We start from the raw sequence: 53,717 nt of genomic DNA, 5'->3' as shown, positions 1-53,717 counted from the left end.
GCGGTGCGACCGGCGCGCATCACCCCCCAGGCGCTCGCCGACCAGCGTGGCGTAGCGCGTCGGGTGATCCCGTCAGGGTCGCGTGGAGTCGGCGGCGCCGCGACGAAAGGGGGGGCGCCGGGGGAGGGGGAAACCCCGGCTTGGAGGGAGCGCCCCGGTGGCGTTGGCACGGCGGATGGCGGGGTGGAGGAAGCGCGCCGGACGATGCCATCGTGGGGATGGGGCAGGGGCGGTTCCGGGATGGCGCGCTTACCCGACCGTGTACCGTGTTCGTGCGGGCGCGGACGCGGCGACGCAGTTGGGGCGGTGGTCGCCTGTGCCGCCGCGATCAGCGAGCGGATCGGGTCGACGCTCGGACCGGCCGTGGGAATGGCGACTTCGGGCCAAAGCAATGCCGCGCGCAGCGAAATCCAGCCCGTCGCAATGGCCGCGAGGAACCGCAGTGGGCGTCCGCGACCCGCCCGCTGGACGGCAATCACGGATGCAGGCCGGGAACATCCGGAAAGACATGCGCGGTCTTGTCCCATCGCAGCGCAATCCCGCGCAGCGACCCGACATAGGCCCACACCGCACGGCGCGCGGCGAGCAGCGCGATCACATTGCCGACGATCATGCGCGGTAGCGACCAGCATGCCTCGCGCCAGCCATAGGCGTTCCCGGTAAACACCGCGCGCGTGACGATCCGCCACAGCAGCAGCAGCGCGTTGACCGACAGCAATGCTTCGGACGCCGCAGGCATGGCGGGCGGCGCGGTGCGGGCGATCCAGTGAACGGCGTGCATCCCGACCCAGGCGAGCAACGCAAGGTAGGCCACCGCCATCACCACCACCGCGAGCGGCGCCCGCCGATCGCGCATCCGCATCCAGTGGTCGCGCCAGTCGAGCGGCGCGCCCCAACCGAGGCGATCCCAGCCCGCGAGCGCGATCCCGGTCATCCAGCGCGCTTTCTGGCGCACCGCGCCGGAGATCGTCGCCGGAAAATACGCTCGCACCGCGACGGGCGGGCCACGATCGGACGCGCGAACCCAGGCGAAGGTCCCGCGCCCGCCCAACATGGCGATCTGCAGCCCGAGTTCGTAATCCTCGGTCAGCGACGCCGCGTCGAACGGACTGCCACCGCGCGCGTCGGCGATCCGCCCGAGCATCGCGCGCTCGATCGCACAGCCCACGCCGGCGAGCGGCATGCCCGCACCGAGCCTCTGGCGAACGACCATCAGCTTGCCGTGCGCTTCGGCAAATTCGTCCGCGTAATGGCCAGAAATCAACCGCGCGCCGCGCTGCACCAGCGGCAATACCGGAAGCTGGACCGCGCTGAACCGCCCGATCAGCGCATCGAACACGCGCAATTCCCCCGCGTGAACCATGTCCTCGGCATCATGCAGCACGACCGCCGCGACGGAAACACCGTCCCGCGCTTCATCGCGACACAGCGCGCGCCACAACGCGTTGAGGCAATCCGCCTTGGTCGTCGGCCCTGCACGATCCCCGATCACCAGCCGGACGCGTGCGTCGGTCCGCGCAACCGCCGCGACGGCGTCGATCGTCGCACGATCGTTCGGGTAGGTGCCGACATAGAGGCGGTAGTCGCCATGATCGAAGCTGGCGAGCGCGGTGCGCAGCATCGCGCCGATGACTAGCGATTCGTCCCACGCCGCGATGAAGATCGCGAGTCGACGTTCGGGGCTCGGCCGATACGCTGCGAGTTCTGGTGGAACGGGCGGGGCGCGGCGCGAGAGGCGCAACACGATCCATGTCAGATCGATCGCGAGATCGTCCAGGCCGCCAATGAGGAAACCGATCCCGGCGAACAGCATCGTCTCGCGCGCGATCGCATCGATCGCAATCGATGCCCACTCCATCCCCATGCCAAGCCCCCCGACTCAGTTTGGGCGCATCTAACCACGGAACAGCATGCGACAGGCGACATATCGTTACGATTACGAAACGGACTGTCCGATTATATACCCGGTTTGACGGAGGCGGCCGGCCGATACCGCTAAGAGGCCCGCCGCAAACGGCAGACCGGCCGCCCCCCGCGATAGCGGAAGACGGCCGGTGCCACGCGACGAAACGGGGTTTAGCGGTAGAAGCCGCGGTTGACGTCGACCACATAGCCGCGGCGGGTGTCGACGAGGATCACGTCGTTATAATGCCGGACCCACTGCTGACCCGGGCGGGCGCGCGGAAGGTGGTAGCGCCACGGATCGGCGATGACGTAGCGGCTGCTGTAATAGGGCTGGCCGATCCGCAGGCCCGGGCGGAACGCGGTGTAACGGAACGGCGCGTTCCAATTGCCGCGGGCATAGGCATTGGGGTTGCGGTCCCGCCAGCCGCGCCAGTCGTTGCGCGCCCAGGCCCGGTCGCGATCGCGCAGATCCTCGCGGAATTCTTGGCGGGCTTCGCGGACGTCGTGGCGCTGGTCGCGGATCGCGCGCGGGTCACCGCTGCGATAAGCCTGCCGCAGATCCCGCTGCTCCTCGCGGATTTCCTGACGGTCGCGGCGCAGTTCCTGGTTCGATTGCGCCTGCGCGGCGACCGGCGTCAGCGTCGCAGCAAGCAACATAGTGGCGATGAGAGTACGCATGATGATCTCCTCCGATACGATCCGGTGCCTGCTGGAAGCACCGGACGATGAAGGGGGTATGCCATGCGCGAACTGAACCGTCCGCGAACGCTGCCGTCAGCCGACCGACAGGGTTGTATCAGAATGTAACCGGGGATTACGGGGCGCCACTGCCGTTCGGCCCGCTCGAACCGCGTGGGCCACCGCCGCCGCCGCCGCCGCCGATCGCGCCGACCGTGCCGATATTGCCGAACAGTTCGTCGAAGAAGCTGCGCTTCTTGCCGAGCGTAGGCGTGATCCGTGTCGACGGGCTGATGCTGGCAACCTGCTCGACGCCTGAGCGACGCACTGCCGAAACGACGCCCTTCTGGTCGAAGCTGATGCGGATGGTGACCTGATCGCGCACCTTCGGGTTGTTGAACGCGTAATTGCGCGCTTCGCGGCTGATATAATACCAGTCGCCTTCGTTGAACTGGCTGGTGAAGCTGGGCTTGCCGAGCACCGCGAGCACAGACTGGCGATTGTCGGTGCCGGCCTGGACCGAATTGACCAGATCGGGATCGATCACATAGCCCTGGTGCGATTTCAGCGGAACGCAGGCGCTCCCCCCCACGACAATGGTGGCGGCGAGGACGGCGGCCGTCAGCTGGCGGACGGACTTAAGGCTCATCGACTTCTCCACACGGGCGCGGACACCCCAAGGCAGGGCACGCCATTCCATTGCATCCCGGACGCGATGCCTCAATATGCCGGGAAACGCGGCCAAACAAGGGCAGGCCTTGGGCAACCGCGAGAGGATATGCGTTTGAGCTTGTTATCGAGACTGTTCGGGCGCCGCGAGGACGATGTCGCGCTGGCCTTGTATGATTCCGTCGTGGCGAAAGCGCGGCTGCCGCATTGGTATGAAGCGGGGGGTGTGCCCGACACGATCGACGGGCGCTTCGACATGATCGCGGCGGTGCTGTCGCTCGTGCTGTTGCGGCTGGAGCGCGATCCGGTCGCTGCCGCCGCAAGCGCGCGACTGACCGAACGATTCGTCAGCGACATGGACGGTCAGCTCCGCGAATCGGGAGTCGGCGACATCGGCGTGGGCAAGCATATCGGCAAGATGATGGGGATGCTCGGCGGACGCTTGGGCGCGTATCGCGACGGGTTGGCCGCGCGCGACCTAGGACCGGCGCTGGAACGCAATCTGTACCGGGCAGGCCCGCCGACTCCGGTCGCGCTGGCGCATACGCAGGATGCGCTGTTCGCGTTCGATGCCCGGCTTGCTGCCGTGCCGACCTCTCAGATCCTTGCCGGAGACATTGGATGACGACTCCAAGCACGAAGGGCCCAGGCATGACGGCCCCAGAATTTTCCCGGCTCGAACGCGTCGACACGATCGGCGAGGGCGAACGGACGATCTCCATCACTGCGACCGAGACCGAACGCGCCGCGCTGGCAGTGCGGTTTGATCTCGTGTCGGTCGATCGGCTCGAAGCGCGGCTGACGGTACGGCGCGACGCCGCGGGGGTCGTCGCGCGCGGGACGGTGGATGCCGCCGTGGTGCAAGCGTGTTCGGTCACCGATGATCCGCTGCCCGTGACCGTCTCCGAACCGATCGCGCTGCGCTTCGTCGATCACGAACCCGATGCCGAGGAAATCGAGCTGGATCCCGAGGCGCTCGACACGATGGTGTTCGACGGCGCGGCGGTCGATCTCGGCGAGGCGGCGGCGGAGACGATGGCGCTGTCGCTCGATCCCTTCCCGCGCGGACCGAACGCAGCGGCGGCGCTCAAGGCAGCAGGGGTGATCAGCGAGGAAGAGGCCAAGCCCGCGGGCGCGCTGGCCGGATTGAAGGCGGCGCTGGAGAAGCGGCTCGACCGGTCGTAACGGATGGGGGTGCCGCGGGGGAAGAGCAACCGCCACGGGAATGGATCGCCGTCTTTAATCCTCGTCCGGCCCCAAGCTCGCATCGAGATCGCGGGGCCGCACGAACTTCGTCAATTGCGCCGCCCCCGGCTTGAGATCGGCCCAATCCCCCGCGAAGGTCATCTCGGCCAGCGTTGCGGTCGGATATTTCGATTCGAGCGCCATCCGCAGCGGATCTTCCGAGATCGGCACGAGCCACAGCGCCAAATCCTCGAGCCCCGGATTGTGCCCGACCAGCAGCAGCCGCTCGGTCGCGGCAGGCACCTCATGCACCAGATCGAGCAGCGTCACCGCCGAGGCGAGATAGATCCGCCGGTCCCACACCGGCGCCAACGTCCGGCCATAACCGCTTTCCACCCCTGCGAGCGTCTCGACCACGCGCACGGCGGGCGAGGCGACGACATGGTCGAACGCCAAACCAGAGTTGCGCAAGTGCGTCCCCATCATCGCGGCGGCGCGCTTTCCCTTGGCGTTGAGCGCCCGATCGAAATCGCGCAGCGCCGGGTCATCCCAGCCCGACTTGGCATGGCGCAGCAGCGTCAGCGTCTTCACGGGACTTCTCCGTTGGCGGTTGCGCGAGCCCCTTGCCCCGTTTGCACGGGCGAGGGAAGCGCTGCCGCGCGCGCAACCGCTTCATCGAGCGTAACGCGCGTGATCGTGACGCCGGGTGGGAAGGCGGTGAGCAATCGCGACGGCATCGCAGAGGACAGCAACACGAACATCCCGTGGTCGTCCGCGCGCCGGATCAGCCGCCCGAACGCCTGCGCCATCCGCGCGCGGACGATGCGATCGTCATAGCCTTTGCCGCCGCCCTCGCCCGTCGCCGCCATCCGGCGTGCTGCGTGGAGCACCGTCGGCTTGGGCCACGGCACGCCTTCCAGCACGACCATCCGAAGCGACCGCCCGGGCACGTCGACCCCGTCTCGCAAAGCGTCGGTGCCGAGCAGCGACGCCGCCGGATCGTCGCGGAAGATGTCGACCAGCGTGCCGGTATCGATCGGGTCGACATGTTGCGCGTAGAGTGGCAGCCCCTCGCGCGCCAAACGGTCGGCGATCCGCGCATGGACTCCGCGCAACCGCCGGATCGCGGTGAACAGCCCAAGCATTCCGCCGCCGCTTGCAAGGCCCAGCCGCGCATAGGCGTTGGCAAGCGCCGCCATGTCGCCGCGCTTGACGTCGGTGACGATCAGCACTTCGGCCTGGGACGCATAATCGAATGGCGACAGCGCTGCGAAACGGCTCGCGCCGCGCAGCAGATGATTCGCGCCGGTGCGCGCCTCGGCGACGTCCCAGCCTTCGTCCGAGCCCGCGTCGCCGCCGCGCAGCGTGGCGGACGTGACCAGCACCCCGTGCGCCTGCTTGAGCACCGTCTCGGCAAAGGGCCGGGTCGGGTCGAGCCAGTGGCGATGCAGCCCGACGTCGTAATCGCGCCCCTCGACTCGATCGACCGCCATCCAGTCGACGAAATCGGGCGACGCCGGCCCGCCGATCCGCGTGAGCAGCGACAGCCACGCCGCGACCGTATCCGCACGCCACGCGACCGACGCGACCGCGCCCTCGATCCGCGCGCGCGCGGGCCCGTCCATCCAGTCGGGGCCTTCCTCCAGCACCGCCTCCAGCCGCCGCCCGAGCGCGACTAGCGGGCGCACCAACGCATCGAGCGCTTCGGCGGCGGGGGCGGCCGCTTCGATCAGCGTCGAATCGGGCTCCGCCAGTTCGGTTTCGAGGCCATAGCCCGCATCGCCCTCGGTTTCGGCGCGCGCATAGGTCAGCCCGCGCACTGCGGCGAGCAGCGCCTCGACCGGCCCGAACGGCGCGCCCTCCCCCAGCCTTTGCAGCCAGCCGTCGCTCGCGAGCGCGTGCGCCGCGACGACCGCATCGGTGATCGCGCGCCCGCCCGCCTCGTCGTAGCTCGCGACGTCCGACAGCCGCGCGGCAAGCCCGCGTCGCCGCCCGCGCCCGCCCGATTCGGGGCCGATCACCCAGCGGCGCAGCTCGATCGTCTCGGCACCGGTCAGCGCGGTCGAGAACATCGCGTCGGCGGCGTCGAAGATGTGGTGGCCCTCGTCGAACACGTAGCGCGTCGGTCGAGTCGTCTGCTCACGCCCGCGCGCGGCGTTGACCATCACCAGCGCGTGGTTGGCGATGACGAGATCAGCGTCGGCACTCGCGCGCGCGGCGCGTTCGATGAAGCATTTCCGGTAATGCGGACAGCCCGCATAGACGCACTCGCCGCGCCGGTCGGTCAAGGCGGTCGAGCCGTTGCGGCGGAACAGCGTGGTCAGCCAGCCGGGCAAATCCCCGCCGACCATGTCCCCGTCCGCCGTAAACGCCGCCCAGCGCGCAACCAGTTGCGCGAGGATCGCCGCGCGCCCGGCGAACCCGCCCTGCAGCGCGTCTTCCAGATTGAGCAGGCAGAGGTAATTCTCGCGTCCCTTGCGGGTGACGACCTTGGCTTTGCGCACGCTGGCGTCGGGGAACAGCCGCGCGCTTTCCTGGCCCAATTGCCGTTGCAGCGCCTTGGTGAAGGTCGACACCCACACCGCCCCGCCAGCTTGCTCCGCCCACAGCGATGCAGGCGCGAGATAGCCGAGCGTCTTGCCGATCCCAGTGCCTGCTTCCGCGAGGACCATATTGGGCGCGCCTTGCGTCATCCGCGGGCCGAACGCCTCACGCGCGGCCTGCGCATAGGCGCGTTGCCCGGGACGCTGCTCCGCAGTGCTGCCGGTCAGCGCGGCGAGCCGTTCCTGCGTTCGGTCGGCGTCGAGCGAAACCGTCCGCGGCGCCGGTCGCGGGGCGCCCTCGGACCATTCGGGCAGCTTGGTATAGAGCCAGCGTTCGGCAACCTTGGGCTTGGGGAGGCGATCGACCAGCAGCGGTGCCCAGGTCCAGCGCAGCCGGAACAGCGATTGTGCGGCGGTCCACGCGCCTTCGCGCTCGGGCCAGTCGTCGGAATCGATCATGCCGAGCAACGCGACGGTCGCGTCCCGCAGGAACGGCGCGATCGCGCTGTCCTCCTCGGGCGCTGTGATCCCCGCGACCCGCGCCAGCCCGCGTGGCGTCGGCACCATGAAGCGGGCGGGGCACAGGAATGCAAACAGCTCGAGCAGATCGAGCCCGGACAGATCGGCATAGCCTAGCCGCTGGCCGATTAGCGCGGCGTTGAGCAGGATGACGGGTGTGTCAGCGGCAATGCGAATCGCCTCGCCCCGACCGATCGGTCGTGTGCCATTGGCATCCGCGATCCAGATGCCGCTATGGCTCGTGTGCAGCGCGGGATAGGGAAGAACGGTCACCCGCCCGATATCGCGGGAACGGAACGGAATGGCAACGCCAGAAGGGGACCGCTACGCGTGTTTGGGCGCTTCACCCCTGATGCGGGCGAACCGTCTTGGCCTGTGCCAGTCGCGCACCATTCGCGCGGCAGGAGGCGCTGACCACCGGGTAATCGATATCCGCATTCCGCGCGAGCGCGGCGGGCATCGCGGCCTGGCATTGCGCGATCGAGCGATACTGGACCTGCTCGACGCGTGCCTGTTGGCAGGCCATGCTGCCATCACCGCAGCCCATGATCGCCATGACGTAGAAAAGCGGGTCCATCATCGTCTCCGTTCGGCAATAAAACCGACGAGCCGCGCTGCTTGTTCCACCAGCCGCTTTCGATCCGGCTTGACTAGGCCTACATGCGCTGTCGATGCCACCTGATCTCGCAACCACTTCGACCGCGCCCGAGCGCCCGATGCTTCCGACGCTGCGGCGCTTCCTGCCGTATCTCTGGCCCGCCGACGCGCCCGCGTTGCGACTGCGAATCGTCGGCGCGATGCTGCTCGTCGTCGCGTCCAAGCTGGTGCAGGTGTACGGCGCGCCGTTCGCCTTGCAGGGCGCGATCGATGGAATGGCAAGCGGGCCGCAAAGCCGCTCGGCGGTCACGCTGATCTTCCTGCTCGTGATCGGCTATGCCGCCGCGCGGTTCGGGTCGGTGGTGTTCGACAATCTGCGCAACGCGGTGTTCGAACGCGTCGGGCAGGATGCGACACGGCGGCTGGCGGCGGGCGTTTTCCGGCACCTTCACCAACTCTCGCTGCGCTTCCACCTCGAACGCCGCACGGGTGCGGTCACCAAGGTGGTCGAGCGCGGGACCAAGAGCATCGATACGATGCTCTATTTCCTGCTGTTCAACATCGCGCCGACGGTGCTCGAGCTGGCGCTGGTGCTCGGCATTTTCTGGACCAAGTTCGGGTTCGGTCTGGTCGCGGGCACGCTGGTGATGGTCGCGGTGTACATCGTCTTCACGCGCTGGGTGACCGACTGGCGCGCCGCGCTGCGGACGCGGATGAACGACCTCGACACCGGCGCAGTCAGCCATGCCGTGGATTCGCTGCTCAATTTCGAGACGGTGAAATATTTCGGTGCGGAAGAGCGCGAGGGCAAACGCTACGATGCGGCGATGTCGGCTTATGCCAGCGCCGCAGTCGTGTCCGAGAATTCACTCGCGTGGCTCAACATCGGACAAGCGCTGATCACCAACCTGATGATGGCGGGCGGGATGGCGCTGGTCGTCTATGGCTGGAGCGAAGGGCGCTTCACCGCGGGCAATGTCGTGCTCGTCTCGACGCTGCTCGCGCAGCTGTTCCGCCCGCTCGACCTGCTCGGCATGGTGTATCGCACCATTCGTCAGGGAGTCATCGACATGGGCGCTATGTTCGACCTGATCGACACGCCGTCCGAAGTGGTCGACGTGCCCGGTGCCAAGCCGCTGAGCATCGCGCGCGGGCATGTCCGGTTCGAGGACGTGCGCTTTGGCTATGACGACGGGATGCCGATCCTCAAGGGGATCGACCTCGACATTCCGGCGGGCAAGACGCTTGCGGTGGTAGGTCCATCGGGCGCGGGTAAGTCGACGCTCGCGCGGTTGCTGTACCGCTTCTACGATCTGACCGGCGGGCGGATCACGGTCGATGGGCAGGACATCGCGCAGGTGACGCAAGCAAGCCTGCGCTCGTCGATCGGGATCGTCCCGCAGGATACGGTGCTGTTCAACGACACGATCGGCTACAACATCGCTTACGGCCGCGAGGGTGCGGGGGAGTCCGAGATCGAGACCGCGGCGCGCGGGGCGGCGATCGCCGGGTTCATCGAGCGCCAACCCGAGGGCTATGCCACGCGCGTCGGGGAGCGTGGGCTGAAACTGTCGGGCGGCGAGAAGCAGCGCGTCGCGATCGCGCGGACGTTGCTCAAGAACCCGCCGATCCTGATCCTCGACGAAGCGACTAGCGCACTCGACAGCCGCACCGAGGGCGAGATCCTCGATACGTTGCAAGCGATCGAGCGCGGGCGGACGACGATCGTAATTGCGCATCGCTTGTCGACGGTGGTCCATGCGGACGAGATCGTTGTGCTCGAGGCGGGGCAAGTGGTCGAGCGCGGGAGCCACGCGGCGTTGCTGCGCAAGGACGGCCTGTATGCCGAGATGTGGAACCGCCAGGCGCAGGAGCGCGCGGAGGAGACACTCGCGGCGGAATAGGGTTTTGGGGGCCGGTGCTCACCTTCCCCCAAGCCACTATAGCAGCGCGCGATATTCCGGATGCTTTTCAATATACGCCGTCACGAACGGGCATTGCGAAATGACCTTCAACCCGCGGTCGCGCGCTGAATCGAGTGCGGCGCGGATCAGCTTCGATGCCACCCCGCGGCCCTCGATCGCGCGCGGCACGATCGTATGCGTAAAGACGATCGTGTCGCCCTCCAGCTGATACGCCGCGACCGCGCGTTGTCCGCTGACGATCAGTTCGAATTCGGCCTCGGCCTTGTTGTCGGTAACGCGTTCCATATCCCCGCATGTGCTGTGCGGCCCCGGCTTGTTCAAGAACGTTTCGTGAAAACCTTGTGAGCCCACCCCACCAGCGTTACATGTAACGACACCTTTCGAGGACCACCGCAATGGGCATGGAACGACCGATGACCAGCGCCGAACGCGTCGCCAAACGCCGCGCTGCGTTGCGCGCGCAGGGGCTGCGGGCGCGGACGCTGTGGCTGCCAGATCGGGGCAGCGCGGCGTTTCAGGAAAGCGTTGCTAGGGACACGGCCGTCATCAACGCGATGCAACGCGAGGCCGATACGGTCGCTCTCATCGAAGCGATCCAGCATTGGCCTGAGGCGGACTATGACTGGGGTCCAGGCGGCACACCGTGATTCGCGGCGACATCGTCACCGTCGCCGGCGGATCGGGTTTCGCTGGCAAACCGCGTCCGGCACTGATCGTCCAGGACACCGCTTATCTGGGGATCTCGACGGTCGTCCTTGCGCTGATTACAAGCGACGCGCGCGCTAGCCAGCTGTCGATCAGTGTCCCCGTCGCCCCTACCTTGGACAACGGTCTGCGGGTGCAATCCTATGTCACCGTTCACGAACTGGTGACGGTTCGGCGCGAAAAGCTGGACAAGCACGTCGGCAAGCTTGAAGAGCCGCTGATGCGCCGTGTCGATCACGCCATCATCCTTTTTCTTGGCCTAGACCGTGGTTGACCCTCTCCCTATCCTGCAATCCACCTTCGGTTTTCCGGCGTTCCGCGGCGTCCAGGGATCGGTGGTCGAGCGCGTGCTTGCGGGCGAGAACACGCTTGCGGTGATGCCAACCGGCGCGGGCAAGTCGCTGTGCTATCAGCTTCCCGCGGTGGCGCTTAACGGCACCTGCGTCGTCGTTTCCCCGCTGATCGCGCTGATGCACGACCAGCTCCGCGCAGCGACCGCGATCGGGATCAGCGCGGCGACGCTGACCTCTGTCGACACCGACCAGATGGAGACGATCGCACGCTTCCGCCGCGGCGACCTCGACCTGCTGTACGTCGCGCCCGAACGCGCCTCGAGCCAGAGTTTCCGCGATCTGCTCGGACAAGCGCCGCTCGCGCTGTTCGCGATCGACGAAGCGCATTGCGTGTCCGAATGGGGGCACGACTTCCGCCCCGATTACCGCCTGCTGCGGCCGCTGCTCGACGCCTTCCCCGACGTACCCCGGCTCGCGCTGACCGCGACCGCCGACGCGCATACCCGCGCCGACATCCTCGACCAGCTCGGCATTCCGCACGACGGGATGATCGTCGCGGGCTTCGACCGCCCCAACATCCAGTATCGCATCAGCCCCAAGGACAATGCGACCCGCCAGATCGCCGACCTGATCGCGGAAACCCCCGGCGCGGGGATCGTCTACGTCCAGAGCCGCGCGGGCACCGAGAAGATGGCCGAGGCGCTCGCCAAGACCGGTCGCCCGACGCGCGCCTATCACGCCGGGCTCGATCCGTCGGTCCGCGCGCGCAATCAGGCCGATTTCGTCGCGTCCGAGGACATGGTGATGTGCGCGACGGTCGCGTTCGGAATGGGAATCGACAAGCCCGACGTCCGCTTCGTCGCGCACGCCGGTCTGCCCAAGTCGATCGAGGCGTATTACCAGGAAACCGGCCGTGCGGGTCGTGATGGCGACCCGGCGGTCGCGCATCTCTTCTGGGGTGCCGAGGATTTCGCCCGCGCGCGGCAGCGGATCGGCGAGGTCGAACCAGCGCGCCAGCCGGGCGAGCGACAGCGGCTGGCGGCGCTTGGTGCGCTAGCGGAGACCGCGGGCTGCCGCCGCCGCATCCTGCTCAAGCATTTCGGCGACGACAGCCCCGAAAACTGCGGGAATTGCGACAATTGCATCACCCCGCCCGCCAGCGTCGATGCGACGGAGGTGGCGAGGAAGTTCCTCTCCGCGGTCTTTCGCACGGGGCAGAGCTTTGGCGCGGGCTATATCGAACAGGTCCTGATGGGCCAGTCGAGCGAGCGCAGCCTGATGAACGGGCATGAAGCGCTCGGCGTGTTCGGGATCGCGTCGTCGCCGGAGGAAGCTGCACTGATCAAGCCGGTCGGGCGCGCGCTGCTGCTCCGCGATGCGTTGCGGGCGAACGATTTCGGCGGGCTCGAGTTCGGCCCCGGCGCGCGCGGAATCCTCAAGGAAAACGACCGCGTCGACCTGATCGTCCCGCCCAAGCGCACGCGCCGGACGCGTGGGGGGGCGGGGGCGGCGGCGAACCCGAGCGGTGATCCGCTGTTCGAGGCGCTCCGGACCCGGCGCCGCGAACTCGCGCTCGAAGCGAGCGTGCCGCCCTATGTGATCTTCCACGATTCGGTGCTGCGCGAAATGGCAACCCTGCGCCCGGCGTCGCTGGCGGCGATGGGGCGGATCACCGGCGTGGGCGCGCGCAAGCTCGAGGCCTATGGCGAGGCGTTTCTGGCGGTGGTGCGGCGGTTCTAGGGGGGGACTTCGTGCCGCCCCTGGGCGCATCCGCCCGCCGCGAACCCAAGAAAGCGCCGGTAGCGTCAAGCGCGACCCCCGCGATCGTCCCCGCCATCCAACGCCTCAACCGCCTTTGCCGCCCGCGCCGCTCGATAGCGCTGCGCCGCAAGCAGCCCGCCGAGCACGAAGCCTCCCGGCACCAGCAATACCGCCGCCGCCACGCCGATCCTCGTCCAGTCCTTGCGTTCCATCCGGAGCGCCTAGGCGGTCAGCGCAGATCGGTCGCCACGAAATCGGCACACCGTTCCCCGATCATGATCGATGGCGCGTTGGTGTTGCCCGAGACGAGCTTGGGCATGACCGACGCATCCGCGACATACAGCCCCTCCACGCCACGCACCCGCAGCTGAGGGTCGCACACCGCGGCGTCGTCCGACCCCATTCGCGCGGTCCCGACCGGGTGATAGACCGTATCCGCGCGCGACCGGATCAGATCTTCCAGCGCCGCTTCGTCGGACAGATCGACCGGGTGCCGATCGCGGCCCTGATGATCGCTGAGCGGTGGCTGTTCCAGAATTCGGTACATCGCGCGGACGCCCGCCTTCATCACCGCCATGTCGCGCGGGTCGGTGAGGAAGGCCGGGTCGATCAGCGGCGCCTCTCGCGCGTCGGTCGAGCCGAGCCGTACCGTCCCGTGGCTTTCTGGGCGGAGCACGCAGACATGGCAGGAATAACCGTGCCCCGGCACCTTGGTCCGGCCATGATCCTCCAGCGCGGCGACGACGAAATGGAGCTGGACGTCGGGGGCAGGGGCATCCGGCATCACTTTCAGGAAGGCGCCGGCCTCGGCGAACGGCGTCGTCATCAACCCCTGCCGCTTGCGCAGCCACTGGATCATGCCGCCCGCCAGCGCCATCGTGCCCTTCATCGAACTGCCGACGAATTGCGTTCCCGAAGTCTCGAACGACGCCACATAGTCGATGTGGTCCTGCAGATTGGACCCGACCGCAGGCCGATCGACCCGCACCGCGATCCCGTGGTCGCGCAGATGCGCCGCCGGGCCGATCCCCGACAATTGCAGCAATTGTGCGGTCCCGAACACGCCACCCGCCAGGATCACCGCGCGCCGCGCGCGGATCTGGCGTGCCTGACCGTCCTGCAGATAGGCGACCCCGCTCGCGCGCCCGCCGTCGAACAGGACGCGCTCGACGGTGACGCCGATCAGCACCGACAGATTATGCCGCGTTGGCCGGTCACCGAGATAGGCGCGCGCCGAGGTCCAGCGTTCGCCGTTGCGCTGTGTCACCTGATACAGCCCGATCCCTTCCTGCCGCGCGCCGTTGAAATCGTCGTTGTGCGGGATCTGCAGGCTTTCGCCCGCCGCGACGAAATCACGGCTGCCGGGATTGGCGTGATGCTGCTCGCTCACCCACAGCGGCCCGTCGCCGCCGTGAAAGGCATCATCGCCGCGTTCGTTATGCTCGCTGCGGCGGAACCACGGGAGCACGTCGTCATACGACCAGCCGGTGCAGCCCAGCGCGGCCCAATTGTCGTAATCCCATTTGTTGCCGCGAATATAGATCATCGCGTTGATCGCGCTCGACCCGCCCAGCCCCTTGCCGCGCGGCTGGTGCCCGCGCCGGCCGTTGAGCCCGGCTTGCGGGACGGTTTCATAATTCCAGTTGGTCTTGGGGGTCTGGAACGCGAGCATTGCGGGGATCCGCGTGCGCAACCCGGTGTTGCGCCCCCCGGCCTCGAGCACCGCGACCGAGAATTTGCCGCCTTCGCTCAGCCGGCCCGCCGCAGCGGCACCGCCAGATCCTCCCCCGATGACGACGATGTCGACTTCTTCCACGGCCTATCCTCTCGCGCTCCTCGGCCGTGGCTATGCTGCCAGCGTGCCTTGAGTGCGGAACTTGGCACGAACCCCGGTCGCCCGCCAGTGGCCCGGTGGCGCGGTCTCAGTGAAAGGTCAGCGTGGCTTCGAGCGCGCGGACTTCGTCCGCGGTCACGCCGAACAGCAGCACGCCACCGAACATCCGCTCGCCGGTCTCGACCCGCACGCCCTCGACGTCCTGGCTAAGCGCGACCGGCGGGAGCAACCGCCGGGCGGCGACTTTCGTACCCTGCCGCTTGAGCATCGCGACCGCACCGCTGCCCGCGACCAGCGCGGCATTGCCGTCGGTGCCGACCACCGCGCCATGCGCGACGAACCCTGCGAGCAAATTCTCTGCCATCTCGCGCGCTTGCGCTGCGTTGCCAATCCGGCTTTCCGCCAGCCGCAGCCAGCGCGCCACCAGCGCAAGACCGATCAGACCGGCGAGGCCATAACCGATCACGTCCCAACTCAGCGGCATTGGCGCGCGCCGGTCTGCGTCACTGCGGGGTCGACACCGCGTCGAGCAACGGGCGCAGACCGGTGAGGTCGTAGCCAGCCGCCGCCGCCTTCGCCATGGCAGTGTCGGGGTGCGCCCCCGCCTTGACTGCGGCGAGTGCCCACAGGTTGCAGGAGCGCGTGCCAGAGCGGCAATAAGCGAGCACCGGCCCCTTCGCCTTGTCCAGCACCGCCGCCATCGCATCGATCTGCGGGTGTGAGAAACCGGCCTGCGTCACCGGGATCGCGGTATAGGTCATGCCCGCGGCAGCGGCGGCGGCGGCGATTTCGTCGCCGCTCGGCTGGCCGAAATCCTCGCCGTCGGGACGATTGTTGACGATATCGGTAAAGCCCGCCGCAGCGAGTTCGGCGATGGAATCGGGGGCGATCTGCGGGGCGACGGCAATGCTGCCGTCGATGGTGCGAAGCGTGGTCATGGGCGCCCTTATACCGTGCGACTGCGGAGGTGAAAGCCTTGGTACTCTCTCCCACGGCAATCACCGAAAATATTGATTTAAATCAATATCGGTTGCGGAGCGGGTCAATCGCAGCCATGGCCACCCGCCACGGACACACTGGGGAATATCATGAAGAAACTACTGCAAGTTCTGGTCGTCATTGCAGTTGCGATCGTCGTGATGTTCGGCAGTCGCTGGTACATGTACGTCGCTTATGCGGGCTCGCCGTATGACGAAGTCGGCATTGCGCTGAATGGTTACGCCCCGGCACCGCTGCGTCACTGGGGCTGCGCCAAGCTGCACGCGCGTTTCCCGGGCCAGCTGCCGCCGCTCGGCTGCGGCGGCGCGGACGGCCGAAGCTGGATCTGAGCCACGACGTCGGAACGCGCGCTCGCGTTGATCCGTTAGAGCGGCGTTGCGGCAGCGCAGCATTGCCTCGATCAGCGGAGATTTTGTGATCGGCGACCTAGGATTGTCGCATTTGTGGGAGCAGCGGCTCATCGCTGCGCTGACCTTCGCGGTCGCGGTTGCGATCGCGCTGCTGTCCTACCGCGTCGCGATGCTTGCGCTCCGCCGGTTTACCGAGCGGACGCCGACCCGTGCCGACAACGTCGTGGTCGCGCGCATCGCCGCGCCGTTGCGCTGGATCTTCGTGGCGATCGCGCTCAGCATGGCGGGGCGTGCGATCGATCTGCCCGCGCATCAGGCGGCGCTGGGACAGCAGATCGCCGGGTTCGTCATTCCCGCGCTAGTCGGCTGGATGGTGATCGCGACGATCCGGGCGGTCAACGACATCGTCGATCTGCGCTACGACGTCAGCGTCGCGGACAATCTCAAGGCGCGGCGCAAGCGCACGCGCTACGCGATCCTGACGCGGATCGCGATCATCTGCGTCGTCTTCATCACGCTGTGCATGATGTTGCTGAGCATCCCGGCGATCCGCGCGGTCGGCGTGACGCTGATGGCGTCGGCGGGGCTTGCCGGTCTGGCGGTCGGTGCGGCGGCGCAGCCTGCGCTCAAGAACCTGATCGCGGGGTTCCAGCTTGCGTTCACCGAACCGATCCGGCTCGACGACGTCGTCATCATCGAGGGCGAATGGGGGCGGATCGAGGAAATCCGGCTGACCTATGTCGTGGTGCGGATCTGGGATGAGCGGCGGCTGGTCGTGCCGGTGAGCAAATTCCTCGAGGACAGTTTCCAGAACTGGACGCGGTCGAACGCGCAATTGCTGGGATCGGTGTTCCTCTATGTCGATCCCTCCGCCGACATCGCGCGGCTGCGCGAACGCGCCGGGCTGATCGTCCAGGACAATCCGCGCTGGGACAAGCGCTTCTGGAACCTCCAGGTGACCGACACGACGGTCGACGCGCTGCAACTGCGCGTGCTGGCGACCGCGCAGGACGCGTCGATCGCGTTCGACCTGCGCTGCGACATTCGCGAAGGACTGATGCGCTACATCGCAACCGAAATGCCCGAGGCGATCGTCCGGCGGCGCGTCCAGGCGGACGGGTTCGGGCACACCGCCGTGACCGACAGCCAGCCGTAGCTTTCGCGCGACGTAATTTTCGCGTACAGACGGGATCGAGCGGTGATCGGAATTTGATCCGCTCGCCCCCCTTCACCACGCTTGCCCATGCCCCCCGGCATCGGCCATTGGACCTGCATGACATTTCAAGTCGACATGGGGCTCGACACGGGCGGGCGGCCGGTGCCGATCGATCTCGAGGAATTGCTGGCGACGCGACTGCTGGTCCAGGGCAATTCCGGCTCGGGAAAGTCGCATCTGCTGCGCCGGCTGCTCGAACGCAGCGCGGGGCAAGTCCAGCAGATCATCATCGATCCCGAGGGCGATTTCGTCACGCTCGCCGACGTCTACGGGCATATCGCGATTTCGGCGGCGGACTATTCGGTCGGCGAGATCGCGCGCTTCGGCACGCGCATCCGCGAACATCGCTCGTCGGTGGTGCTCGATCTCGAGGGGCTCGAGATGGAAGGGCAGATGCGCTGCGCCGCCGCCTTCCTCTCCGCGCTGTTCGATGCGCCGCGCGAGCACTGGTTCCCCGCGCTCGTCGTGGTCGACGAGGCGCAGGTGTTCGCGCCGTCGATGGGCGCGGAAGTCAGCGAGGAAGTCCGCCGCGCGTCGCTCGGCGCGATGACCAACCTGATGTGCCGCGGGCGCAAGCGCGGTCTCGCCGGGATCATCGCGACTCAGCGGCTGGCGAAGCTCGCCAAGAACGTCGCGGCGGAAGCCTCCAACTTCCTGATGGGGCGCACCTTCCTCGACATCGACATGGCGCGCGCGGCCGATCTGCTGGGGATGGAGCGGCGCCAGACCGAACAGATCCGCGATTTGCCCCGCGGTACCTTCCTCGCGCTCGGGCCAGCGGTCAGCCGCCGTCCGGTGTCGATCAAGGTCGGCTCGGTCGAGACCGGGTCGCGCGGTGGCGGGCCCGTTCTGACGCCGCTCCCCGATGCACCGACCGGCGAGATGAAACAGCAATTGTTGCTCGGACTCGAGGAACCGATGCCGATGCCAGCGCCCCCGCCGCGCCCCGCGCCCGCCGCGAAGGTGATCGACCGGATCGAAGCGGACTCGACGCCCGATCCCGTCCCCGAGGTGCCGCGCCACACCGAGGAGGAACTCGCCGGAGTCGTCCGCGACGTGCTCTCCGCGATCGTCGAGGACCCGGATTCGACCGCGCGGCCCGCGGCGATCCTGTACCAGGATTTCCAGGTCCGCTGCCGGATGGTCGGGGTCTCGCCCGCGCCGCTCGACCCGTCGGGCTTCGCGCGGCGGCTCGCTGCGGCCCGCGCCGGCATTCTCGACGGGCTCGACGGCGACTGGGCGGAAGCGATCGCGACCGCGCACGAACTGCCCGACGAGATGCTCGGCGCCTTCCTGCTCGTGGCCAAGGCCGCGCGCGAAGGGTTGCCGTGCCCGAGCGATGCCGAGATCGCGCAGACCTATGGCACCAGCTCGCTGGGGCGTGCGCGGCGCGTGCTCACCTATATCGAGGGGCGCAATCTGTTCGTCACGCGGATCGATCTCGCGGGCAAGCGATCGGTGACGATTCCGACGCTCGGCTGGACGACCCAGCCTGCCGATGCGGGATGAAATCGTCGTCATGCAGCATGTCGGGCCTTTGAATCGCCCCGATTATCGTGCAGCGCGCGGGGACGCGCTCTGGGCACCGACTTGATGGCATCCTCGACTTATCGTTCTTCCAATGATCGCGGACGCGCGCGCGGGATCATCCTCGCGCTGGTCGTCGAGGGACTGGTTGCGTTGCTGTTGCTGCAGCTCGGGACGGGCGTGTTCACGCCGCCCAAGCCGCAGCGCGAGCTCAAGACGTTCGAGGTCCCGCCGGATGCGCCATCGCTGACCCCCAAGCCGACCCAGCCGACGCGCAAGCCGACCAAGGAACGCACCGCCACCACCACGACCTCGCCAGCGCCACCCCCGCCGGTCGCGCCGCCGCCTGTGGTGACGCCGGTGCGGCCCAAGTTCATCGAACTCAGCCGCGACGAATTCGCCGCCTCCGACATCGGCAAGATCCCGTCGCATCAGGGCGAAGGCGATTCGGAAGGCAAGGGCAAGGACAGCGTCGCGGCCTATGGTCCGGGTGAGGGGCCGGGCGGTGCGACGCTCTACAATGCGGAATGGTATCGCGAACCGACCCATGCCGAACTCGCAACCTATCTGCCCGCCGGGGTGCAGACCGGCTGGGGGCTGATCGCGTGCAAGACGATCGAGGATTACCATGTCGAGAATTGCCGCTCGCTGGGGGAATCCCCGCCGGGATCGGGCCTGTCGCGCGCGTTGCGCCTGGCGTCGTGGCAGTTCCGCGTGCGCCCGCCGCGGATCGGGGGGAAGCCGATGATCGGTGCGTGGGTCAAAATCCGCTTCGATCTGACGGTCGGGGTGAAGGACAACTGAGGACCTGCGGTGCTGCACCGGAGAGGGGTGAGGGGCGCGTTATCTCGGTCGCTCGGGCACGGCGTTAGTTTTTCGGCTTCTTTCGCTTGACCGGCGCCCGCGCCCCCGCGGCGACGCCAAGCATCGTCCATTCGCGCAACGCATCCGCATCCTCATACACGTCATCCGGCGCGCGGCGGTAATTCATCGAGCCCGTCCGCCCTTCGCCCATTTCGTAGGTGAAGCGTACGCAACCGGCGGCATCCCAGGCCGCATCGCTTTCCGCATCCGCCTTGAACCACAACAGGTCATCCCCGACGATCGCGAAGATCGTACCGTCGAGATAGAGCGTCGCGCCGCCCATCATCGCGCGCTTGGTCATGTTCCCCACCGGCGCGAGCGTTTCCTCGACCCATGCGAGCAATCCCGGATCGACCGCCATCAGGCCCCACCGACCATCAGCTCTTGTCCGCCAGCTTGGCCAATGCATCGCCGGTGACGCGGTACACGGTCCATTCCTCCATCGGCAGCGCGCCGACCGAGCGGTAGAAGGCGATCGCCTTCTCGTTCCAGTCGAGCACCGACCATTCGAACCGCGTGCAGCCACGCTCGACCGCCAGCGCCGCGAGATGCTGGAGCAGCGCCTTGCCGACTCCGCTGCCGCGCGCTTCCGGCGTGACGTAGAGATCCTCGAGATACAGCCCGCGCCACCCGGTCCAGGTCGAGAAATTGTGGAAGAACAGCGCCATTCCCACCGGCTTCCCGTCGAGCGACGCGATCGCCGCCTCCGCCGCCGGATGCGCCCCGAACAGTGCGTCGTGAAGCAACGGCTCGGTCGCGACGACCTTGTCCGATGCGCGCTCGAACTCAGCGAGTTCGCGGACGAAATGCAGGATCAGCGCGACATCGTCGGCGGTGGCGGGGCGGATTTTGATCATGCGGCGGCCTCGGTCTGGGGGGCAGGTGCGGCGGTGCCGCGAATGGCGAAGATGCAGCCCGCGATGATGAGGGCCGCGCCTGCTAGCGTGTAGAGCGAGACGCGTTCGTCGAACACCCACCAGCCGAACAGCCCCGCCCAGACGAACGCGGTATATTCGACCGGGGCGAGCACTTGCGCCTCAGCATGGCTGTACGCCCACGCCAGCGCGATCGCCGAGATCGACCCGAGCACTGCCGCGCCGCCGATCGCGGGGAGTTGCGCCACGCTCGGCACCGCGGCGAACCACCACGCGCCGACGAGCAACAGTCCGGTGAGCACGATGCTGGTGAACAAGGCGACCTCGAGCGGATCGGCGACCTGCGCCTGTTGCCGCAGCAGGATCAGCGAATAGGCGTAGAAGATCGACGCCGCGAAGATCGCGAGCGAGCCGAGCACATGCGCCGTCGAGGCATGCGCCTGCACTTCTCCCGCCGCGATCGCGAGCACGCCGAGGCTCGCGATGACCGAGCCGAGGATCGCCGCGCGCCGAATCGTCTCGCCGAGCAGCACGGCGGCGAAGAACAACGCGATCAGCGGCGCGAGGAAGGTCAGCGCAACCCCCTGCGCCATCGGCACGCGCACCAGCCCCCAGAAGAACAGCAGCACCGAAATCCCCCCGGTCGCCCCACGCAGCGCATGAAGTTTCAACGCCGCCCGCCCGGGGAAGCGCCGCCGCTTGAGCAGGAACACCGTGCCGAGCAGCATGACCCCGACGAACGAGCGCCACAGCACCGCGCTATACGCGCCGCTGGTGATGCTGAGCCCCTTCATCAGGACGTCCATCGCCGAATAAGTGGCGATCCCCATCGCGGCGACGGAGAAGGCAAGTCTTGCACTGGGAACGGTCACCGGATCAGCCGTATGTCTAGGTCCAGACCGAGGTTCAGCCATTTGCCGTCGCAGGTGAAGATTGGTCGGCGCGTCGCAATGCCAAGCGCCAGACAGGCACGATCCGCAAAGGACGTTCCCGTACGATCCACCCGTGGATGCAACGCGGCAGCGATACGGGCGTCCGCCGACGCGAATGGCACGGTCACGATACCCAGTTTCGCCAATTGCTGTTCCACATCGGAACCCGCGATGTCGCGCCGCGCGCTCTTGTGCAGGACTTCGTCGAGATTGACGGCAGATAGCAGTGCGCCATCGCTGTGCGCGATCACGAGATCAGCGCCAGGTTCCTCGAAGACAACAGCCAGGATCGACGACGCATCCAGAACAGGGGTCACCGCTGACCCGCCAGCCATTCGTCCATTTTCTGCTGTTCCAGCCTCGCCTGTTCCTGTCGCTCGGCAAGCAGTTCATCGACGATGCTGCCCGCCCCCTCCGCCGCCGGGCCGCGCAAGGACCGGAACCTCGATTGCACTTCCTGCACGACCTGGGCGCGGGTCTTGAGGACGATGTGCCCCGCTTCGTCCCGATCCACGGCCAGCGAATCGCCGGGTTCAATTCCCAATTCACGCCGAAGTTCGGCGGGAATGACGAGCTTGCCGCCCGCAATGACTTTGGCATGGTAGGTCATGGTGGATCCTCCAGGACCCACCAGATACCACAGGACCTATTCCGCCGCCACGGGCACCGGCACCGCCGCCGCCAGCGCCGCGTCATGCGCCTCGATCGCCGCAGCCTTGTCCTCGACCAGCTTGACGATGTGCTCGAGCATGTCCTCGCTGTTGACCGTGTGATCGGTCACGCCCGACAGATACACCATGTGCTTGCCGTTCCCACCACCGGTCAGCCCGATATCGGTCTCGCGCGCTTCGCCCGGACCGTTGACGACGCAGCCGAGCACCGACAGCGACATCGGCGTGCGAATATGCTGAAGCCGCTCTTCCAAAGCCTGCACGGTGCGGATCACGTCGAACCCCTGCCGCGCGCACGACGGACACGACACCACGCGCACGCCGCGGTTGCGGATGCCGAGCGCCTTAAGGATCTCGAACCCGACGCGGACTTCGTCCTCGGGCTCGGCCGAGAGCGAGACGCGGATCGTGTCGCCGATCCCGGCCCACAGCAGCGAGCCGATCCCGATCGACGACTTGACCGTCCCGCCGACGAACCCGCCCGCCTCGGTGATGCCGAGATGGAGCGGGCAATCGACCTGCTCGGCCAACTGGTGATAGGCGGCGACCGCGAGGAAGAAGTCGGACGCCTTCACCGCGACCTTGAATTCGTGGAAATCATGGTCCTGCAGGATCTTGATGTGATCCATCGCGGATTCGACCAAAGCATCCGGGCACGGCTCGCCGTATTTTTCGAGCAAATGCTTCTCGAGGCTGCCGCCGTTGACGCCGATGCGGATCGCGCAGCCGTTCGACTTGGCGGCATCGATCACTTCGCGGACGCGCGACGCCGAGCCGATGTTGCCCGGGTTGATCCGCAAACAGGCGGCCCCCGCATCCGCGGCTTCCAACGCGCGCTTATAATGGAAGTGGATGTCGGCGATGATCGGCACGCGGCTCGCGCGGACGATCTGCTTGAGTGCGGCGGTGCTCTCGACGTCGGGGCAGGAGACGCGGATCAGATCGACGCCGGCATCCTCGCAGCGGCGGATCTGGTCGATCGTCGCGCGCGGGTCGCTGGTCGGGGTGTTGGTCATCGTCTGCACGGTGACCGGCGCGTCGCCGCCGACGGGGACATTGCCGACCATGATCTGGCGGGACTGACGACGCATGATATCGCGCCACGGACGTAGGGACATGGGGGAAAGTTTCCTTCGCTGTGCGGCCGATATAGCGGCTCAATCGCGCGACGGGAACCTTTTGCCGCGCGAAAGCGGCGGCGCCGTCCCGGTCGCGCTGGCCAAAGCGCGATCATCGGCTAAGGGAAGCCCGATGGAACGGCATTATGGACTGGACTGGCTGCGAATCGGCGCGTTCGGTCTGCTCATCTTCTACCATATCGGCATGGTGTTCGTCCCCTGGGGCTATCACGCCAAGACCGCGCACCCGATTCCCTGGGTCGCGGTGCCGATGCTCGCGCTCAACAGCTGGCGGTTGCTGCTGTTGTTCGTCGTGTCGGGCTATGCCAGCCGCGCATTGCTCGCGCGCGGGCACGGCGCGGCGCGGTTCGCGCGCAATCGGACGTGGCGGCTGCTGGTGCCGTTGCTGTTCGGCGTGCTCGTCATCGTTCCCGTCCAGCCGTGGATCGAGCTGACCACGCAGCGCGGCTACACCCACGATTTCGGCCATTTCCTGCTCCACGATTATTTCCGGTTCGCAAAGGTCCACGGCCTGCCGTTGCCCAATTGGCAGCATCTGTGGTTCGTCGGCTATCTCTGGCTCTACACGATGCTGCTCGTGCTCGGCGTGATGCTGGTCGGGCGGCGCAGCCTCCAGCGCGCGTTCGACCGGGTGTTCGGCACCGTGCTGGTGTGGCTCCTGCCGATGGCGTGGCTGGTGATCGTCAGCGTATGGCTGTTCCCCGGCAAGGGCCCGACCAACGACCTGATCCGCGATGGCGTGTCGCACGTGCAATATCTGCCCGGCTTCCTGTTCGGCTTCGCGCTCGCCGGATCGCCGCGCGCGCTTGCGGCGATCCATCGTTACTGGCCCGTGGCGCTGGTCGTTGCGCTCGTCAGCTATGCGGTTTCGGCGGGGATCGAATGGCGCTGGCCGGGACTCGCACATCCCACGGCCCCCTTCGGCACGGTGTTCGCGGTGGCGCGCCCAGTGCATGGCTGGAGCTCGATCATCGCGCTGATCGGGATCGCCGACCGCTTCCTCAATTTCGACCTGCGCTGGCGGCGGACGCTGACCGAGGCGGTGTTCCCCTTCTACATGATCCACCAGACGATCATCGTGGGAGTCGAGGGCGCGTTGCTCCCGTTCCGGCTGCCCCCGATCGCCGAATTCGCGCTGCTCGTCGTCGCGACGATCGGCGGGTGCTGGCTCTTTTATCTGATCGGGCGACGGATCGGCTGGCTTCGCCCGCTGATCGGGCTGCGCCCGCTCCCCCGCAAGGAACACATGACATGAGCTGGACCCTGATGCTCCACGGCGGTGCCGGGCAAATGACCCGCGACACGCTCACCCCGGCTCAGGTCGAGGGCGCGGAGGCCGCACTGGGCCGCGCGCTCGATGCGGGCGCGGCGGTGCTTTCGGCGGAGGGCAGCGCACTCGACGCGGTCGAGGCGGCGGTGCGCGTGCTGGAGGACGATCCGCACTTCAATTCGGGGCGCGGTGCCGCGCTGACGCACGACGGGATTGCCGAACTCGATGCCGCGATCATGGACGGGCGCGACCGCAACGCCGGGTCGGTCGCGGGCGTCACCGCGACGCGCAATCCCGTGTCGCTTGCCCGCGCGGTGATGGCGCACAGCCCGCACGTGCTGCTCAGCGGCGCAGGCGCGGATACGTTCGCGCGCGAACAGGGCTGCGAGGCGGCGACGCAGGACTGGCTCGTCCTCCCCGAACGCCGCGCGCAATTGGCGGAGATGTTGGCGGGCGGCGGCAAGTTCGACGTCGACATGAAATACGGCACGGTCGGCGCGGTCGCGTGCGATTCGCACGGCCATGTCGCCGCCGCCACCTCGACCGGGGGCGTGACCGGCAAGCGCTGGGGCCGGATCGGCGATTCACCGCTGATCGGCGCGGGCACCTATGCCGACGATCGCGCGGGCGCAATATCGTGCACCGGCTCGGGCGAGTTCTTTATCCGCGTCGGCGTCGCGCACGAAATCTGCGCCCGCGCGCGGATCGGCGGGGAGCCGGTGGCCGACGCGGCAAAGGTGGTGCTCGACGAGGTGCACGCGATGGGGGGCACCGGCGGGGTGATCGTCGCCGCACCCGACGGCACCGCGGCGTGGCATTTCACCACCCCCGGCATGTACCGCGCGCGGCTTTCGTCGGAGGGTGGTCGCGAGATCGGGGTGTTCGGCCAAGCCTGACGTGCTCCTGCGCAGGCAGGAGACCAGGGTTACAAGGGCTGTGGTCGTAACCCTGTATCCCCGCCTGCGCGGGGAAACGGGAAGAAGCTTAGCAGCAACCTCTCAGCATTCCCGCTTTCGCCAACCCCATCAGACGCCTAAAGCGCGGCTCATGACCCGTCTCCGTCGCGTTCGCCCAGCGCTTATCGCTGCCGCCACCCTGTTTGCCGCGGCCAGCGCCACGCCTGCCGCAGCCTATTGGGAATATGGCCATCAGACCGTCGCGCGGATCGCCGAGGCCAATATCCGCCCCAAGACCCGCGCCGCGATCCACCGGCTACTCGCGCAGCAGGCGCTGCTCGACACGCCGACGTGCAAGGCGGGGACGATGGCGGACGCAAGCGTCTGGGCGGATTGCGTCAAGCCGATCAAGGGCGCGGACGGCAAGCCGCGCTTCGGTTACGCCTACACCTGGCACTTTCAGGACGTGAACATCTGCCGCCCGTTCTCGCTGACCGAGGCGTGCAAGGACGGCAATTGCGTCTCGGCGCAGATCACGCGTGACGTCGCGACGCTCAAGAATCGTCGTGCATCGCAGAAGGACAAGCTTGAGGCGCTGGTCTTCCTGATCCACTTCGTCGGCGATCTCCACCAGCCGCTCCATGCGGGCGAGAAGGACGACAAGGGCGGCAACGACGTCAAGGCGTCGTACGACAGCTACGCTCCGCCGCGGCTCAACCTGCATTCGATCTGGGACGGCTTGCTCGCCGAGCGGGCGATCACCTCGGGGCCGTCGCTGGTGCGTCGCTACGCGCCCGCCGTCCGCGCAAAGGTTGCGGCGGGCGACGTGACCGACTGGAGCCGCGAAAGCTGGCAGGTCGCGCATGACGTCACCTATGCGAGCGTCATGGCCGATCCGTGCGCACCGACGCCCGACCACGTGACGCTCGACGAAGCGACGATCGCCAAGCTGGTGCCGGTCGCGCGGCTCGAAGTCGAGCGCGGCGGGTTGCGACTGGCGAAGCTGCTGGATGCGGCGCTGGGGTAAGGGCGCGCGAGGCGCACCTTACCCGCGCCCGCCCCAACGCCATCTCCAGCCGCCGCGCGTCTTGCGGATCGCGATCAGCGTGAACAGCAGTATCAGCGCGACCAGCACCCCGGTCTGTGCAACCCGGTTCGGCAGCTTCGTCACCGCGAGCATCGAGAGTGCCACGAAACCGATCGTCAGCGCCCAGCCCTGCCACGTCACCGGCGTCGCACCGATCCCGAACGCATGCGGCACGAACCAATAGCCGTCCTGCGACTCAGGCATCACCCGGCTCCTTCGGTGGCCGCCCCCGCCGCGGCGGGTTGGGCGCGTCGAGCTTGACCCCGCGCCGCGCCAGCGCCTCGCGCAGCAGGCATTCGACCTGCGCGTTGACGCTCCGCAGCTCGCCCGCAGCGAGCCGTTCGACCGCCGCGTGAAGGGCGGGGTCGATCCGCAGCGCAAACGCCTTCTTCGCGGGGGGATCCGCCATCCGTTCGCGCCTATTGGTAGAGCGAGCCGGCGTTGACGACCGGCTGCGTATCGCGCTCGCCGCACAGCACGACCATCAGGTTCGAGACCATCGCCGCGCGGCGTTCGTCGTCAAGCTCGACCACGCCCTTCGCCGACAACAGGTCGAGCGCCATTTCGACCATCCCGACCGCGCCCTCGACCAAGGTCGCGCGCGCCGCGACCACCGCCTGCGCCTGTTGCCGCCGCAGCATCGCGCCCGCGATTTCCGGCGCATAGGCAAGGTGCGTGAAGCCGCATTCGTCGACCGTGATCCCCGCCGTCACCAGTCGCGCGATCAGCTCGGCGCGGAGTTCCTGGCCAACCTGCTCGTGGTTGCCGCGCAGCGTCACTTCCTGATGCTCGTAATCGTCATAGGGGTAGCGCGCGCCGATCGTCCGCACCGCCGCCTCGATCTGGACGATCACGAACGCCTTGTAATCGTCGATGTCGAACAGCGCCTGCGCGGTATCGGTGACGCGCCACACGACTTGCGCGGCGATCTCGATCGGGTTGCCGCGCAAGTCGTTGACCTTCAGCCGCTCCGAAATCATGTTGTTCGCGCGCAGCGACACCTGCTTGCGCCACAGCCAGGGCAGCACCCAGCGTAAGCCCGTGACGCGATCAGTGCCCTTGTACGCCCCGAACAGCGTGATTGCGGTCGCCTGATTGGGTTGCTGCATATAGAAACCGCCCGCGACGAAGGCGGTGACGAGCGCGCCGACCGCGACGAGCACGCCGCCGAAATCGGAGGTCTCGATCTGCGTGATGCCGAACACCGCGAGCAGCAGCGCCGCGACGATCACCAGCAGCATCACATAGCCGTTTGACGTCTGCGCCGCGCGTTCGTGCGACAGGGTGAGTGCGGTGTTGCGTTCGAGCGACTCGACCATCGGTACCTCCCGTTTATTATGATATCATATTTATATCATTGCGGGGCGGGACGCAATTGGGTGGTGGGCCGCCGATTGAATCAAACACGGCGGCTGGGGAGCGCGACGGACCAAAAAAGGGGCGGCGTCCCCACGGACACCGCCCCCGTCAAACCGAACCGCAAGAAGGATCAGTTCAGAACGATCGTCACCGCACGACGGTTCTGCGCGAGGCTCTGCTCGTCCGACCCCAGCGCGATCGGACGCTCCTTGCCGTAGCTGATCGTCGAGATCCGCCCCGCCGCGACACCACGCGCCGCGAGATAGTTCTTCGCGGAATTGGCCCGACGGTCGCCGAGCGCGAGGTTGTACTCGCGCGTGCCGCGCTCGTCGCAATGGCCTTCGAGGCTGACCGTCACGTTGGGATATTTCGCCAGCCAGGCCGCCTGGCTATCGAGGATCGCGCGCGCGGAACCATCGATGTCATAGCTGTCGAGTGCGAAGTTGACGGTGTTGCTCGTGACCGAACGTTCGAAATCGGCGCGCGAACCGGGAACGATCGCGCCGGTGTTGCCGGCATTCGGGTCGACCGGCGCGGTACCGCTCGGCGCGGGCGGAATGACCGCGGGGCGCTTCTTGCTGCAGGCGGCGGTTGCGAGCAGCGCGGTCGCAATCAGGATCGAAGTCGTTACTTTAGCCATCGGGTTTCTCCTTGGGGATTCGGAAACGAACATCCGGTTACACGACATCACTACACGATCGACCGGTGCATTCATGGAAATCGATACTAAGGGCGTAACGGTCCCCAGGCCGGATCGGATCCATCGAGGACGGTCGGAACCCGTCGCACGTTGACTCCGGTCAGATCGACCGACCACAGATCGGCCTTGCCGCTACCACCACCGGTCGAGCGGAAGAACATCAGCACGCGGCCGTTGGGCGACCAGCTCGGACCCTCGTCCTGCGATCCGTCGGTCAGCAGCTTTTCGTTGCCGCCAGCGGGGCTCATCACCCCGATCCGGAACGATCCGCCGATCTTGGTATAAGCGATCAGGTCGCCGCGCGGGCTCCACACCGGGGTCGCATAGCGCCCGCTGCCGAAGCTGATCCGCTGCTGCTGTGATCCGTCCGCATTCATCACGTACAATTGTTGCGTGCCCGAGCGGTCGCTTTCGAACGCGATGCGACTGCCGTCGGGGGAGTAGGTGCCGCCGGTGTCGATCGCGGTCGACTGAGTCAGCCGCTGCGGCGTGCCACCAGCAAGCGGCACGCGATAGATGTCGGTATTCCCCGCCCGCGCCATCGAGAACAGCACCCAGCGGCTGTCGGGCGAAACACGCGGCGCGAACGTCAGGTCGTTGTTGGCGACCAGCAGCTTCTGCCGCCCCGACGCCAGATCATAGACATAGATCGCAGGCCGATCGTTGAGATAGCTCATGTACACGATCGAGCGCTGGTCGGGCGACAGCCGCGGGGTCAGCGCGATCGCCTGGCCGTTGGTCAGGAAGCGGTGGTTCTCGCCGTCCTGATCCATGATCGCCAACCGCTTGATACGGCGACCCTTGGGGCCGGTTTCGGAGACGTAGACGACACGGCTGTCGAAATAGGGGCCTTCGCCGGTCAGCTTGGAATAGACCATGTCGGCGCACTTGTGCCCCGCGCGGCGCCAGTCGCTCGGCGGGACGACGAAGCCCTGCCGCGCGATCTCGTTGCGGGAGGTGACGTCGTAGAGATAGCAGCCGACCGTCAGCGTCCCGTCCCCGGTCGCGCGGACATAGCCCTGCACCAATGCGGAGGCGCCGGCGCCGGTCCAATACTCGAACGTCGGCGCGGTGACTTCGGGCACGGTCACGGGCTTCAGTCCGGCTTCCAGCGGCTTGAACAGACCCGAATTGCGCAAATCGGTCGTGATGATCTTCGACAGTTGCGCGCCGAGCACGTCGGTGCGGCCCGCGGGCGTGTCGACCGCTTCGCTGGTGGGCATGGTCGGCACCGCGATCCCAAGCGGCGCGGCGATCCCGCCGACGACGTCGACGACCAGTTCGCCGCCCTGTTGGCCATTGGGTGCGCCGCCGGGGGCAGGGGCCTGCAACCCGCCTTGCGGCGCGGGCTGCGGCACCGACGGGGGCGGGGCGGCAGTTTGCGCGGTCGCGGCGCCGGCCAACAGCGCGGCCCCGGACACGGTCAACAGGGTCTTGAGCATCGTCTTGGGAAGCATCGGCAGTTCCTCAGCCCGGAAGTTTGTAGCGCAGGATAAACGTCTTCCACCCGCGCGGCACGTCATAAAGCTCTGGCGGCAGACCGCGCAGCGGCGCGCACCCGGTGAAGGTCGCGATCGCGTTGCGGTCGACCACGTCGACATAGCGGCGATTCTCGTCGTCGACCCCGCCGTGATCCGGCGCAACCGTCGGTCGCCCGGCGAGCGACCCGTCGCGGTTGAGCTGGAGCCGGATCGTCACGATGATCCGCGAGGCGCCAGGCCCTGGGTTGGGCTGGCGATCCGCGCATGGCTGGACCTGCCGCCGGATCGCGGAGCCGATGTCGGCGGCGGCCTGCGCGTTCATGGTCGCGCCGGGGGCGGCGTCGGACGCCTTGGCCTTGCTCGCGCTTTGCGTCAGGCCCTTGCGGAAATCGTCGTCGAGCAGCGATCCGGTCGCGCGTGCCTTGCTCGACTTGGCGTTCGCGCCATTGCCCTTGGCCGCCGCGCTCTTTGCCGCTGCTGCCTTCGCCGCCGATGCTGCAGCTGCGGCTTTCGCCGCGTTGGCGTCCGCGATGGCCTTGGCCGCGGCAGCCGCCTTCGCCTGCGCAGCCTTGGCTTGCGCGGCCTTCTCCTGCGCCGCTTTGGCGAGGTCGGCCTTGCTCGGCTTGGCTTCGGCCTTCGGTTCGGGCCTGGGTTTGGGTTGCGGCTTTGGCACCGGAACGGGTTTCGGGACCGGCTTGGGCTCGGGCTTGGGCTGGGGGACCGGCTTCGGCTGCGGTTTGGGTTGGGGCTTCGGTTCCGCCTTGGGCTCCGCCTTGGGTTGCGGCTTTGGCACTGGGACCGGCACCGGCTCGGGTTCAGGCGCGGCCGCTGCTTCCTCGGCTGGCGGCGCAGCGTCCTCGGGCGGGCCGGCGTCGGGCGCGGCGGATTGCGCCGGCGGTTCGGCGGCGGACGGCGCGGTCTGCTCGAGCGCGACATTGTCGACCAGCGACACATCGATCGGCTTGTTCACAGGCGGCGGCAGCTTGGTCGCGCTCCAGCTCAGCGACAGGATCGCGAACAGCACGACATGGCCGAACGCGGCCACGCCCAGCGCGATCCCCTCGCTGCGGCTCATCCGCCCGTCCATCTCAGTTGCCGTCCTGGCTGACCGTCACCAGCGCCACGCGGTTGAGCCCGGCGCGGTTGAGTTCGCCCATCACGCGCATCACCTTGCCGTAATCGAGCTTGGTGTCCGCGCGCAGAAACACCTGCGGCGGCTTGGCGGGGTCGGCCTTGGCGGCAAGCTGCGACAGGATGTCGGGAAGCATCGCATCACCGACCAGGTCCTTGGCGACGAACACCTGGCCTTGGTTGTCGATCGAGATCTCGATCGGCTTCTGGTCCTGGTCGAGCGCCTTGGCGCGGCTGTCCGGCAAGTTCACCGGGACGCCCGCGGTCAGCAGCGGGGCGGTGACCATGAAGATGATCAGCAGCACCAGCATCACGTCGACCATCGGCGTGACGTTGATGTCCGCCATCGGCGCGCGTCGGCCGCGCCCGCGCTGGCTTGGGAGGTTCATCGCCATGGTTCAGCGCCGCCCGTCGCTCTCGAGCTGCCGGCTGAGCGTCGCGTGGAAGCCGTCGGCAAAACGGTTGAGCCGTGCCTCGACCCGGTTGATGCCGTGGCTGAAGCGATTGTACGCGATCACCGCAGGGATCGCGGCGAACAGGCCGATCGCGGTCGCGAACAGCGCCTCGGCGATCCCCGGCGCGACGACCGCGAGCGAGGTGTTCTGCGCCTGTGCGATCCCGGTGAAGCTGCGCATGATCCCCCACACCGTCCCGAACAACCCGACGAACGGCGCGACCGAACCGATCGTCGCGAGGACGTTGAGCCGGTCGGACAGGATGTCGATCTCGTTCGCGACCGAAGCCCCCATCGCGGTCGCGAGCCGTTCGCGCGTCGCGGCACGATCGATCTGCCCGCCGACGGTCGAGCGCCGCCATTCCGCCACGCCGGCGACGAACACCCGCGCGATCGGCAGCTTGTTGTCGACATGCTGCTTGTAGAAAGCGTCGATGTCCTCGGCCTTCCAGAACTCTTTCTCGAACGCGTCGATCTTGCGGCGGGTACCGCCGAGCTTGACCACGAACCCGATGATGATCGCCCAGGTCCACACGCTCGCAAGCAACAGGCCGATCATGATCGCCTTCACGACAACGTCGGCCTGGAGGAACAGCGCGATCGGCGACATGCTCGCGGCGTCGGTATTCAGCATCATCTCGTTCACGACGTCATTTCCCCTGATCGCTTCGCATTTCGCCCATCACTTGCCGAAACGCGGTCACCCATGCGGCCGGCTGGCGGAGCGGGCGTCCGCCGGGCGATACCAGTGCCGCGGTGACATCGGCTTCGGTGAGTATCTGGGCACCCAACATGACCCGTTGATGAATATCAACCGAGGCCGCGCGAATTTGTTGTAATTGTGTGATAATAATAAGCGCGTCGTCGAGCCGGGCCGGCGCGCGATAGCGGATCGCGAGCGCCGTGACCGCATAGGCACCTCCGCCCGCCTCCTGATGCGCGCGCTGGTCGATCCCGGCGCGGACCAGCATGTCGGAGCGCGCGCGCTCCATGTAGCGCAGATAATTGGCGTGATAGACGATCCCCGAAAGGTCGGTATCCTCGAAATAGACCCGCACCGGGAAGCGGTGTTCCCCGTCGACGATCCGCCCGCGCGCGGGCTGGTCGAGCGCATCGACGGACCCGCGCGAAGCGGAAGGGGCGGGATCGGGCTGCGGCATGCGCGCTCGCTGTAGCGGCAAGCCGTCGCGACGAAAACCCCGCACCGCCCCGGCAATGCCGCTGGACGAGCGCGCGGCACCGCGTAAACAGGCGAGATGACGACATCCGCGCTGCGCATCCGGGGGCTCGCCAAGAGCTTCGACACGCCCGTCATCGCGGGGCTCGACCTCGATATCGCTGCCGGGGAACTCTACGCGCTGCTCGGCCCCAATGGCGCGGGGAAGACGACGACGCTGCGGATGGTTGCCGGGCTCGCGCAGCAAGACGCCGGGTCGATCGAGATCTTCGGGATCGACACGCAGCGCGATCCGCTCGGCGCCAAGGCGATCACCGCGTGGTTGCCCGACGAGGCGATGCTGTACGACAAGCTTACCCCATTGGAATATCTCGCGTTCGTCGCGGGGCTGTGGCGGATGGACCCGCATGCCGCCGCCGACGAAGCCGACCGACTGCTCCACTGGCTCGAGCTGTGGGACCAGCGCGACACGCGGTGCGAGGGGTTCTCGCGCGGAATGAAGCAGAAGGTCGCACTGGCGGGCGCGCTGATCCACGATCCCCGGCTGCTGATCCTCGATGAACCGCTGACCGGGCTCGACGCGGCGATGGCGCGGCTGGTGAAAGATGCACTTCGCGCGCAAGTCGATGCGGGGAAGACCGTGATCGTCACCACCCATATCCTGGAGGTCGCCGAGCGGATGGCGGACCGGATCGGGATCATCGCGGGTGGGCGATTGCTCGCGGAAGGTACGTTGCAGGATTTGCGCGACCGCACGGGGACGGCGGGGATGACGCTGGAGGACACGTTCATCCGCCTGACCAGCGCGCCGGTCACGGCATGACCCTGACCCCGGCGGGCAGCTTCGCCTGGCTCGCGCGTCACGAACTGCGGCTTGCGTTCCGCGCACGACCGACGCGTGGCGCGACCCGCTGGATCGGCTATCTGCTCGTCGTCGGATGGCTGGCGATCGGCTGCGGCGCGGGCTGGATGCTCCGCGATACGCCGATCCCGATCCCGCCGGACGCGCGGATCGGGGTGCTCGCGGTGTGCGCGCTGATGCTGACCTTCATGACCGCGCAGGCAATGATCGGGAGCCAACGCACGCTGTACGAAAGCGGCGACCTCGCGCTGTTACTGTCCGCGCCGGTCCAGGGGCGGAGCGTGTTGCGCGCCAAGCTGCTCGGCATCGCCGCGACGATCGCGCTGACCTATGCCGTGCTGCTGTTGCCGATCGTCCTCCCGGTCGCGATCCTTGGGCATCCACGGCTGTTCGGGCTGGTTGCGCTGCTGATCGCGCTCGCGCTGGTCGCCGCGTCGCTCGGGCTCGCGCTGACGCTGCTGATCGCGACGCTTGTCGGCCCGCGCGCGGCGCGCACCGTTGGGCAAGTCGTCGCGGCGGTGATGGGGGGCGGGCTGTTCCTCGTCACGCAATTGCTCCCGCGCGACGAAGGCCGCACCGGCACGTTCGGCGCGCTGTTCGCCCGGCTGCGCGACGCCGGGATCGGTACTTCGGGCGCAAGCGGCGTGCCCGGCCAGGCCGCGTTCGGCGATCCTGTCGCTGTCATGATCGTGCTGGGCTTCGGGATCGCTGCGTTCGCGGCGGCGGGTGCGACGCTCGAACGCGCGTTCCTGTCTGGCTATCTCGACGGCACCGCACGCCATTCGCGCCGCCGCCCGACCGGGCGCGCGAGCGCACGGCTGTTCCGTTCGGGCCTGACGCGCACGGTGTTCGCCAAGGAGTGGACGTTGCTGGTGCGCGACCCGGCGCTCGCCTTCCAGATCGTGCTCCGAATGATCTATCTGGCGCCGCTGTGCCTCGGGCTGTTCGGCGGGCGGCATGCGCTGCCGATTCCCGCCGGGCTCGCCTTCGCAAGTGTGCTCATCACCAGCCAGCTCGTCGGCAGCTTCGCGTGGCTGACCGTTTCGGCGGAGGATGCGCCCGACTTGCTCAGCGTCGCGCCGGTCGCCCGCGCGCAGGTCGACCGCGCCAAGCTGCTCGCCGCCTTCGCGATCGCCGCGCCGTTCGCCTTGCTGTTGCCGATCGTCATCGCGCGCGAGACGTTGCTGGGGGCGGTCATCACGCTGGGGATGACGCTGCTCGGCGGCGGGGCTGCGGGCTATGTCGAGCTCAAACTCGGCAAGCCGGCCAAACGCGGCGCGTTCAACAAGCGCCGCGCCGGGTCGGTGGTTGCAGGACTCCTGTCGATCCTGGTCGCGCTCGTGTTCGGCGGCGGTGCGGCGGGGCTGGTGTTCTGGGTCAGCGGGGGGATGGCCGGGGCGGGGTGAACGCGAGCATGGCCGCATTGCCGCTTCCGGATCATCCCCACGCGCCATGCCCACGCGCGACCTCGGGGTGGGGGAGGGCCTTGTCGCTCCGCATGGACCGGCCTAGACAGGGGACGCTCTTGGGAGATTTCGAAATGATCCAGCGTCCCCGCTAAAGCGGAACGGCATTCGCCCGCGGACCCGTCCGCGCGCCCTGGACTCCTATTTCGAGCATGTCATGCACCGACTGAACAACAAGACCTGCGTCGTCACCGGCGCCGCGCGCGGCATCGGCCGGGCAATCGCACATCGCTTTCATGAGGAAGGCGCCATCGTCATCGTCACCGACAAGGACGCGGTAACGGGGGCCGCCGCCGCCGCCGAGATCGGCTGCCGGTTCGAACGGCTCGACGTTTGCGAGGAAGCGGACTGGCTGCACCTCGCCGACATCGTCCCGGTCGCCGACGTGGTCGTCAACAACGCGGGCGTGACCGGGTTCGAGGCGGGCATGGTGCCGCACGATCCCGAACATGCCAGCCTGGCGGACTGGCGAGCGGTCCACCGAGTCAATCTCGACGGGACCTTCCTCGGCTGTCGCTATGCGATCGGGGCGATGAAACGGGCAGGGACCGGCTCGATCATCAACATCTCGTCCCGCTCGGGGATGGTCGGCATCCCCGGTGCGGCAGCCTATGCCGCATCCAAGGCCGCCATCCGCAACCACAGCAAGACGGTCGCGCTCTATTGTGCGCAGCAGGGGTGGCGGATCCGGTGCAACTCGGTGCATCCGGCTGCGATCCTGACCCCGATGTGGGAGCCGATGCTCGGAACCGGTCCCGATCGGGAGGCCCGGATGCAAGCGCTGGTGGCAGAAACGCCATTGCAGCGGTTCGGCACGCCGGACGAGGTCGCCGCGGTCGTCCTGATGCTGGCATCGGACGAAGCGACCTATGTCACCGGGACCGAACTCCACATCGATGGCGGCCTGCTCGCTGGCGCCGCCGCGTCGCCTGGGTGACGCGGCGGCGGCGGCGCGCGCTTATGCCGCGCGCTGCGCCAGTGCCGCTGCCGCTTCGTCCATCAGGCTCGCAAGGATCTCGGCGACGGGTTCTTCCTTCGTCACCATCCCGACCGACTGGCCCGCCATCACGCTGCCATGCTCGACGTCGCCGTCGATCACCGCGCGGCGCAAGGCGCCCGCCCAGTAATGCTCGATCTGCAACTGCGCCTCGAGCATCGCGACCTTGCCCTCGTCGAGCGACAAGGCGACTTCGCGCTGCTTGGCGGTGAACAGCTCGGCACCCGCATTCTTGAGCGCGCGCACCGGGATCACGGGGAGGCGCGAGTCGAGCTGGACGCTCGCCACCGCGTCGCGCGCTGAAGCGCGCAGGAACGCCTTCTTGAAATTGGCGTGCGCGATGCTCTCGGTCGCGCAGACGAAGCGCGTGCCGAGCTGGACGCCCGCCGCGCCCATGTCGAGATAGGCAGCGATCGCCTCGCCGCGCCCGATCCCGCCCGCGACGAACACCGGCACCTTGTCCGCGACTTCGGGGAGGATTTCCTGCGCGAGCACGCTGGTCGACACCGGGCCGATATGCCCGCCCGCTTCCATCCCCTCGACGACGAGCGCGTCGACGCCGCTGCGGATCAGCTTCTTGGCAAGGCTCAGCGCAGGCGCGAAGCAGATGAGTTTCGCGCCCGCCCCGGACGCCGGCCCCTTGATCTTGTCGATCGACCCCGTCGGCGGCAATCCACCCGCCAGCACGACATGCCCGACCTGGTGGCGCGAACAGATCTCGATCAGGTCGGTCAGCGCGGGGTGCATGGTGATCAGGTTCACCCCGAACGGCTTGTCGGTCAGCAATTTGGTCGCGGCAATCTCGCGGTCGAGCAGTTCCGGGGTCATCGCGCCGCATGCGATCAGCCCGAATCCGCCCGCGTTCGAGATCGCGGCGACGAGGTTGCGCTCGGACACCCACGACATCGCGCCGCACACGATCGCGACCTCGCTGCCGAGGAACGCCGCGCCACGCGCCATGCGGCGCTGAAGGCGCTCTGCGCCGATCGAGGATGTCTGGTTCATGGGGACTGGCCTAGCCTTGAGCGGGGGTTTCGGGCAAGTGCCCCGGCATGCGACAGGAAATTGGTGAACTCACCTTCGATACGCCCGCCCAGGGCCTGCACGACTGTACCCGCGCGGTAAACCGCTGGGTCGCGGCGACCGGAATCACGACCGGGCTGCTGACCGTGTTCGTGCGGCATACGTCCGCCTCGCTGCTGATCCAGGAGAACGCCGCCCCCGCCGCGCGGCGCGACGTGGAACGCTATTTCGCGCGGATCGCGCCGGAGGATGCTGGGTACGAGCATGACGACGAAGGATCGGACGACATGCCCGCGCACCTCCGCGCCGCGCTGACCGCGACCACGCTGTCGATCCCGGTCGCAAACGGCGAGCCCGTGCTCGGCACCTGGCAGGGCATTTATCTGTTCGAACATCGCCGCACACCCCATCGCCGATTGCTCGCGGTTCATCTGATCGGGGACTGACCCCCGCCCCGTCGCGGGGAACTCTCCGCCTTGCCGAGGCGCTTGGCCCCCGATTCTCTCCCCTTCCTCTCGCCCGCTTGGAGCAACACCATGGATATCGGTTTCGTCGGACTCGGACTGATGGGTGGCCCGATGGCGGCCAATCTCGCCAAGGCGGGGCACCGCGTCGTCGCGTGGAACCGCTCGCCGGTGAAGCCGGAGGATGCCCCGGGCGTCACGATCGGCACTCTGAATGACGTGCTGCGCTGCGAAGCGGTGTTCACGATGCTGTCGGACGATGCCGCGATCAAGGCGGTGCTGCTCGATTCGGGCGCGCTCGACAGCGTGCAGCACGATCTCGTCCACGTCGTCACCGCGACGATCTCGGTCGCCTTTGCCAAGGAACTCGCCGCGGACCACGCACGGCGCGGGATCGGCTACGTCGCCGCCCCCGTGTTTGGCCGGCCCGATGCCGCCGCCGCCGCGCAGCTCAACGTCGTCGTCGCGGGCGACCCCGAAGCGGTCGCGCGCGTCCAGCCGCTGCTCGAGACGCTGTCGAGCAAGGTCTGGCCGCTCGGCCCAGACGCGAGCAGCGCGAACGCCGCCAAGATCGCGGGCAACATGATGATCACCATGGCGATCGAGGCGATGGGCGAGGCGTTCGCGCTGGTCGGCGACAATAATGTCGACAAGGCCGCGTTCCTCGATCTCATGACGGGGACGCTGTTCGGATCGAAGGCGTACCAGAATTACGGCCCGAAGATCGTGTCCGAGGATTTTACGCCGGGCTTCCGGATGAAGCTTGGGCTCAAGGATCTGCGCCTTGCGACCGAACTGGCGGACGCGGCGAACGTCACGCTCCCCGTGCTCGATGCGATCCGTACCCGGATGCACGACGCAGTCGAAGACGGAATGGCGGACCAGGACTGGTCTGGCATCGCCGCGCGTCCGTTTGCCGCCAAGCGGTAGCGCATTACCCGCCACGACCGTGGTTCCGGCCTCGGCACGAGCACATTCCGCCGTCTTTTCGCCGTCTTGCACCGACACGATGGCTGCAGGGAGACGATGGAATGGCGCTGCTGATGCTGATGATGCTTGCGCAGGCCACGATGGCGACCGACTTCGATCTCGCGCGCTCCGCCGCCCCCACGACGCGCGCCCGCTGCGGGGCCGCGGCGCAAACCGACGATATCGTGGTGTGCGGCGGACGGCGCGACCGCTTCCGCCTGCCGCTGCCGGTCGATCGCTCGGGCGAACCCAGTCGCAGCGACCAGGGAACCGGCATGGGCGCCCTCACACCCCCCACACCGTGCGGACTCTTCGCCGGGCAGCGCAAATGCGCCAAGCACGAAGCGCGGCTATACGGTTACGGCGGCGGGCGCGATCCGGTCACGTTGCTGTCGCGCCTCGCAACCAAGGCGCTCGACCCCGACTCCGACTGACTCAGGCGGCGTCCACCGCATCCAGCCCGTAAGCCGTATGCAGCACACGCACCGCGAGCTCGGTATAATCCTCCTCGATCAGCACCGAGACCTTGATCTCGCTGGTCGAGATCGCCTGGATGTTGATCCCGCGCTCGCCGAGCGTCGAGAACATCGTCGAGGCGACGCCCGCATGGCTGCGCATCCCCACGCCGACGACCGAGATCTTCGCGACGCGCGTGTCGTGCACCAGCTCGGCAAAGCCGATCTCGCCGCGCGCCTGGTTGAGCACCTCGATTGAGCGCGCGAGGTCTGCCGCGGGGACCGTAAAGGTCACGTCGGTCGAACGTGCGGCATGCGCGATATTCTGGATAATCATGTCGACGTTGATGTTGGCCGCCGCGAGCGGCGCGAAGATCGCCGCCACCGCGCCGGGCTTGTCGGGCACCGCGATCAGCGTGATCTTGGCTTCGTTCTTGTCGTGCGCGATGCCGGTGATGAGCTGGCTTTCCATATCGTCGATCTCCTCTTCGCCCACGATCATCGTGCCGGGTAATGTATCCGCCATCGGCGCGTCCTCGCCCGTGAAGGACGACAGCACCTGGACGCGCACGCCTTCCTTCATCGCCAGACCGACCGAGCGAGTCTGCAACACCTTTGCGCCGACGCTGGCGAGTTCCAGCATCTCCTCGTAGGTGACCTTCTTGAGTTTCCGCGCGCGCGGCACGATCCGCGGGTCGGTGGTGTAGACGCCGTCGACATCGGTATAGATGTCGCAACGGTCCGCCTTCATCGCCGCCGCCATCGCGACCGCCGACGTGTCGGAGCCACCGCGCCCGAGCGTGGTGACACGACCCTCGGCGTCGACGCCCTGGAACCCCGGGATCACCGCGACCTCGCCCGCGGCGAGGCTCGCCTCGAGCGCGGCCATGTCGATATTCTCGATCCGTGCCGAGGCATGCGCATCCGACGTCGCGATCGCGAGCTGCCAGCCGAGCCAGCTCCGCGCGGGCACACCCGCCGCCTGCAAAGCGATTGCAAGCAGGCCGGAGGTGATCTGCTCGCCCGCCGAGACGACGACGTCATATTCCTTGGGGTCGTACAAGGCCGATGCCTCGCGGCAGAAGCCGACCAGCCGGTCGGTCTCGCCTGCCATCGCCGAAACGACGACCGCAACCTGGTTGCCCGCCGCGACTTCGCGTTTGACTCGCGCGGCGACCGAGCGGATCCGATCGATCCCGGCCATCGAGGTGCCGCCGAATTTCATCACGATACGTGCCATGGTGCGGGTCACGAAGTCCTTGGGGTGGGGCTTGGGGTATTGGGGCCGTCCTGATAGGAAGCGGATATGGATAGCGCAACCGTAACGTCTGTAACCACTATCGACCCGGCCGAGGCCAAACACTTCGGCGCGATGGCGGCCGAGTGGTGGGATCCCAAGGGGTCTTCCGCGATGCTCCACCGATTGAATCCGGTGCGGCTGGGGTATCTGCGCACGCAGATCGACGCGCATTGGCATGGCGATGAAGCGAGCTTCACCCCGCTCGCGGGCAAGCGCGCGCTCGATGTCGGGTGCGGCGCGGGGCTGCTGTGCGAACCGCTTGCGCGGCTTGGCGCGGACGTGACCGGGCTGGATGCGGCGGCGGAGAATATTGCGGCGGCGCAAGTTCATGCTGGCGTGTCCGGGCTATCGATCGACTATCGCACGGGGAGCGTCGAGGATCTGGCGGACGCGACCTACGATCTGGTGACGAGCCTCGAAGTGATCGAGCACGTTACCGATACCGCGGGCTTCGTCGCCGGGTTGGCGCGCGCGCTTGCGCCGGGCGGGGTGCTGGTGCTGTCGACTCCCAACCGCACCGCCTTGTCGCGGCTGGCGTTGATCACCTTTGCCGAGGGCAGCGGAACGATCCCGCGCGGGACGCACGACTGGAACAAGTTCCTGACGCCGGACGAGCTGACGCCGCTGGTGGAGGCGGCGGGGCTGCGCGTGGTCGACGTGCGCGGTCTGGCGTTCTCGGTGGCGAAGGGCTTCGTGCTGAGCGACGACACCAGCCTCGATTATTTCGTGACCGCGGTGCGCGGCTGAGGGAAGCTTAGGCTTCTGCTGCGAACATCGTGGCGCGCGACTGACGTCCTTCCTTGCGGGGCGGGGAGCAGCCCGTTTTTCCTCCCCTCCCTGGAAGGGAGGGAGCGGGGGTGGGTAGGCCCGAGGCGGCGCCCTCCGCATGTCACGAGACGCTCCACGTCCGCGCTCCGGGTGAGCGACCCACCCCCAACCCCTTCCTTCCAGGGAGGGGAGGCGCGTTGCTGCGTGGTGCGGGGCCCCGGGACCGCGACTAACCTTCCTCCCCTCCCTGAAAGGGAGGGGCCGGGGGTGGGTTGGCCCGCCGTGGCATCCTCCACCCGACCCGCGCCACCCCCTCATCCACCGATCAGCGAATCACCCCGATCTTCCGCCCGAGCCACCGCGCCGCCGCCTCCGGCGTTTCCTTCGCGTCATCCCGGTCCACGCGGTAATTCGCGGCGCGCATCGCCTCCACCGACACCCGCCCGATCAGCGGCTGCACCGCCGCGAGGAATTTCGCATCGCGCGCATGCGCCTTCCCGACCAGCACGATCGCGTCATAGCCGGGGATTGCCCCGCGCGGATCGCCGAGAACCGTCAATTGCTGCGCCGCGATCCGCCCATCGGAGGAAAAGGCCGAGATCACGTCCGCCTGCCCACTGTCGAGCGCGCGGTACATGAAGGTCGGATTGTACGCGCGCGCACTCGCGAAGCGGATCGGATAGGCGCGCTGGATCGCGGCCCATTCGGGACGCTCGAGGAACTCCAGGTCCGACCCGAACTTCAGCTGCGGCCCAGCGCGCACCAGATCGTCGAGCGACGCAACGCCCAGCTTGCGCGCTGCATCGCCCTTCATCGCAAAGGCATAAGCGTTCTCGAACCCGAGCGAGCCGAGCAATTTCACCCCGGAGGTCTTCGCGCTCCACGCCCCGATTGCCGCGACCATTGCCGCGCGCGGCGGCACGTCGCGGCGTTTCATCTCGTTCGCCCAGATCGTCCCGGCATAATCGACATAGATATCGATCGCGCCCGAGCTCACCGCGCCATAGATCACTGCGGAGCCGAGCCCGTCGCGATAGCGCACTCGATACCCCGCCTGCTCGAGCCGGTCGCCGATCAACCGTGCGAGAATATATTGCTCCGAAAAGTTCTTTGCGCCGATCGTCACGACCGTGCCGTGCGTCGGCCACAACGGTGCAAGTGCAAGCAGCACGCTCGCGATCAGCACCCCGCCCGCGCCGAGCGCAAGCCCGCGCCGCCGCCGCGCGATCGCGTGTTCGATCATGCCGAGCAGCGCATCGACCGCCAACGCCAGCGCCGCCGCGCTGAAACACCCCGCCAGCACCAGCGCCCAATTCTGCGTCTGGAGCCCCGCGAAGATCATGTCGCCAAGGCTCGGCTGGCCGACCGTGGTGGACAGCGTCGCCGCACCGATCGTCCACACCGCGGCGGTGCGGATCCCCGCCATCAGCACCGGCGCGACGAGCGGCGCCTCGACCAGCCGGAGTTTCTGCCACGGCGTCATCCCAACGCCGTCCGCCGCCTCGATCACTGCCGGGTCGATCCCGGCAAGCCCGGTCACGCCGTTGCGCAGGATCGGCAGCACCGCATACAACGACAGCGCGAGCAGCGACGGGAGGAAGCCGAGCGCGGGAATCCCCCCGCCGACCAGCCCCGACACGAACAGCAGCAGCGGATAGAACAGCGCGAGCAGCGCGAGACTCGGGATCGTCTGGACGAGACTCGCCACCCCCAGCGTGACGCGCGCGACGCGCGGCGAGCGCCCCGACCAGATCGCGAGCGGCAGGCTGATCGCGAGTCCGAGCACCAAAGCGGCTGCAGACAGCAGCAAATGTGCCGCGAGCAGGTCGGGCACGCGCGTCATCGCGTCGAAAAACGGCCCGGTCATGCGCTTTTTCCGGTCGATTCTGCAGCAAGCGCGCGCATCCGCGCCGCCTGATCGCGCGGGATTGCGACCAATGCCTGCGCAACCGGCCCGCCTTTTCCGCCCAGAAGGGCGCGCGGGGTTTCATCTGCGACGATCCGCCCGGCGTCCATCACCAGCACACGGTCGGCGAGGATCAGCGCCTCCGCCATGTCGTGCGTCACCATGATCGTGGTGAGCCCGAGCCGGTCGTGCAGCGCGCGGATCGCATGCCCCAACTGGTCGCGCGTGACGGGATCGAGCGCCCCGAACGGTTCGTCCATCAGCATCAGCCCCGGCGCAGTGGCGAGCGCCCGCGCCACCCCGACCCGCTGGCGCTGCCCGCCCGACAGCGCCTCGGGCAATCGCGTCGCGAAATCCCGCGGCAGATCGACCAGGTCGAGCAATTCGTCGACGCGCGCCGCATCGTGCGGGATTCCCGCCAGCCGCAGCCCGATCGCGATGTTCTCAGACACCGTCATATGGGGGAATAGCCCAATGTTCTGAAATACATAGCCGATCTTGCGGCGCAGCATCGGGGCGTGCTCGGCGGCAACGTCCGCGCCCGCGATGCGTGTGCAACCTTCGCTTGGTTCGATCAGCCGGTTGATCATCTTGAGCAGCGTCGATTTGCCCGATCCCGAACTCCCAACCAGCGCAACGAAGCTCCCGCCCGCGATCTCGATCGAAACGCCGTCCACCGCAACGGTGCCGCCGGGGTAGCGTTTGGTCACGGCATCGAACGCGACGGCCGGGCCGGAAGGGGAGGATTGCGCCATTGGCCTGCTTGTGCGGGACGGGTCGGCGGGCGTCAAACCCGACGTGACCACCCCGGGCTTGTCCGAAGGGCCACGGTGCCGCAAACCGCTTGCAACAGTCCGCGCTTGCCGGTGGAAGCCGGGAAAAGCCCGGCAAATGGGAGGGATACGATGCAACAGGCGATCTTTATCACCGGCGGTGGATCGGGGATCGGCCAGGCAACCGCAAAACTGTTCGCCGCGCGTGGCTGGCGAGTCGGGTTGGCGGACGTCAACCGACAGGGGCTCGCGGAGACGGCCGCGCTGCTGCCCGCCGGCACCGCCGAGACCTACGTCATGGACGTCCGCGACCGCGATGCCTGGCGCATCAGCCTCGACGCCTTCACCGCGACCACCGGGGGCCGGCTCGATGTGCTGTTCAACAACGCCGGGATCGGCACCGGGGGACCGATCGTCGACATGAGCTTCGAGGATCTCGACCGCGTCGTCGCGATCAACCTCGTTGGCGTGCTCAACGGGGCGAAGATCGGTTTCGCCTATCTGGCGCGGACCCCGGGCGCGTGCCTGCTCAACACCGCGTCCGCATCGGCCATCTACGGGTCATCGGGGCTGCCGGTCTATTCCGCGACCAAGTTCGGGGTCCGAGCGCTGACCGAGGCGCTCGACGGGGAATGGTATGGGGCGGGCGTCAAGGTGCGCGACATCGTCCCGAGCTTCATCGACACGCCGCTTCTCCATGCGCCCGCTGGCGGCAGCAACCGGTCGATCCGCGAGGTCGTGACGGGCGCGGGGCTCGAACTGACCGGGGTGGATGTGGTCGCGCAAGCGGCATGGGATGCGGTCCATGGCGACCGCGTCCATACCTTCGTCGGCAAGACCGCGGATCGCATGGCGTTCGCCGCGCGCTGGCTTCCGGGTCGGCTGCGCAAATCGATGCGCCGGACCCTCAAGGCCTAGAACCCGGCGGCTTATCGCGGGGCCAGGAGACGTCCAGCCCGTCACCCCGCTTGCGGGATGACGGGCCGCTGGCCTCAGGCGTCGACGTCCATGCCTGGAGCCGGATCGCCTGCCTTCTTTGCGGCTTCGTAGCGTTCGATCGCCTCGATCACGACCTTGCGCGCTTCGTCGCGGTCGCCCCACTTGCCGACGCGGACCCACTTCTTCTTTTCCAGGTCCTTATAGTGGGTGAAGAAGTGCTCGATCTGCTCGAACACGATCTCGGGCATGTCGCCGCGCTCGTTGACGTTCGAATAATATGGGAACGTCGAATCGACCGGCACGCAGACGAGCTTCTCGTCGCCGCCGGCTTCGTCTTCCAGGTTGAGCACCGCGATCGGGCGCGCGCGAACGACGCAGCCCGGAATGAACGGCGAGCGCGCGACGACCAGCGCGTCGAGCGGATCGCCGTCGGGCGACAGCGTGTGCGGCACGAAGCCGTAGTTCGCCGGGTAGCGCATCGGCGTGTGGAGAATGCGGTCCACGAACAGCGCGCCCGACGCCTTGTCGAACTCATACTTCACCGGCTCGCCACCGGTCGGAACCTCGATGATGACGTTGAGGTCGTCGGGTGGGCTCTTCCCGACCGGGATCATATCGATGCGCATGGGAGGTCCTGTCTTGTTGATATGGGTTAATGTCTTGGTAAGCGTACTGTCTGCCCCTTAGCGGGGCATCAGCAGACGATCCAGACCACCCTCTCCGGTCCCGCTCTTCTCGAGCCGCGGATAGCGCAGTCCATCGTGATAATCGATGTTGACAGACTTGATCGAGTCGTTCGCCTTGATCAACAGCGTGATGGGCGTCTTCGTCGTTTTTGCCGCGGTAATTGCGGCCTTTAGGGCTGTGTCCGAATAGGCTGTCCCGTTGACCGCGACGATGCTGTCACCCACCGTGATCCCGGCCTTGAACGCGGGGCTGTCCCAACCGACGCCCGTCACGCCACCCTCTTTATTGAGTGTGGTCCCGATCGAATAGGTCAGGTCGGTGGTCTTGCGTGTCGCCTCGGCGTTCTTGAACGAAAGCGTCGGTTCGGCGGTGTAGACGAGCTTGTAGCCGTTCGCTTCGAAGCCGGTGATCGGCGCCCGCGCGCCGGTTTCGGTCAGTCTCTTCGTCAGCAGGCCTGCCCAGTCATACGGCTGGATCGCCTGGAGCGTCTTGACGACATCGTCGAACGTATAGGTCACTTGGCCGTAGTCGCCGTCCTTCAGCCCGAAGAAGGCGCGGCCGAAGTCGTCGATCGACTTCTTTCCGCCGGATTGCTTGCGGAGGATCGAATCGACCTCCATCCACACCAGAAGGCCTTCATTGTAATAATCCTCCGACCGCTGATAGCTCAGCCAGCCCTTGGGACGACGCTGCGAGATCACCGGATCGTTGGTCGTGTCCACCATGTCGCGCCATTCACGCGCCGGACGGTTGTCGAGGCTGGCGAGGATCATCGCGTACATGTCCAGCGTGTCCTGTTTCGAGACGATGCCGGACCGCGCCTGCAACACATAGCCCCAGAACTGGGTCTGCCCTTCGTACACCCACAACAGGCTACCGCGCATCGGCGTGCGGAAATCGGGGGTCCACAGGTCCGCGCCGCGACGGAATTTGCCGTCCCAGCTGTGATTATACTCGTGCGGGAGCAGGTTGCGCGGCCCGGGCCCGTCGTTCCATTTGGTGAAGTAGCCGAGCTTCACGCCGTCTTCGGACGAGCGGTGATGCTCGAGCCCGATTCCGCCCATCAGGTCCGAAATCGACAACAGGAATTCGTAGGTGTCGTAATGCTGTGATCCGTACAGCTTTACCGCTTGCTCGACGAGCCGCTTGTGCGCTGCGATCTGCTCGGGCGTTGTTGCGAGTTCGGCGGCGGAGTCGGCGTAAACGTCGAGGTTGACGCGCGGGCTCAGCGCCCACTGCTTGTAATAGCGCCCTGCGAGAACCGGAGAATCGACCAGCACTTCGTAATTGGTCGGTTCGTAGGTGTAGGTAGCGCCGGTTGCCTTGGACGGCAAGCCCGACGAGGCGGTAAAGCCCGCGGGATAGGTGACCGTCGCCTTGACTGGGATTTGCCGGGTGAAATAGCCCGCCGGGTAAAGGCTCATCGAATTCCACTGGAGCCGCAGCATGTCGGGCGTCATCACGACCGACCCCTGGTCTGCTTGCGTCGCGGACAAGAACTGCAGGTCGATATCGAGCTGGGTCACGCCCGCGGGAACGTCGATATGGAAGGCATAGACGTCGACCGGATCGCGCGTCCACGCGAGCTCCTTGCCCCCGCCGCGGATGTGCAGCCCCGCGAGCTTGTCGAGCTGTCCGGTCGGCGAGTGATTGCCGGGCAACCATTTCGGGAACAGCAGCGTCATCGCGCCCGCGCGGACTCCGGTCAGCGTCTCGCGCGTCTTGAAGATGCCGCGCGTCGTATCGGTCGCGTCGATCGCGAGCGTCATCGTGCCGGGGAAGGGGGTGTCCTGCGCGGCGGGGATGGTGTCGACGAACGGCACGGGCTGCGGCTTCGAGTTTTCGGCAAGCACCGGGGATGTGGTGGACAGCAACACGGCGGTAATCGCGATGCGACGGATCATAGAGCGACTTTCAATGGGGGGCAGGGAATGCTGTTACAGTGACTTAATCGGGCAAAGCGGCTTGCGTCCAGCCCGTCAACCACCACCGCTACTGCTGCCCAGCACGTTGATGGTGAAGGCGAGTACGCCGATATTGAAGAGAAAGGCCGCGAGCGAATGGCCCAATACGGTCCGGCGCACGCGCCGAGAGGAAATTTCGACGTCGGAGGTCTGGAAGGTCATGCCCAGCGTGAAGCTGAAATAGAGGAAGTCCCAATAATCGGGTTCGTCGCACTTGGGGAAATCGATCCCGCCGCGGTCTTTCCCGTCCTCGTCGCAATCTGAATAGAACAGATGCGCGTAATGCATCGCGTAGACGGTGTTCGAGAACAGCCAGGCGATCACCAGCGTGCCGATGATCAGCAGCGTGCCGACCAGATTGGTTTTGCCCTGCGTTTCCTTGAACACCGCCGTCAAAATCACGAGCATCGTGAGTCCGGTCAGCACCAGCAGCCCGGCCCGATTGGCATCGTTCGCGGAGGCCTGGCGCCGCATCTGCCCGGCCTCACCCCGCCGTAGCAATGTCGCGATCGTGATCAGGAACACGGTGCCGGCGACATCGAACGCTACCATCGTGCCGCGGCCCCAGCCGAGCGGCGGAATCGCGACGAACACACCGGCCACGAACAGCAGCGTGAACAGAATGAAGCGGGGGGGAGCAACCGTGTTGCCGATGTCGAGGGCCATGCGCGGGGGTGTCGCAGAGCTTGCGCGAGGCCGCAATCCCGTCCCTGCCAACCGGCACCTTCATGGCGCACTTGTCATGAAGTGGGGTATGGAGCGCCGACGAAGCGACAAGCATCTGGCGCAAAGGGCGGGGCTCGCCTAGAGAATCGCGGGTTATGGCACGTATCGAAACCCCCAAGCGCATTCGCGGCACGCAGGACATCTTTGGCGACGAGCAGCGTCGCTTCACCCGCGTGGTCGAGGCGTTTGATCGCGTCCGCAAGCTGTACTGCTTCCAGCGCGTCGACATTCCCGTGTTCGAAAGCACCGCGGTGTTCGCGCGTTCGCTCGGCGAGACGACCGATGTCGTCTCGAAGGAAATGTACACGTTCGAAGATCGCGGCGGCGATTCCCTGACGCTGCGGCCCGAATTTACCGCCGGGCTGGCGCGTGCCTATCTGACAGAGGGCTGGCAGCAATATGCGCCGCTCAAGCTCGCGACGCATGGCCCGGTGTTCCGCTACGAACGCCCGCAAAAGGGGCGCTTCCGCCAGTTCCATCAGATCGACGCCGAAGTGATCGGCGCGGCCGAGCCTGCCGCAGACGTCGAATTGCTCGTGCTCGCGGACCAGTTGCTCCACGATCTCGGGATCGCGGATGGCGTGACGTTGCAGCTCAACACTCTTGGGGATGCCGAAACCCGCGACGCATGGCGCGCGGCATTGATCGCGCATTTTACCGCACACAAGGATTCGCTGTCGGAGGACAGCGTCGCGCGTCTGGAACGCAACCCTTTGCGTATCTTGGATTCCAAGGACCCGAGAGACCGACCCGTTGCCGATGCAGCTCCCGATATCGATGCGTATCTGACGGTGGAGGCGCGCGCGTTTTTCGATGCCGTCACGGCAGGGCTCGACGCAGCTGGCGTTGCGTGGACGCGCAACGCGCGGCTGGTGCGCGGGCTCGATTACTATCGCCACACCGCGTTCGAGTTCGTCACCGACCGGCTGGGCGCGCAGGGCACCGTGCTTGCTGGCGGCCGCTATGACGGGTTGATCGGTTCGCTCGGTGGCCCGGAGACGCCGGGCGTTGGGTGGGCTGCGGGGATCGAGCGGCTGGCGATGCTGCTCGAGGAGCCTGCGGTCGAAGGTCCGGATGTTGTCGTTGTTGCAGAAACTGACGAGTTTGAGCTTGCTGCTCTCAAGATGACCACCGGATTGCGCCGCGCTGGCTATTCCGCGGCAACAGTGATGAGTGGCAGTTCCAAGAAGCGCTACGACAAGGCGGTAAAGATGGATCCGGCATGGACCGTCGTACTCTCGCGGAGAGAGGGTAAAGTCAGCCTCGCTGAACGCGGGTATAGAGGCTCATTCAACCTTGAGAGTTTCAGAACCATCCTCGATCCGATTCACAACGAGCTAGCATGACCTCGATCTCCCCCGAACGGATCGCGCAGATCGAGGCGCGACGCGATGAGCTGTCCGCGTTGATGGCGACCGGCGATCTCCCGTCCGATCGTTTCGTGGCGGTGTCGAAGGAATATGCCGAGCTCGAACCCGTCGCGCGCGCGGCGGGCGAAGTGCGGCGGTTGCGCGCCGAGCTTGGCGTGCTCGCGGGCATGGAAGCGGACGACGACCCCGAGATCAAGACGATGGCGCGCGAAGAGATCGAGGCGATCCGCAGTACGCTCCCGGACGCAGAACGCGCGCTCTCGCTGTCGCTGCTACCGCGCGATGCCGCGGACGAACGCGCCGCGATGCTTGAGATTCGCGCCGGGACCGGTGGCGACGAGGCTGCGCTCTTCGCCGCCGACCTGTTCCGCATGTACCAGCGCTATGCCGAAGGGCAGGGGTGGAAAGTCGAGCTGATCTCCGCCTCCAGTTCCGAAAGCGGCGGGTTCAAGGAAGCGATCGCCTCGGTCGAGGGCAAGGGCGTGTTCGCCAAATTGAAGTTCGAAAGCGGTGTCCACCGCGTCCAACGCGTTCCCGCGACCGAAGCACAGGGGCGGATCCACACCTCCGCAGCGACGGTGGCAGTGCTGCCCGAGGCGGAAGAAGTCGACGTCAAAATCGACGATAAAGATCTGCGGATCGACGTCTATCGGTCGTCGGGGCCGGGCGGACAGTCGGTAAACACGACCGATTCAGCAGTAAGAATCGTCCACATCCCGACCGGCCTCGTCGTGATCCAGCAGGACGAGAAGTCGCAACACAAGAACCGCGCCAAGGCCATGAAGGTCCTGCGAACGCGCCTCTATGAGGCCGAGCGCGAGCGGCTCCACACCGAACGCGCCGGCGCGCGCAAATCAATGGTCGGGTCGGGCGACCGGTCGGAGCGGATTCGCACCTATAATTTCCCGCAGGGACGCGTCACCGATCACCGGATCAACCTGACGCTGCATCGTTTGCCGGAGATCTTGCAGGGGGAAATGGAAGAGTTGCTCGGCGCTTTGATTTCGCAGGATGAAGCGGAGCGGCTGGCGTCGCTGGATGGCTGACGGTGTACGCGCGGCGTTGGCGTCTGCAGCCCAACGGCTCGCCGTGTTCAGCGAAACCCCGCGGCTCGATGCCGAGGTGCTGATGGCGCATGCGCTCGCTATCCCACGCGAACGCCTGTTGCTCCATCATCTGGACGCCGCTGTTCCCGAAACCTTTGCCAGGCTGCTCGCCCGGCGGCTCGATCATGAACCGATCGCGTATATCACCGGATGTCGCGCCTTCTGGACGATCGAACTCGCGGTTGGCCCTGGCGTGCTCGTCCCGCGCGCGGACAGCGAAACGCTGATCGAAGCGGCGGTGGCGCATTTCTCCAATGTCGCTCCCGAGCGGATCCTCGATCTTGGCACCGGTCCAGGAACCTTGCTGCTTGCGGCGCTTGCGGAATGGCCCGGCGCAACCGGAGTCGGCGTGGATCAATCCGCCGAAGCGCTCGACTTTGCCCGGCGCAACGCGGCGCTCCTCGGTCTAGCGGATCGTGCCAGCTTTGCCTTGGGCAATTGGGCGGGAGGGCTGGTCGGACCGTACGACCTGATCCTCGCCAACCCGCCCTATATCGGCACGACCGAGCGTCTCCCGCGCGAAGTGGTCGAGCATGAACCCGGCGGCGCGTTGTTTGCCGGGGCCGACGGGCTGACGGACTATCGCAGGCTCGTGCCGCAATTGCGCGCGCTGCTTGCCCCCGGCGGTGCCGCTATCCTTGAGATCGGCGCAACCCAGAGCGAGGCGGTAACAGCGCTCCTTGCGGCAGAGTGGTTTCACGTCGCCGTCCGCCACGATCTCGGCGGCCACCCGCGCGCTTTGATCGCGACACTGACATCGTGACGGATCGCCGGACTTTTCCAATATTCCGCTTGGAGAATGCGCGGCAAACCGCTATTGCAGGCCCTAGGGGCACGCATTTTCATCGTAATGTGTTGAAAATGGGCTGTTGCCCGCTCCCTTCGTCATGCAGTCGCCCGGTCCGGCGACGCTGGCAAGCGCGCTTCGCCGACGTTCGGCGGTCGGTGCGCGAAGGGCATTTGCATCCATATTTCTGGAGCACGACCCGGTTGGTTTCCAAGGACAGGACAACAAGAACTTGATCAACAATCGTCAGGCCGGTCGCCGTCGCGGCCGTGGCGGGCAGCAGCAGCGCTCGCAAGGTGGCAATCCGGGACGTCTCGACACCGGGAATCGCATCGACAATCGCGCGCGCGGCAATGCGGCGCAGTTGCTCGAGAAATATAAGACGCTGGCGCGCGACGCCCAGATGCAGGGTGACCGCGTCAACGTCGAATATTATCTGCAGTTTGCCGACCATTACTTCCGTGTGCTGGCCGAAACTCGTGCGCGCATCGAAGAGAATGGTGGCCCGGTCCAGCGCCGCATCCAGGGCGCGACCCTCGACGAGGACGATACCGAGTTCGAGGACGAGGGCGAACGTATTCTCCCTGCCGAGCAAGCACGCGGCGGCCAGAACGGCTATCGTCAGGACGGACGTCAGGACGTACGTCAGGACGGCAACCGTTCCGAAGGCAACCGTCAGGACAACAATCGCTCCGACACCAACCGTCAGGATGCGTCGCGTCAGGACGGTGGTCGCCAGGATGGATATCGCCAGGACAATGGCCGTCAGGACGGCAATCGTAACGAACCGCGGCAGGATACGCGCGGCGACGGCGATCGTGGATATCAGCGCAACGGCAACCGCGCGAACGCCGAGTTGCAGAATGGCAACGTGGATTCACGCGGCAGCGAAGAACAGAACGATCGTCCACGTCGCGGACAGAACGGATCCGGTCAAAACGAAGGTGGTTCCGATCGTCAGCGCGACCAGCCACGCGGCACCGAGGATCGCTACGTCCAGGCAGAGGAGCCGACGCTCGATCTCCCGCCCGTAAGCGAGCAGGCGGTGGTTTCTGAGCAGCCCGAGGCTCATCAGATCGAAGCAGCGCCGACCGAGGCGGTCGAGCCGCCACGTCGCGGGCGTGGCCGTCCGCGTCGTGATGCCGCCGTCGTGCCCGCAGCTGCTTCAGCGGAACGCAAGGATGAGCCCGACGACAACAGCTTTTCGGCCGATTTGCTGCCGCCGTCGCTTAACGTTTCGGCGGTTGTTCCGAACGAGTCTGACGTCGACGGTGTCGAAAAGCCGCGCCGCCGTCGTGGTCGTCCGCCAATCGTGCGCGAAACCGACCCGGTTGCCTGAAGGCCGTTGACCGCCCGGAAGAATCCGGGCGGTCACCCGCTCGGCTTCCTTTCTTCGTAATCAATCCAAATCGTCAATCGACTCGTCATGGCCGCTTCCCGAACTGAGGAAGACGAGCCCCATCAGCGCCGCGGCGAGCATGATCGATCCGCCCGCCCCGCCGATCACCGCCAGTGTAGCGACCCAACCGAGTGGCCCGTACACGTGTTCAAGGATCAGGATCGCGCCCGCGATAAACACGATCGCGACTACGCCCATCCAGCCCAATATCCGGCGATACCGCGCCCAAGCGAACGCGGCATAGGCGGGATCATCGAGTCCTGAACGTTTCGCCATGCTTCCCATTGCCGTGCAAACGTGAAACTCTCAAGCGGCTGGAGACTCACCAACGAGCGAAGCGGGAGAGTGGAATGACGATCGGAGCCATTTTGGGCGGCAAGGGCCGCGAGGTCATATCGGTTACGGCGGACCAGAGCGTTCGCGCAGCGGTCGCGCTGCTTGCCGAAAGTCGGATTGGCGCTGTGCCGGTCCTGGAGGGCATGCGTGTCGTCGGCGTCTTTTCGGAACGTGACGTGATCTACGCCGTCGCCGAGCACGGTAACGATGCCTTGGTGCGGACCGTCGCCGACATCATGACGGCGCCCGCCATTACCGTTGGTCCTGAAGAAGCGGTGATCGGCGCACTTTCGCTGATGACGCGGCGCCGGATCCGACATTTGCCGGTGGTAGAAGGGGATCAGGTCGTCGGCATGGTATCGATCGGCGACCTCGTCAAATACCGCATCGACCGGATCGAAGCAGATGCAGAAGCCATGCGCAGCTACATCCAGTCCGCCTAACCCGGCCGAGTGGGCGGCAACAGCGGAGTCAGGGGTGGGTAGATGGCGCACAGGGGGGATTCAGGGTTTTCCCTCGGATGCCGAGCTCATGCATCCAGCCTTCGGCGCGAACACCAAACGTCGGTTACGCTTTGGCGTTCATCGAATCGGTGGGACGTTTGCTTATCGTTGTGAAGACCTCCCGCAGCACAGTCCGCGCGAACAGCCCAAGCCAACCTGCATACAGCGCCGCGCC

61 protein-coding genes and 1 pseudogene (2 of these 62 running past the window's edge) are annotated in these 53,717 nt (G+C 67.0%); 26 read left to right on the top strand and 36 right to left on the bottom strand.

Annotated features, from left to right (window positions below; genetic code table 11):
- The 4 genes from ABIC16_RS01155 to ABIC16_RS01140 form a co-directional block, all read right to left on the bottom strand.
- Positions 1 to 392, bottom strand: partial view of a hypothetical protein gene (locus tag ABIC16_RS01155; protein ID WP_354289738.1) — the 5' portion only. It extends 580 nt beyond the left edge of the window; only the first 392 of its 972 coding nucleotides appear in the window; its start codon is at positions 390 to 392; its stop codon lies off the left edge, out of view.
- Positions 393 to 475: 83 nt separating this feature from the next.
- On the bottom strand, positions 476 to 1,864 hold the full coding sequence (locus tag ABIC16_RS01150) for a glycosyl transferase family protein (protein ID WP_354289737.1): 1,389 nt from the start codon (positions 1,862 to 1,864) through the stop codon (positions 476 to 478).
- A gap of 212 nt (positions 1,865 to 2,076) precedes the next feature.
- A complete protein-coding gene (locus ABIC16_RS01145) occupies positions 2,077 to 2,583 on the bottom strand; it encodes an RcnB family protein (RefSeq protein ID WP_277971051.1) in 507 nt (168 codons plus the stop codon).
- Positions 2,584 to 2,719: 136 nt separating this feature from the next.
- The gene (locus ABIC16_RS01140; protein ID WP_277971050.1) at positions 2,720 to 3,232 is read right to left on the bottom strand and encodes an outer membrane protein assembly factor BamE; all 513 of its coding nucleotides are present in this window, start codon (positions 3,230 to 3,232) and stop codon (positions 2,720 to 2,722) included.
- A 129-nt stretch (positions 3,233 to 3,361) separates the two neighbouring features.
- Between ABIC16_RS01140 and ABIC16_RS01135 the strand changes: the two genes are divergently transcribed.
- Complete coding sequence (locus tag ABIC16_RS01135) at positions 3,362 to 3,877, top strand: ubiquinol-cytochrome C chaperone family protein (RefSeq protein ID WP_354289736.1); 516 nt, start codon at positions 3,362 to 3,364, stop codon at positions 3,875 to 3,877.
- A gap of 26 nt (positions 3,878 to 3,903) precedes the next feature.
- Entirely contained in the window at positions 3,904 to 4,437 is a 534-nt protein-coding gene (locus ABIC16_RS01130; RefSeq protein ID WP_354289735.1) for a YceD family protein, read from the top strand.
- A gap of 54 nt (positions 4,438 to 4,491) precedes the next feature.
- Here ABIC16_RS01130 and ABIC16_RS01125 read toward each other — a convergent pair whose 3' ends face one another.
- From ABIC16_RS01125 to ABIC16_RS01115, 3 genes are all read right to left on the bottom strand, one after another.
- A complete protein-coding gene (locus tag ABIC16_RS01125) occupies positions 4,492 to 5,028 on the bottom strand; it encodes a SixA phosphatase family protein (RefSeq protein WP_354289734.1) in 537 nt (178 codons plus the stop codon).
- Positions 5,025 to 7,772, bottom strand: coding sequence for an ATP-dependent DNA helicase (locus tag ABIC16_RS01120; protein WP_354289733.1), 2,748 nt, complete (start codon positions 7,770 to 7,772; stop codon positions 5,025 to 5,027). The genes ABIC16_RS01125 and ABIC16_RS01120 overlap by 4 nt, the downstream gene beginning before the upstream one ends.
- A gap of 70 nt (positions 7,773 to 7,842) precedes the next feature.
- Positions 7,843 to 8,079 carry a hypothetical protein gene (locus ABIC16_RS01115; RefSeq protein ID WP_502958272.1) on the bottom strand — a complete coding sequence of 79 codons (237 nt, stop codon included), beginning with the start codon at positions 8,077 to 8,079 and terminating at the stop codon, positions 7,843 to 7,845.
- Between the two features lie 91 nt (positions 8,080 to 8,170).
- Between ABIC16_RS01115 and ABIC16_RS01110 the strand changes: the two genes are divergently transcribed.
- Entirely contained in the window at positions 8,171 to 10,000 is a 1,830-nt protein-coding gene (locus ABIC16_RS01110) for an ABCB family ABC transporter ATP-binding protein/permease (protein WP_354289732.1), read from the top strand.
- A gap of 36 nt (positions 10,001 to 10,036) precedes the next feature.
- On the opposite strand, the gene ABIC16_RS01105 is transcribed toward ABIC16_RS01110, so the two are convergent.
- Positions 10,037 to 10,306: a GNAT family N-acetyltransferase gene (locus tag ABIC16_RS01105; protein WP_277971043.1), complete on the bottom strand. Its 270-nt coding sequence runs from the start codon at positions 10,304 to 10,306 to the stop codon at positions 10,037 to 10,039.
- A 128-nt stretch (positions 10,307 to 10,434) separates the two neighbouring features.
- Between ABIC16_RS01105 and ABIC16_RS01100 the strand changes: the two genes are divergently transcribed.
- The 3 genes from ABIC16_RS01100 to recQ are packed head-to-tail and all read left to right on the top strand — an operon-like array spanning position 10,435 to position 12,759.
- Positions 10,435 to 10,668: an antitoxin MazE-like protein gene (locus tag ABIC16_RS01100; protein ID WP_277971042.1), complete on the top strand. Its 234-nt coding sequence runs from the start codon at positions 10,435 to 10,437 to the stop codon at positions 10,666 to 10,668.
- Complete coding sequence (locus ABIC16_RS01095) at positions 10,665 to 11,000, top strand: type II toxin-antitoxin system PemK/MazF family toxin (protein ID WP_277971041.1); 336 nt, start codon at positions 10,665 to 10,667, stop codon at positions 10,998 to 11,000. Before ABIC16_RS01100 ends, ABIC16_RS01095 begins: the two co-directional genes overlap by 4 nt.
- Positions 10,993 to 12,759, top strand: coding sequence for a DNA helicase RecQ (recQ, locus tag ABIC16_RS01090; RefSeq protein ID WP_354289731.1), 1,767 nt, complete (start codon positions 10,993 to 10,995; stop codon positions 12,757 to 12,759). The genes ABIC16_RS01095 and recQ overlap by 8 nt, the downstream gene beginning before the upstream one ends.
- 65 nt (positions 12,760 to 12,824) lie before the next feature.
- Here the strand turns inward: recQ and ABIC16_RS01085 are convergent, their stop codons facing one another.
- The 4 genes from ABIC16_RS01085 to ABIC16_RS01070 form a co-directional block, all read right to left on the bottom strand.
- Positions 12,825 to 12,992: a hypothetical protein gene (locus ABIC16_RS01085; protein ID WP_354289730.1), complete on the bottom strand. Its 168-nt coding sequence runs from the start codon at positions 12,990 to 12,992 to the stop codon at positions 12,825 to 12,827.
- Between the two features lie 17 nt (positions 12,993 to 13,009).
- Positions 13,010 to 14,596 (bottom strand): GMC family oxidoreductase, encoded by a 1,587-nt coding sequence (locus ABIC16_RS01080; protein WP_354289729.1) that lies wholly within the window; start codon positions 14,594 to 14,596, stop codon positions 13,010 to 13,012.
- Between the two features lie 106 nt (positions 14,597 to 14,702).
- Complete coding sequence (locus ABIC16_RS01075) at positions 14,703 to 15,098, bottom strand: hypothetical protein (RefSeq protein WP_354289728.1); 396 nt, start codon at positions 15,096 to 15,098, stop codon at positions 14,703 to 14,705.
- 19 nt (positions 15,099 to 15,117) lie between these two features.
- Complete coding sequence (locus ABIC16_RS01070; RefSeq protein ID WP_277971036.1) at positions 15,118 to 15,552, bottom strand: protein tyrosine phosphatase family protein; 435 nt, start codon at positions 15,550 to 15,552, stop codon at positions 15,118 to 15,120.
- 150 nt (positions 15,553 to 15,702) lie between these two features.
- On the opposite strand from ABIC16_RS01070, the gene ABIC16_RS01065 reads away from it, so the two are divergent.
- The 4 genes from ABIC16_RS01065 (at position 15,703) to ABIC16_RS01050 (ending at position 19,510) form a co-directional block, all read left to right on the top strand.
- Positions 15,703 to 15,942 carry a hypothetical protein gene (locus ABIC16_RS01065; protein WP_277971035.1) on the top strand — a complete coding sequence of 80 codons (240 nt, stop codon included), beginning with the start codon at positions 15,703 to 15,705 and terminating at the stop codon, positions 15,940 to 15,942.
- 88 nt (positions 15,943 to 16,030) lie between these two features.
- Entirely contained in the window at positions 16,031 to 17,119 is a 1,089-nt protein-coding gene (locus ABIC16_RS01060; RefSeq protein WP_354292230.1) for a mechanosensitive ion channel family protein, read from the top strand.
- 117 nt (positions 17,120 to 17,236) lie between these two features.
- The gene (locus ABIC16_RS01055; protein WP_354289727.1) at positions 17,237 to 18,688 is read left to right on the top strand and encodes an ATP-binding protein; all 1,452 of its coding nucleotides are present in this window, start codon (positions 17,237 to 17,239) and stop codon (positions 18,686 to 18,688) included.
- A gap of 84 nt (positions 18,689 to 18,772) precedes the next feature.
- A complete protein-coding gene (locus tag ABIC16_RS01050; protein WP_277971032.1) occupies positions 18,773 to 19,510 on the top strand; it encodes a hypothetical protein in 738 nt (245 codons plus the stop codon).
- A 64-nt stretch (positions 19,511 to 19,574) separates the two neighbouring features.
- On the opposite strand, the gene ABIC16_RS01045 is transcribed toward ABIC16_RS01050, so the two are convergent.
- Genes ABIC16_RS01045 through ispG form a run of 6 tightly spaced genes read right to left on the bottom strand, consistent with a single transcriptional unit; the run spans position 19,575 to position 23,166 of the window.
- Positions 19,575 to 19,931 (bottom strand): TfoX/Sxy family protein, encoded by a 357-nt coding sequence (locus ABIC16_RS01045; protein WP_354289726.1) that lies wholly within the window; start codon positions 19,929 to 19,931, stop codon positions 19,575 to 19,577.
- Positions 19,932 to 19,947: 16 nt separating this feature from the next.
- Positions 19,948 to 20,427, bottom strand: coding sequence for a GNAT family N-acetyltransferase (locus ABIC16_RS01040; RefSeq protein WP_277971030.1), 480 nt, complete (start codon positions 20,425 to 20,427; stop codon positions 19,948 to 19,950).
- Entirely contained in the window at positions 20,424 to 21,275 is an 852-nt protein-coding gene (locus ABIC16_RS01035; protein WP_354292229.1) for a DMT family transporter, read from the bottom strand. Before ABIC16_RS01035 ends, ABIC16_RS01040 begins: the two co-directional genes overlap by 4 nt.
- Before the next feature lie 38 nt (positions 21,276 to 21,313).
- The gene (locus ABIC16_RS01030) at positions 21,314 to 21,694 is read right to left on the bottom strand and encodes a type II toxin-antitoxin system VapC family toxin (RefSeq protein ID WP_354289725.1); all 381 of its coding nucleotides are present in this window, start codon (positions 21,692 to 21,694) and stop codon (positions 21,314 to 21,316) included.
- Entirely contained in the window at positions 21,691 to 21,987 is a 297-nt protein-coding gene (locus tag ABIC16_RS01025; RefSeq protein ID WP_354289724.1) for an AbrB/MazE/SpoVT family DNA-binding domain-containing protein, read from the bottom strand. Before ABIC16_RS01025 ends, ABIC16_RS01030 begins: the two co-directional genes overlap by 4 nt.
- Before the next feature lie 36 nt (positions 21,988 to 22,023).
- Complete coding sequence (gene ispG, locus ABIC16_RS01020) at positions 22,024 to 23,166, bottom strand: flavodoxin-dependent (E)-4-hydroxy-3-methylbut-2-enyl-diphosphate synthase (RefSeq protein WP_242137921.1); 1,143 nt, start codon at positions 23,164 to 23,166, stop codon at positions 22,024 to 22,026.
- 133 nt (positions 23,167 to 23,299) lie between these two features.
- Between ispG and ABIC16_RS01015 the strand changes: the two genes are divergently transcribed.
- The 3 genes from ABIC16_RS01015 to ABIC16_RS01005 all read left to right on the top strand — a co-directional run bounded on the left by ABIC16_RS01015 (position 23,300) and on the right by ABIC16_RS01005 (position 26,380).
- Complete coding sequence (locus ABIC16_RS01015) at positions 23,300 to 24,442, top strand: acyltransferase family protein (RefSeq protein ID WP_354289723.1); 1,143 nt, start codon at positions 23,300 to 23,302, stop codon at positions 24,440 to 24,442.
- Positions 24,439 to 25,353, top strand: a complete 915-nt coding sequence (locus ABIC16_RS01010; RefSeq protein ID WP_354289722.1) for an isoaspartyl peptidase/L-asparaginase family protein — start codon at positions 24,439 to 24,441, stop codon at positions 25,351 to 25,353. The genes ABIC16_RS01015 and ABIC16_RS01010 overlap by 4 nt, the downstream gene beginning before the upstream one ends.
- A 151-nt stretch (positions 25,354 to 25,504) precedes the next feature.
- Positions 25,505 to 26,380: a S1/P1 nuclease gene (locus ABIC16_RS01005; protein WP_354289721.1), complete on the top strand. Its 876-nt coding sequence runs from the start codon at positions 25,505 to 25,507 to the stop codon at positions 26,378 to 26,380.
- Between the two features lie 18 nt (positions 26,381 to 26,398).
- Here the strand turns inward: ABIC16_RS01005 and ABIC16_RS01000 are convergent, their stop codons facing one another.
- The 9 genes from ABIC16_RS01000 to ABIC16_RS00960 form a co-directional block, all read right to left on the bottom strand.
- Positions 26,399 to 26,644, bottom strand: a complete 246-nt coding sequence (locus tag ABIC16_RS01000) for a hypothetical protein (RefSeq protein ID WP_354289720.1) — start codon at positions 26,642 to 26,644, stop codon at positions 26,399 to 26,401.
- The gene (locus ABIC16_RS00995; RefSeq protein WP_354289719.1) at positions 26,637 to 26,849 is read right to left on the bottom strand and encodes a type II toxin-antitoxin system antitoxin; all 213 of its coding nucleotides are present in this window, start codon (positions 26,847 to 26,849) and stop codon (positions 26,637 to 26,639) included. Before ABIC16_RS00995 ends, ABIC16_RS01000 begins: the two co-directional genes overlap by 8 nt.
- 10 nt (positions 26,850 to 26,859) lie before the next feature.
- Complete coding sequence (locus tag ABIC16_RS00990) at positions 26,860 to 27,759, bottom strand: SPFH domain-containing protein (RefSeq protein WP_354289718.1); 900 nt, start codon at positions 27,757 to 27,759, stop codon at positions 26,860 to 26,862.
- Between the two features lie 170 nt (positions 27,760 to 27,929).
- Positions 27,930 to 28,439 carry a peptidoglycan-associated lipoprotein Pal gene (gene pal, locus ABIC16_RS00985; protein ID WP_277971020.1) on the bottom strand — a complete coding sequence of 170 codons (510 nt, stop codon included), beginning with the start codon at positions 28,437 to 28,439 and terminating at the stop codon, positions 27,930 to 27,932.
- 86 nt (positions 28,440 to 28,525) lie between these two features.
- Positions 28,526 to 29,956, bottom strand: coding sequence for a Tol-Pal system beta propeller repeat protein TolB (gene tolB / locus ABIC16_RS00980; protein WP_277971019.1), 1,431 nt, complete (start codon positions 29,954 to 29,956; stop codon positions 28,526 to 28,528).
- A 10-nt stretch (positions 29,957 to 29,966) separates the two neighbouring features.
- The gene (gene tolA / locus ABIC16_RS00975) at positions 29,967 to 31,055 is read right to left on the bottom strand and encodes a cell envelope integrity protein TolA (protein WP_354289717.1); all 1,089 of its coding nucleotides are present in this window, start codon (positions 31,053 to 31,055) and stop codon (positions 29,967 to 29,969) included.
- Positions 31,056 to 31,068: 13 nt separating this feature from the next.
- Positions 31,069 to 31,506 (bottom strand): protein TolR, encoded by a 438-nt coding sequence (gene tolR, locus ABIC16_RS00970; RefSeq protein WP_242137931.1) that lies wholly within the window; start codon positions 31,504 to 31,506, stop codon positions 31,069 to 31,071.
- A gap of 3 nt (positions 31,507 to 31,509) precedes the next feature.
- A complete protein-coding gene (tolQ, locus tag ABIC16_RS00965; RefSeq protein WP_277971053.1) occupies positions 31,510 to 32,202 on the bottom strand; it encodes a protein TolQ in 693 nt (230 codons plus the stop codon).
- A gap of 13 nt (positions 32,203 to 32,215) precedes the next feature.
- Complete coding sequence (locus ABIC16_RS00960) at positions 32,216 to 32,725, bottom strand: YbgC/FadM family acyl-CoA thioesterase (RefSeq protein WP_354289716.1); 510 nt, start codon at positions 32,723 to 32,725, stop codon at positions 32,216 to 32,218.
- 96 nt (positions 32,726 to 32,821) lie between these two features.
- On the opposite strand from ABIC16_RS00960, the gene ABIC16_RS00955 reads away from it, so the two are divergent.
- The 3 genes from ABIC16_RS00955 (at position 32,822) to ABIC16_RS00945 (ending at position 36,007) form a co-directional block, all read left to right on the top strand.
- Positions 32,822 to 33,565 (top strand): ABC transporter ATP-binding protein, encoded by a 744-nt coding sequence (locus ABIC16_RS00955; RefSeq protein ID WP_354289715.1) that lies wholly within the window; start codon positions 32,822 to 32,824, stop codon positions 33,563 to 33,565.
- Positions 33,562 to 35,010, top strand: a complete 1,449-nt coding sequence (locus tag ABIC16_RS00950; RefSeq protein WP_354289714.1) for a hypothetical protein — start codon at positions 33,562 to 33,564, stop codon at positions 35,008 to 35,010. The genes ABIC16_RS00955 and ABIC16_RS00950 overlap by 4 nt, the downstream gene beginning before the upstream one ends.
- Before the next feature lie 217 nt (positions 35,011 to 35,227).
- Complete coding sequence (locus ABIC16_RS00945) at positions 35,228 to 36,007, top strand: SDR family oxidoreductase (RefSeq protein ID WP_354289713.1); 780 nt, start codon at positions 35,228 to 35,230, stop codon at positions 36,005 to 36,007.
- A gap of 21 nt (positions 36,008 to 36,028) precedes the next feature.
- Here ABIC16_RS00945 and ABIC16_RS00940 read toward each other — a convergent pair whose 3' ends face one another.
- Complete coding sequence (locus ABIC16_RS00940; RefSeq protein ID WP_277971305.1) at positions 36,029 to 37,072, bottom strand: NAD(P)H-dependent flavin oxidoreductase; 1,044 nt, start codon at positions 37,070 to 37,072, stop codon at positions 36,029 to 36,031.
- Positions 37,073 to 37,119: 47 nt separating this feature from the next.
- On the opposite strand from ABIC16_RS00940, the gene ABIC16_RS00935 reads away from it, so the two are divergent.
- The 3 genes from ABIC16_RS00935 (at position 37,120) to ABIC16_RS00925 (ending at position 38,957) form a co-directional block, all read left to right on the top strand.
- Positions 37,120 to 37,536, top strand: coding sequence for a secondary thiamine-phosphate synthase enzyme YjbQ (locus tag ABIC16_RS00935; protein WP_277971306.1), 417 nt, complete (start codon positions 37,120 to 37,122; stop codon positions 37,534 to 37,536).
- A gap of 90 nt (positions 37,537 to 37,626) precedes the next feature.
- Positions 37,627 to 38,484 carry an NAD(P)-dependent oxidoreductase gene (locus ABIC16_RS00930; RefSeq protein ID WP_354289712.1) on the top strand — a complete coding sequence of 286 codons (858 nt, stop codon included), beginning with the start codon at positions 37,627 to 37,629 and terminating at the stop codon, positions 38,482 to 38,484.
- Between the two features lie 101 nt (positions 38,485 to 38,585).
- Positions 38,586 to 38,957: a hypothetical protein gene (locus tag ABIC16_RS00925; protein ID WP_354289711.1), complete on the top strand. Its 372-nt coding sequence runs from the start codon at positions 38,586 to 38,588 to the stop codon at positions 38,955 to 38,957.
- Position 38,958: 1 nt separating this feature from the next.
- On the opposite strand, the gene ABIC16_RS00920 is transcribed toward ABIC16_RS00925, so the two are convergent.
- Positions 38,959 to 40,218 carry an aspartate kinase gene (locus ABIC16_RS00920; RefSeq protein WP_354292228.1) on the bottom strand — a complete coding sequence of 420 codons (1,260 nt, stop codon included), beginning with the start codon at positions 40,216 to 40,218 and terminating at the stop codon, positions 38,959 to 38,961.
- 66 nt (positions 40,219 to 40,284) lie between these two features.
- Between ABIC16_RS00920 and ubiG the strand changes: the two genes are divergently transcribed.
- The gene (gene ubiG / locus ABIC16_RS00915; RefSeq protein WP_354289710.1) at positions 40,285 to 41,025 is read left to right on the top strand and encodes a bifunctional 2-polyprenyl-6-hydroxyphenol methylase/3-demethylubiquinol 3-O-methyltransferase UbiG; all 741 of its coding nucleotides are present in this window, start codon (positions 40,285 to 40,287) and stop codon (positions 41,023 to 41,025) included.
- Between the two features lie 346 nt (positions 41,026 to 41,371).
- Here ubiG and ABIC16_RS00910 read toward each other — a convergent pair whose 3' ends face one another.
- Positions 41,372 to 42,913 (bottom strand): ABC transporter permease/substrate-binding protein, encoded by a 1,542-nt coding sequence (locus ABIC16_RS00910; protein WP_354289709.1) that lies wholly within the window; start codon positions 42,911 to 42,913, stop codon positions 41,372 to 41,374.
- The gene (locus tag ABIC16_RS00905; protein ID WP_354289708.1) at positions 42,910 to 43,707 is read right to left on the bottom strand and encodes an ATP-binding cassette domain-containing protein; all 798 of its coding nucleotides are present in this window, start codon (positions 43,705 to 43,707) and stop codon (positions 42,910 to 42,912) included. The genes ABIC16_RS00910 and ABIC16_RS00905 overlap by 4 nt, the downstream gene beginning before the upstream one ends.
- A 150-nt stretch (positions 43,708 to 43,857) precedes the next feature.
- Here ABIC16_RS00905 and ABIC16_RS00900 point away from each other — a divergent pair, with 150 nt between their 5' ends.
- Complete coding sequence (locus ABIC16_RS00900) at positions 43,858 to 44,643, top strand: SDR family oxidoreductase (RefSeq protein ID WP_354289707.1); 786 nt, start codon at positions 43,858 to 43,860, stop codon at positions 44,641 to 44,643.
- A gap of 74 nt (positions 44,644 to 44,717) precedes the next feature.
- On the opposite strand, the gene ppa is transcribed toward ABIC16_RS00900, so the two are convergent.
- The 3 genes from ppa to ABIC16_RS00885 all read right to left on the bottom strand — a co-directional run bounded on the left by ppa (position 44,718) and on the right by ABIC16_RS00885 (position 47,981).
- On the bottom strand, positions 44,718 to 45,290 hold the full coding sequence (ppa, locus tag ABIC16_RS00895) for an inorganic diphosphatase (RefSeq protein WP_277971313.1): 573 nt from the start codon (positions 45,288 to 45,290) through the stop codon (positions 44,718 to 44,720).
- Positions 45,291 to 45,347: 57 nt separating this feature from the next.
- Positions 45,348 to 47,255 (bottom strand): M61 family metallopeptidase, encoded by a 1,908-nt coding sequence (locus tag ABIC16_RS00890; protein WP_354289706.1) that lies wholly within the window; start codon positions 47,253 to 47,255, stop codon positions 45,348 to 45,350.
- Between the two features lie 75 nt (positions 47,256 to 47,330).
- Positions 47,331 to 47,981 carry a DUF1345 domain-containing protein gene (locus ABIC16_RS00885; protein ID WP_354289705.1) on the bottom strand — a complete coding sequence of 217 codons (651 nt, stop codon included), beginning with the start codon at positions 47,979 to 47,981 and terminating at the stop codon, positions 47,331 to 47,333.
- Between the two features lie 155 nt (positions 47,982 to 48,136).
- Here ABIC16_RS00885 and hisS point away from each other — a divergent pair, with 155 nt between their 5' ends.
- From hisS to ABIC16_RS00865, 4 genes are all read left to right on the top strand, one after another.
- The gene (gene hisS / locus ABIC16_RS00880; RefSeq protein WP_354289704.1) at positions 48,137 to 49,387 is read left to right on the top strand and encodes a histidine--tRNA ligase; all 1,251 of its coding nucleotides are present in this window, start codon (positions 48,137 to 48,139) and stop codon (positions 49,385 to 49,387) included.
- A complete protein-coding gene (prfA, locus tag ABIC16_RS00875) occupies positions 49,384 to 50,457 on the top strand; it encodes a peptide chain release factor 1 (RefSeq protein ID WP_277971317.1) in 1,074 nt (357 codons plus the stop codon). The genes hisS and prfA overlap by 4 nt, the downstream gene beginning before the upstream one ends.
- On the top strand, positions 50,450 to 51,280 hold the full coding sequence (gene prmC, locus ABIC16_RS00870; RefSeq protein WP_354289703.1) for a peptide chain release factor N(5)-glutamine methyltransferase: 831 nt from the start codon (positions 50,450 to 50,452) through the stop codon (positions 51,278 to 51,280). Before prfA ends, prmC begins: the two co-directional genes overlap by 8 nt.
- Positions 51,281 to 51,536: 256 nt before the next feature.
- Complete coding sequence (locus ABIC16_RS00865; RefSeq protein ID WP_354289702.1) at positions 51,537 to 52,643, top strand: DUF4167 domain-containing protein; 1,107 nt, start codon at positions 51,537 to 51,539, stop codon at positions 52,641 to 52,643.
- Between the two features lie 60 nt (positions 52,644 to 52,703).
- On the opposite strand, the gene ABIC16_RS00860 is transcribed toward ABIC16_RS00865, so the two are convergent.
- Complete coding sequence (locus tag ABIC16_RS00860) at positions 52,704 to 52,979, bottom strand: hypothetical protein (RefSeq protein WP_277971320.1); 276 nt, start codon at positions 52,977 to 52,979, stop codon at positions 52,704 to 52,706.
- 74 nt (positions 52,980 to 53,053) lie between these two features.
- On the opposite strand from ABIC16_RS00860, the gene ABIC16_RS00855 reads away from it, so the two are divergent.
- Positions 53,054 to 53,482 (top strand): CBS domain-containing protein, encoded by a 429-nt coding sequence (locus ABIC16_RS00855; protein ID WP_277971321.1) that lies wholly within the window; start codon positions 53,054 to 53,056, stop codon positions 53,480 to 53,482.
- A gap of 124 nt (positions 53,483 to 53,606) precedes the next feature.
- On the opposite strand, the pseudogene ABIC16_RS00850 reads toward ABIC16_RS00855, so the two are convergent.
- Positions 53,607 to 53,717: pseudogene (locus ABIC16_RS00850) on the bottom strand (lipopolysaccharide biosynthesis protein) (it continues 1,393 nt past the right edge of the window).

The organism is Sphingomonas sp. PvP055, from assembly GCF_040546365.1.
Lineage (GTDB): Bacteria > Pseudomonadota > Alphaproteobacteria > Sphingomonadales > Sphingomonadaceae > Sphingomonas > Sphingomonas echinoides_A.
This window is presented reverse-complemented; position numbering and strand designations above follow the sequence as displayed.

Coding starts and splice junctions, on each gene's coding strand:
- ABIC16_RS01115 (WP_502958272.1), bottom strand. CDS start 8,079: ATGATGGACCCGCTTTTCTACGTCATGGCGATCATGGGCTGCGGTGAT.
- ABIC16_RS01105 (WP_277971043.1), bottom strand. CDS start 10,306: ATGGAACGCGTTACCGACAACAAGGCCGAGGCCGAATTCGAACTGATC.
- ABIC16_RS00940 (WP_277971305.1), bottom strand. CDS start 37,072: ATGAACCAGACATCCTCGATCGGCGCAGAGCGCCTTCAGCGCCGCATG.
- tolQ (WP_277971053.1), bottom strand. CDS start 32,202: ATGATGCTGAATACCGACGCCGCGAGCATGTCGCCGATCGCGCTGTTC.
- tolB (WP_277971019.1), bottom strand. CDS start 29,956: ATGCTTCCCAAGACGATGCTCAAGACCCTGTTGACCGTGTCCGGGGCC.
- ABIC16_RS00945 (WP_354289713.1), top strand. CDS start 35,228: ATGCACCGACTGAACAACAAGACCTGCGTCGTCACCGGCGCCGCGCGC.
- ABIC16_RS00920 (WP_354292228.1), bottom strand. CDS start 40,218: ATGGCACGTATCGTGATGAAATTCGGCGGCACCTCGATGGCCGGGATC.
- ABIC16_RS01085 (WP_354289730.1), bottom strand. CDS start 12,992: ATGGAACGCAAGGACTGGACGAGGATCGGCGTGGCGGCGGCGGTATTG.
- ABIC16_RS01055 (WP_354289727.1), top strand. CDS start 17,237: ATGACATTTCAAGTCGACATGGGGCTCGACACGGGCGGGCGGCCGGTG.
- ppa (WP_277971313.1), bottom strand. CDS start 45,290: ATGCGCATCGATATGATCCCGGTCGGGAAGAGCCCACCCGACGACCTC.
- ABIC16_RS00885 (WP_354289705.1), bottom strand. CDS start 47,981: ATGGCCCTCGACATCGGCAACACGGTTGCTCCCCCCCGCTTCATTCTG.
- ABIC16_RS00935 (WP_277971306.1), top strand. CDS start 37,120: ATGCGACAGGAAATTGGTGAACTCACCTTCGATACGCCCGCCCAGGGC.
- ABIC16_RS01065 (WP_277971035.1), top strand. CDS start 15,703: ATGAAGAAACTACTGCAAGTTCTGGTCGTCATTGCAGTTGCGATCGTC.
- prfA (WP_277971317.1), top strand. CDS start 49,384: ATGACCTCGATCTCCCCCGAACGGATCGCGCAGATCGAGGCGCGACGC.
- ABIC16_RS01025 (WP_354289724.1), bottom strand. CDS start 21,987: ATGACCTACCATGCCAAAGTCATTGCGGGCGGCAAGCTCGTCATTCCC.
- ABIC16_RS01015 (WP_354289723.1), top strand. CDS start 23,300: ATGGAACGGCATTATGGACTGGACTGGCTGCGAATCGGCGCGTTCGGT.
- ABIC16_RS01100 (WP_277971042.1), top strand. CDS start 10,435: ATGACCAGCGCCGAACGCGTCGCCAAACGCCGCGCTGCGTTGCGCGCG.
- hisS (WP_354289704.1), top strand. CDS start 48,137: ATGGCACGTATCGAAACCCCCAAGCGCATTCGCGGCACGCAGGACATC.
- ABIC16_RS01075 (WP_354289728.1), bottom strand. CDS start 15,098: ATGCCGCTGAGTTGGGACGTGATCGGTTATGGCCTCGCCGGTCTGATC.
- ABIC16_RS01035 (WP_354292229.1), bottom strand. CDS start 21,275: ATGGGGATCGCCACTTATTCGGCGATGGACGTCCTGATGAAGGGGCTC.
- ispG (WP_242137921.1), bottom strand. CDS start 23,166: ATGTCCCTACGTCCGTGGCGCGATATCATGCGTCGTCAGTCCCGCCAG.
- ubiG (WP_354289710.1), top strand. CDS start 40,285: ATGGATAGCGCAACCGTAACGTCTGTAACCACTATCGACCCGGCCGAG.
- ABIC16_RS01010 (WP_354289722.1), top strand. CDS start 24,439: ATGAGCTGGACCCTGATGCTCCACGGCGGTGCCGGGCAAATGACCCGC.
- ABIC16_RS01135 (WP_354289736.1), top strand. CDS start 3,362: ATGCGTTTGAGCTTGTTATCGAGACTGTTCGGGCGCCGCGAGGACGAT.
- ABIC16_RS00950 (WP_354289714.1), top strand. CDS start 33,562: ATGACCCTGACCCCGGCGGGCAGCTTCGCCTGGCTCGCGCGTCACGAA.
- ABIC16_RS00930 (WP_354289712.1), top strand. CDS start 37,627: ATGGATATCGGTTTCGTCGGACTCGGACTGATGGGTGGCCCGATGGCG.
- ABIC16_RS01000 (WP_354289720.1), bottom strand. CDS start 26,644: ATGCCTGAGTCGCAGGACGGCTATTGGTTCGTGCCGCATGCGTTCGGG.
- ABIC16_RS00925 (WP_354289711.1), top strand. CDS start 38,586: ATGGCGCTGCTGATGCTGATGATGCTTGCGCAGGCCACGATGGCGACC.
- ABIC16_RS01145 (WP_277971051.1), bottom strand. CDS start 2,583: ATGCGTACTCTCATCGCCACTATGTTGCTTGCTGCGACGCTGACGCCG.
- ABIC16_RS00890 (WP_354289706.1), bottom strand. CDS start 47,255: ATGATCCGTCGCATCGCGATTACCGCCGTGTTGCTGTCCACCACATCC.
- ABIC16_RS00900 (WP_354289707.1), top strand. CDS start 43,858: ATGCAACAGGCGATCTTTATCACCGGCGGTGGATCGGGGATCGGCCAG.
- ABIC16_RS01110 (WP_354289732.1), top strand. CDS start 8,171: ATGCCACCTGATCTCGCAACCACTTCGACCGCGCCCGAGCGCCCGATG.
- ABIC16_RS00910 (WP_354289709.1), bottom strand. CDS start 42,913: ATGACCGGGCCGTTTTTCGACGCGATGACGCGCGTGCCCGACCTGCTC.
- pal (WP_277971020.1), bottom strand. CDS start 28,439: ATGGCTAAAGTAACGACTTCGATCCTGATTGCGACCGCGCTGCTCGCA.
- ABIC16_RS00905 (WP_354289708.1), bottom strand. CDS start 43,707: ATGGCGCAATCCTCCCCTTCCGGCCCGGCCGTCGCGTTCGATGCCGTG.
- ABIC16_RS01070 (WP_277971036.1), bottom strand. CDS start 15,552: ATGACCACGCTTCGCACCATCGACGGCAGCATTGCCGTCGCCCCGCAG.
- ABIC16_RS00960 (WP_354289716.1), bottom strand. CDS start 32,725: ATGCCGCAGCCCGATCCCGCCCCTTCCGCTTCGCGCGGGTCCGTCGAT.
- ABIC16_RS00855 (WP_277971321.1), top strand. CDS start 53,054: ATGACGATCGGAGCCATTTTGGGCGGCAAGGGCCGCGAGGTCATATCG.
- ABIC16_RS01040 (WP_277971030.1), bottom strand. CDS start 20,427: ATGATCAAAATCCGCCCCGCCACCGCCGACGATGTCGCGCTGATCCTG.
- ABIC16_RS01045 (WP_354289726.1), bottom strand. CDS start 19,931: ATGGCGGTCGATCCGGGATTGCTCGCATGGGTCGAGGAAACGCTCGCG.
- ABIC16_RS01130 (WP_354289735.1), top strand. CDS start 3,904: ATGACGGCCCCAGAATTTTCCCGGCTCGAACGCGTCGACACGATCGGC.
- ABIC16_RS01140 (WP_277971050.1), bottom strand. CDS start 3,232: ATGAGCCTTAAGTCCGTCCGCCAGCTGACGGCCGCCGTCCTCGCCGCC.
- tolA (WP_354289717.1), bottom strand. CDS start 31,055: ATGAGCCGCAGCGAGGGGATCGCGCTGGGCGTGGCCGCGTTCGGCCAT.
- ABIC16_RS01050 (WP_277971032.1), top strand. CDS start 18,773: ATGGCATCCTCGACTTATCGTTCTTCCAATGATCGCGGACGCGCGCGC.
- tolR (WP_242137931.1), bottom strand. CDS start 31,506: ATGGCGATGAACCTCCCAAGCCAGCGCGGGCGCGGCCGACGCGCGCCG.
- ABIC16_RS01005 (WP_354289721.1), top strand. CDS start 25,505: ATGACCCGTCTCCGTCGCGTTCGCCCAGCGCTTATCGCTGCCGCCACC.
- ABIC16_RS01150 (WP_354289737.1), bottom strand. CDS start 1,864: ATGGGGATGGAGTGGGCATCGATTGCGATCGATGCGATCGCGCGCGAG.
- ABIC16_RS00995 (WP_354289719.1), bottom strand. CDS start 26,849: ATGGCGGATCCCCCCGCGAAGAAGGCGTTTGCGCTGCGGATCGACCCC.
- ABIC16_RS00990 (WP_354289718.1), bottom strand. CDS start 27,759: ATGGTCGAGTCGCTCGAACGCAACACCGCACTCACCCTGTCGCACGAA.
- prmC (WP_354289703.1), top strand. CDS start 50,450: ATGGCTGACGGTGTACGCGCGGCGTTGGCGTCTGCAGCCCAACGGCTC.
- ABIC16_RS00955 (WP_354289715.1), top strand. CDS start 32,822: ATGACGACATCCGCGCTGCGCATCCGGGGGCTCGCCAAGAGCTTCGAC.
- ABIC16_RS00860 (WP_277971320.1), bottom strand. CDS start 52,979: ATGGCGAAACGTTCAGGACTCGATGATCCCGCCTATGCCGCGTTCGCT.